The organism is Polaribacter sp. (assembly GCF_024639685.1).
GTDB lineage: Bacteria > Bacteroidota > Bacteroidia > Flavobacteriales > Flavobacteriaceae > Polaribacter.
In genome coordinates, this window is the sequence record NZ_JAHEHX010000021.1 from 172,675 (window position 1) to 230,345 (window position 57,671).

Consider the following 57,671-nt stretch of genomic DNA (forward strand, 5'->3'; position numbering starts at 1 on the left):
CTTCTATATCTAATGCTTTTTTTGAGACCATATCAGGATACTCTACTACTGGATCGTCTATTTTAACAGATATAGAGTCTATGCCTCGAGGAATATTGTTCTGGAGAAGTGCCACACATTGGATTGGAGGAATGGGAATTATCGTTTTAACCATAGCCATTTTACCACTTTTAGGTATTGGGGGTATGCAGCTTTTTATGGCTGAAGCTCCTGGCCCATCTGCAGATAAACTACATCCTAGAATAACAGACACTGCTAAACGTTTGTATCTTATTTATGTAGTATTAACCTTTGCTGAGTTCTTTTTATTAAAAGCTGCTGGTATGACTTGGTTTGATGCTATAAATCATGCTATGGCCACAGTTAGTACAGGTGGGTTTTCAACAAAAAATAGCAGTATTGCTTTTTACAATAATGCACCAATAATACAATATATTATTTTATTTTTTATGTTTGTAGCAGGTACTAACTTTATACTTACTTACTTTGCATTAAAGGGAAAAGTGAGAAAAGTGTATGAGAGTGAAGAGTTCAGATACTACTTCTTCGGAGTTTTTAGTATATCTATTTTAATTGCTATGATTATCATCTTTTTTAAAGATGAAACAATGGTAACTAGTCTTTCTCACCCTGAAATTTTTGGTAAAACAGAAAGTGCAATCAGACATGCTCTATTTATGGTAACTTCAGTAGTTACAACAACAGGATTTGTTTCTGCAGATTTTACAATGTGGAATTATTTTGCAACTGCAATTTTCTTTGCATTATTTTTTACAGGAGGTTCAGCAGGATCTACTAGTGGAGGTGTAAAAGTGGTAAGACATATTGTAATGTTAAAAAACAGTTTTTTAGAATTTAAAAAAGCACTTCATCCAAACGCTATATTACCTGTAAGATATGATGGAAAAGCAGTAAATCAAACTATAGTATTTAATATCATTTCTTTTTTTATTATTTATATGCTTATATTTATAATGGCTTCTGTAACCTTAACTTTATTAGGTTTAGATTTTATTTCTGCATTAGGAGCAGCTGCTTCTTCTTTAGGTAATATTGGACCTGCAATAGGTTCTGTAAGTCCTGTTGATAATTTTGCGCGTTTAAGTGCACCAGCTAAATGGTTTTGCTCCTTTTTAATGTTAATAGGTCGTTTAGAACTATTTACGGTTCTTATTTTATTTACACCTTTATTCTGGAGAAAAAATTAAACCAAATCTTTTAAAGCTTCAAAATCTAAACCACCATAATTACCCGAACTCATTAAAACAAGTACTGTGTTTTTTAGCTGCTCTATAAATAAAAAATCTTTAAATTCTTGCGGGTTTGTGTAAATAATTAAATCATCTCTTTGAAAAGCATCAGCTATTTGTTGTTTAGAAATTGTTTCTAATTGTTTAATTTGAAGAGCATGAGGAGAATAGAATACCACAGCTTTATCTGCAGCATCTAAAGCACCATTATATTCAGCTAAAAATTTTGCATTTAAACTTGAGTAAGTATGAAGTTCTAAACAAGTAATAATTGTTCTACTTTTATACTGCTCTTTCACTGCTTTAGTAGTTGCTAAAACTTTACTTGGACTATGAGCAAAATCTTTAAAAATTACTGTTTCTGAATTTTCAGAAATTTTTTCTAATCGTTTACTAGCTCCTGTAAAACTTGCTATTGCTTCATAAAAATCAACTTCATCAATACCCATGTGTTGACAAACCCATTTTGCACCAGCAAGATTTTGTAAGTTATGATTTCCAAATATTTCTAAAGGTAAATCACCTTCTTCTGTTTCTAAAAAGGTAATTCCATTTTCTATCCTGTGATTTGGGGTTTTATAAGGATATTTTTTAATATGATTTTCAGAAGATTCCACAACACCCTTTACATGTTCATCTTGATCATTATAAACCATAATTCCGCCATTTACCATAGCATCTGTAAAAATCTGAAACTGTTGTTTATAGTTTTCAAATGTTGGAAAAACATTTATATGATCCCATGCAATACCACTAATTAAAGCAATATTTGGTTTATACAGATGAAATTTAGGACGCATGTCTATAGGTGAACTTAAATACTCATCACCTTCCAAAACAATAAAATCGTTATATTCAGTTAAGTGTACCATAGTATCAAAACCTTCCAACTGAGCACCAACCATAAAATCAACCTCTCTATCATGATAATTTAAAACATGTAAAATCATAGAAGTAATGGTTGTTTTACCATGTGAACCACCAATTACAACACGTGTTTTATCTTTAGATTGCTCATACAAAAATTCTGGATAAGAATAAATTTTCAACCCTAATTCTTGAGCTTTTAGTAATTCAGGATTTTCTTTTTTAGCATGCATTCCTAAAATAATTACATCTAAATCTTCAGAAATTCTTTCAGGAAACCAGCCAAATTTTTCTGGTAATAAATTATATTTTTCTAAACGTGATTTGGAAGGATCATGAATGGTGTCATCGCTTCCTGAAATTTGATATCCTTTTTTGTGTAATGCAATAGCAAGGTTGTGCATTGCACTTCCACCAATGGCTATAAAATGAATTTTCATGCTTAAATTTTAAAAGAGTAAAAATACAAAAGCTATCTGCAAATATTGCAAATCTTTAAGGTAAAACTATTTAAAACATTGTATTGAAAACAATAGACTTCTAATCTTTATTCTTTTATTTTTTTTCCTTCAAAACGACTCTTGTTGGAGTATCTCTTCCATCTATAATACTCTCAGTCCCTTTAGCTACAGCTTGTATTGTTTGTGTAATAACAGACATGTTTAATGTAGATGCTTCATCAGATACCTGATGGTAATCTTTATCTACATCAATAGCAGTTGTAGAAAACGTATGAGAAGGTACACCTAGCCTTGCCAAAGAAGCATTATCTGATCTAAAAAATAAATTAAAATTCTTATATGGATCAGGAAAGAGCTGATAACCAGAACCTTCTAAATTCTTCTGAACTATTTTACCAAAATTAGATCTTTCAAAACCAGTTAACCAAGCTGTATGTGGACCAAAACTTGGTGTTTTACCAATCATTTCTAAATTGATACCAGCAACAAACTTGGCAGCATCTATACCTTTACCAAAATACGTAGACCCAATTAAACCCATTTCTTCTGCTGTAAAAGCGGCAAAAACAATGGTTCTCTCATTACCTATTTTCTTGAAATATTCAGCCAAGGCCAAAACACCTGTTACTCCAGAGGCATCATCATTTGCACCATTATAAATTAGATCTCCGTCTCCGCTTTTCTTCATCCCTAAATGATCATAATGTGCAGAAATAATTACAAACTCCTCTTTTTTCGAATTACCTTCTAAAACTCCAATAATGTTAGCACTTGTGATTTCTTCTTTACTTCTTCTGGGTGTAAAATTGAAGGTTTGTCTGTAAGAATCTAATCCTTCAAAAGTGGTTAAACCTATTCTTTTGAATTCGTTCTCTATATACTGAGCTGCTTTTTCTATACCCTCTGTACCTGATTTTCTGCCTTGCATATCATCAGAAGCTAAGGTGTATAAATGTTTTTTAACCCTAACAGAGTCTATAAAAAAGGAAGTTTTTACAGATTTGGTTATTACCGATTTTACTGATTTTTCTGTAGATTTCTTTGTAGCATCACAAGCTGTTAAAGAGGCTGCAGCTAATAATGTGATAAATATTTTTTTCATTAATTTCATATTTTAAAAGCATAAATATAACTAATTTAAATCCGTATTTTTGCACAAAATATTTACAATGATTCTATCTGAAATTCCAAATATAAAACACACTGATACTAATAACTTTTTTCTTTTATGTGGTCCATGTGCCATTGAAGGTGAAGATATGGCTTTACGAATTGCTGAAAAGGTAATTTCTATTACAGATAAATTAGCCATTCCTTACATTTTTAAAGGAAGTTTTAAAAAGGCAAACAGAAGTAGAATTGATAGTTTTACAGGAATTGGTGATGAAAAAGCATTAAAAATTTTACGAAAAGTTTCAGAAACGTTTAATGTACCTACAGTTACTGATATTCATGAAATTTCTGATGCTGCAAAGGCTGCAGAATATGTAGATGTTTTACAGATACCTGCATTTTTGGTTCGTCAAACAGATTTAGTGGTTGCTGCTGCAAGAACAGGAAAGGTTGTAAACTTGAAAAAGGGCCAATTCATGAGTCCTGGAGCCATGAAACATGCCGTTCAAAAAGTAAAAGATGCTGGTAATAACAAAGCATGGATTACAGATAGAGGAACAATGTTTGGTTACCAAGATATGATTGTAGATTTTAGAGGTATCCCTGAAATGCGCGAATTTGCACCTACAGTACTGGATGTTACGCATTCTTTACAACAACCAAATCAAACAGTTGGTGTTACAGGTGGTAGACCCGAAATGATTGAAACTATTGCAAGAGCTGGAGTTGTAAACAATGTAGATGGTCTATTTATAGAAACACATTTTGATCCTTCAAATGCAAAATCTGATGGTGCAAATATGTTACATTTAGATAATTTAGAAGGTCTATTAAGTAACTTAGTTACCATAAGAAAGGCAATTAAAGATTTATAAAAAAAGTAAATAAAACCTTTTATTTCGATTCGATAGCATGCCTACTTTCAGCTATGCTGAAGATGAGAATAACAAAGTGTTTTTGCTATTTTTCAATTCTTTATAATAAGTAGTTAATTGAAATTACTTAATAGCTTAAAAGTCTAAGATTAAACATAAACAAAACTTTTTAAAAAAATAACAGTGGTTTTTAACTAGAAAACAATCTATATTTTAACTATTTATGAAACAACAACAAAAAATTGTGCCCTTTTTTTCTTTTAGAGGAGTAAGTAGTATAATGATTGGAATTGTAATTTTAATTTTCTCTTATGGTATTCAATACACTATGGAAGATGGAAACTTGATTGATAAAATGTTAGTCTTAAAAGATAAACATCAGATTCAGAATTTTAACATATTAATGGTTATTATCGCTTTTTTTCTATTTCCAATATCGATATTTAGTGCAGAAAAAATAAAAAGTAAAAAATTAGGTCTTCATAAAATACACCAGGATATAATTAAAGTTCTTTTTAAATATACACTTACACTATGCGGATTATTTATTGTTTTAATTATTATTAATAAAAATAGTTTCTTCAACTACATCACTCCTATTTTCTTAGTATCTTATAGTTGTATTTTAGCTGTTTTTGAACAAGAAAAGGAACGTGATCTCTTTATAATTGTAGGGATTTGTCTTTTTTTATCTCTTATTACTATAATGATTCCTTCATATTGGTACTATTCATTTTACATTCTTGGAGTTTCACATATTACCTATGGCATTAACAACAAATAGTATTAAGTGATTTTTTTTTGTATTTTTCTAACAATATCTTCTAAACCATTAACTTTAAGTTCATATACTAACTTAAGTTGATCTCCTAATTTACCTTTATGGAATCCTTTATTGTAATACCAAACCACATAATGTTCAGGTAAATCTATTAAATGAGTGCCTTTATATTTACCAAAAGGCATTTTCATTTTATCCAAGTCAATAAGGTATTGCTGATTTTTATCTAACAAATTTTAAGATTAAAAGTGATTTAAAATTTACTATTCTAAGCCATCTACATAATTCTGTAGATAAGAAAATCTAGGGGTTAGTTTACCGTTTTCGGTCATTTTTGCCCTTTTTAAGATTCCGTCTTTATCATTATTAAAAAAAGCAGGAATAACATGTTCTAAAAACATTTCTCCAAAACCTTCACTAGCATCTTTTGGTAACTCACAAGGTAAATTATCTACTGCCATTACTACTATAGCATTTTCATTTTTATAATTTACCTCATCTTCTTTTAAAGGATCATAACCATAAACAGGATTTTCTATGGTAGACGCTTTTATAGTTGAAGCCACTGGCCCATCTATATCACAAGAAATATCTGCTACATAATTTATTTTAAAATTTTCATGTTTAGCATCTTCTCTTGTAAATAAAAATGGGGCTCCATCTCCATAAAAATGACCTGCTATAAAAAAATCAGTAACTGCAGCAAAACGCATAAAGTTAGATTCGTATTTCTCTGGATGCTTATAAAAATCGAAATTATTGATCACTAGGCCATCTTTTCTTTTATTATAATCTAACACATCTGCCAAGCAATAAACTGTTTCATGAAATGCTTTATTTAAATAGTCTTCTACAGAAACTTCTTTAATGTTCATTGCATCTAGCATTTCTTTAGCACCATAAGCTACTTTACCATTTCCTGTTAATAAAATTTTGATAGGAGAAAATGAAATGTTTTTTAGTTGAGTAATCAACTCTTGCTGACTATCTAAAGATTCTGCTTTTGGTAGTTTAAATGTTTCTGATGTTAACCCAATTGCTCTAAAACCATTATAAGCGCCAACAATACCTGCATATCTTCCAAAACCAATTAATCTTGCTCCATTAGCTTTAATAATTGTTTCATGATCATAAAGTTCAATATTTTTATCTAGAACAGCTTGTAACAAAGCTCTATTATAAGGCTGTTTCTTAATGGTATGACTAAAGAAAAAATATTTTTTATTATTAATCAAAGCACCTATAGGAACCTCTTTCACACCTAAAAGTACATCACAGTCCGAAATATCATCTGTTACTTTAATATTTTTATTTTGATATTCAGCATCACTAAAAATTCGAATATCTGATTGCTCTACAACAACTTTTGATTCAGGAAATTCTGATTTTAATTGAGCTAATTTACTAGGAGAAAAAACCACTCTTCTATCTGGTGGATTTTTACGTTCTTTTATAATTCCGAATTTCATCAAGTATTTTATTAGACCCTAAAGATAAAATGAAAATATGTGGTTTAAAATATTATTTAAAATAAAATGGTTTCTTAAATAGTAATATGAATGTTTTTGTATTTTTGCAAATCGTTATTTACTTTAAAATATTTATGAGTAAATTGTTAAAACAAATTACGACAAATAATTTATTTAAATAACACGAATGTTCTTATAAAAAGAAATCATAAGTTCATTAATGGGGACGACTGGTTTTGACAGCAAGGACAGTAGAATTGTAAGCATATCAAGAAGTGAAATGATTCTTGTAAAACTTATTTCAACTTTTTAAACGGCGAAGATAACTACGCTTTAGCTGCCTAATCTGAATTATAGTAGGATTAAGCCTCGGCTCACTAGGTGAGCAAGCTTTATGTCCACGAAAAGCCTTGGTTTATGGCGTTTCAATTATGGGCATCGTAAAAATAAACATAGAAAACTTGTGGCTTTGGCAGGTTTTTGAAACTAAAAAAGCTAAGTTAAAAGTGGGTTGTTCTTAATCAGCTTTTGAACGAAAACCAAGAAAGAACTAAATATGTAGAAAGCTTTTTAGCTGCTTGTTTGGACCCGAGTTCGATTCTCGGCGTCTCCACCACACGGGACAAACTCATATTTTTTGAGATTTGTCCCTTTTTATTTTCACCTAACTCCTTGTCTATCTGTAAGATATACCTCAACACATCATTGATTTTTGTAGTTCGACATTTTTTTCCGTCAAATTCTATTTTTTCTGGAAAAATCGAACTAATCAACTTCTTTTTATGAGCAATTGCACTGTTGGTATAGGTTTGTTTAAAATTTTCTAAATGCTGAAACGCATTTTCAATAAGACCCTTATATTCAGAATCTGAGGTATTGAGTCCATTCAAACTAGAAGTGATTTGATCGCGTTGCTTTGTATATCGATTTAATGTTTGACCATAGACTTTAGGAGATATAGTTCCGTCTACTAATAAATCTTGTAGATTTTCAATTCTTTGATTTGCGGAAGCTAACTCCTTCTCTAACTTTTTTCTTTTCCTTGCTCTGTCTTTTTGATTAACTCCAGATAAAGACTTTAAAACCTCTTTATACAGAACTTTTGATTGTTTGGTAAATTGAAAATCATCTAAAATAGATTCAAAAACCGTATTGACTTTATTCGCTGAGAATCGTTCTTTTTTACAATGATTACAATGATAATAAAAATACTTTTTACCCGTGCAGCTCTTTGAAGGACTACCAGTCATTTTCGACTGGCATTTGGAGCAATGTAAGATACCTCTTAATGGAAGCTCTTCTCGAAGTGTATTATAAATAGGTCGATTTCTTTTCTTTTGGCGTTCGGACAATTTTTCTTGAACTTGGTAAAATAATTTCTCAGAAATAATTCCTTGATGAATACCCTCAATCCACTGTTCCTGCTCCTCTCCTTCTTTTGGAACGACAATTTTACCCATGTACACAGGATTTTTCAATAAAAGTGATAAATTGTTTCTACTGACTTTAAATCCTTTACTACCCAATTCTTCACGAATAGCTGCTTGGGTTTTCCCTTTTATGATTCCCTTATATGCAAATTGAATAAATTTAGCCTTTGGGCTGGGCTGAATAATGGGTATGTTATTTGCATCCCTCCTATTTACATAACCTACAGGTGCCATTCTGCACCAACGACCTGCTTTTAAAGACCCTCTGATTCCACCTCGTATCTTTATCGACCTGCGATCATTATCTATTTCAGGGAATACTAAATTAATGGCGAGCATTGCTTTGCTTTCAGGAATGCTAAAATCAATGGGTTGTTCAATAGCTTGAACTTCTATTCCCATTTCTTTTAATTGACGAATCATTAAAAATGAATCTGTTACATTCCTGGAAAAGCGGTCCCAAGTGGTGACTAATAAATAATCAATGGTCTTCTTATTCTTCTTTGCGAATCTCAAAAAGTTTTGAAATTCAGGACGATTGAAGTTTTTAGCGGAGTGGTCTTCTTTATAATGCGCAACAACCTCAATATCCTTTCGCTTGCAATAGTTTGTTAGCTGCTCAAATTGAACACCCAAACTAAACCCTTTGGCTTGTTCGTCACTACTGACTCTTGACATGATTACAGCTCTTTTCATTGCTTAGAATTTTGAAAAGCTTCTAATTGAGCATTGGCAATGAGCTCAAAGAAAGCTTTGATTTGTTGTACTTCTTCGTTGGTTAGTTTTTCTTTTCTGTTTTTATTTAAAATGATTTTGCATTCATAATCTGATAACATGATTTTGATGTATGTACAATTCCTTTGCTTGTTACAATAGGATTGTGACGTATCAATTGATCTGATGTGTTCAGTATCATAATTTATATTTTTTTGTGTTTTCAAAATTAACTACACACCCATCAACTGTTTGAATAACAATGGTTGAATAATCTCTTTTTTGAATGTGTTCCATAATTCGACTTTCTGCTGAAACTTGCTTTGTTGTTTTTATTTCTAAATGAGTTGGCTTAGACTGGTTAAACCTGATTGTAATGGATTTTAACTCATTATAATTCCGTCTTATCATTCTGAGTACTTTATCTTCTTCATCTGAAAGCATTGAAATTGACCTGTTGTCAAATTGATGTGAATCGCCGTGGAGAAAAGGTTCAAATATTTTATAGAAAGAAAAGCTAAAATGGTCTTTATTAAATTTCTGAAAAAAATAATCTCCCATGTTTGCTTCATTAAAATCTCTAATTAAATCATCATCAAAAACAAAAAAATCTGTTGGTGCATTGTTATAAAAGAAAAAATGATACTTATTCTTAAATGCTATGGTAGTGAAAACATACTTCTCAAAGTCAGTTACGTACCCTTCTTTGTGATTATCTGACGTTTGCAGTGCTTTATTCTCTGCAATCTTTTGGTTGTAATTAAGCTCGAAATGCAATTTTTGACCCAATTTGGCTCTAATTGCCCTTATGTCATCATAAGAAAAACCATACTTAATTAATGCCTCTACCATTTTAATCCAAACGTATTGCACAAAGCTGATGGCTGTTTTTTTATAGTCGGTTTTTACAGTACCTAAACCAAGGTCAATATCCAGTAAATCATACTTCTCCCAGTTTAAAATATCAAAATATAACACATCAATTTTTGTTTTTAAAAACAATGGCGTGTAGATGTAATTAATCAAACTATCGGGGTCTATTGTCTCACCGAAATAAGGATCCAAAACGAATTTATTTTCCATAAAAACAAAGAAACAAAAAAGTTGCAAATAAAAGCAGTAATATTACTACTTTTTAATAAAATTTATACATATCTTGGATTCCAACGATGAACTCATTGTAGAAAAACAATGAGAAATTATTAAAGGAAATAATTTTTATTTTTTGAAACAATCACGAAAAGTGAGTAAAAATAAAGACTGTGAGATGTCCTTGAGTAAACACCAAGCCAACAGGCTGTAGATTAATAACTTAAATACAACAAAAACAATGGAAAACAACATGCATTATAGAAACGTAACCCTAAGCACAAGGGTCTCTGCTGCTCAAAAAGCTGAATATGTAAGACTCGCAGCAAAATATAACGTGAGTGTATCTGAATGGGCACTAACACTTATAGAACATCATAAAAATGATTATAGTACAATTGGTGAACCCACACCAAAAGAAGTGAAATTAGAAAGAGCTTTAGAGTTAAAGAATAAGGAAATTCAAAAGTTAAAAGCGCAGCGGGACACTACTGATGAATACGCTTCCAATATGCAACAACGATCTAACAAAGCCATTCACGACCGTGATGAATCTAATTACGCCTTAAAACAAGCATTGGTAGAAGTGGATAAATATAAAAGTCGACTAAAAATTGCAGAGTCATTAATTGGATCAGGAAGACCAAAAGAAAACAATAAGAAACCTTTAATAACCCCCATATCTGTTGGTATGACTACTATTTTAGCAATTGTGATATTTGGTAGAAGATTTAGTTAAAAAGTAAACGAAAAATGAGATGTTTTTAGTTATATTGTGCCTACTATTTCAGTAACTATGAACCGTATCAAAGAAGTACTTAAAGAGAAAGGCATTAAGCAAATTTGGCTTGCTAATAAGCTCGGTAAGAGCTATAATATGGTAAATGGCTATGTGCAGAACAGACAGCAACCTCGACTAGAAGTACTATTTGAAATTGCAAAACTATTCAATATTGACCCTAAAGAATTAATTCAATCTGACCATGAATAAAAAAGATCTATCAGAATCAGACATAAAAGCAATGGTGAAAAAAGTAGAAACTCTAATGCAAAAATGTCAAGCCTTGGAGGAAGATATAAAAACTAGTGAAGCTGATGCTCAAATGCTTATGCAAGCAGTTTTAAAAGAGGCTTTTGAGGGCAAAAAGGAAAAGGTTGTTTAATGATTTTAAAGGATGGTTTGCGAATTATGCTGCGTAAAGGTTGAATGAAATGAACAAAAATTATACAAAATGAAAGTTTGGATAGAAAAATCAATAGTCAAAAAAAGAATCGATCGAAACAGTGGTGACCTAAGTTTAGGCAAGGCCTTATGGTCTCCTACTAAAGATAAAAGAGGCGCTGATATATACAGCTCGATGCGTGATGTTAAAGGTGGCGACGTTGTACTTCATTTAACGGATAACAAAGCGATAACTGGAGTATCGATTGCATCTTCAGCCTTTAGGGAGGGTAAGGGAGCGAAAGGAACGGATTGGGACGGACCTGCATATATAATTTCGCTTAAAGATTACGTTGAAATTAATCCACCGTTGGATAGAAAAATATTGCTTCAAGAATCAAATAGAGGGGAACTAGATCAAATAAGGTCTAAAAACAAAGTTTTCTATAATTCTGAATTAAGTCTTAACCAAGGAGCATACTTGACAGAAGCACCCAATGAATTAGTCAGTTTAATTGGAGAACTATATCTTACTGAGTACGACAAACAAATTCCCCACATAGACCAAGTTGTTTCAATTAAAAAAACAAATTCAAATCCAACCTTTTATAAAATCATAAAAAGTGCTGAAAGAAAAATAGTAAAAGCTGGTTTCAAATGTAAATCACTTAGAGAAAACAGCAGGTATGTATGGGTTGAAGACTCCGACAACATAATAGGTAGAAAACCTGCTCATTATGAGTTTATTTCTAGAAGAGGTAAATTATATCTTGAACTTCACTTTGAGGACAATAATTCTAAAGCATTATTTCATAATCTAATCGAAGATCTACCTGACCAATTAGAATGGATCGATTGGAACGGAGCTAAAAGTATAGGAAATAAAAAATCATATAAGCTGGACGATATTAATATTGTAGAGAATATTGTTAATGATCTAATTGAAATAGATGAATTGATTGGAGACCAAGTTAGATCTATATTAATAAATCAAATGCGAAATTTTTGGCTATATGCACCGGGTGAAAAGGCAAGGAAATGGGATGATTTTTACAAGAAAAACATTGTAGCCATTGGCTGGGACGAAATTGGAGATCTTAACCAGTATAAAACTAAAGATGAAATTGCAGCAGAATTAAGGAGGGTAAATAATGAAACGGGGAGTAAAAAAAATGATGCGTTAGCCTGTTTCGAATTTGCTTCTGTCATAAAACCCGGTGACATCGTTATAGCAAAAAAAGGGAAAAGAGATTATGTTGGATGGGGTGAAGTTAGTAGTGAGTATTTTTTCGATGACACTCAAGAGGAATATAAAAGCAGGAGAGCTATAAACTGGAAATCAAATGGTGAATGGACTGATGAAGCTGGAGATATTGTGGTTAAGACACTGACCGACATAACGAAATATCCTGATTATGTTGAAAGATTATCAAAGCTATTAAAAATTGAATTGAATAAAATTGTTACTAAAAATATTGATATGAAATATCCACTAAATACTATTTTGTATGGCCCCCCTGGAACTGGAAAAACTTACAATACTGTTCTTAAAGCTGCAGAAATTATTGAAAATAGAAAGATTAACTCATACGATGAAGCTCTTGAGATTTTCAAAACAAACCTACATAATCAAATTGAATTTATCACTTTTCACCAAAATTATAGTTATGAAGATTTTATTCAAGGGCTAAGACCCGAAACGGACAATAAATCTTCATTAGTATTTGATAAAAAAGATGGTGTATTTAAAAAGATTGCTGATAAAGCACTAGAAAATTTAAAACTAGTTGAGAAGGCACCTGAGGAACTTTCAAGTGAAGCAAAATTTGATAAAGGTTTGGAATATTTTGCTGATAAAGTATTGGAAAGTGAAGATAACTTTAAAATAAACGATACTGCTTACATATTTGAGGTTGAAGATGATGCATTTAGATATACTGGTCAGAGATGGACAAACCATACTAATGGTTTGAGAATGAAATTTAGTGATTTAAAAGAATTCTATAGAAATGATATCAAAAGTCGAAAAGACATAAAAAAACTAGATAATATTTCTGGCCTAGCTAATCAACATGCCACTTATTACTACTTGGTTTACTCTGAAATACTTAAACTATTACCAAAGAAAGCTGAGGGACTAAAAAAAGTAAGGCGAAAAAACTATGTAATTATTATTGATGAAATAAACCGAGCTAACATTTCAAGAGTTTTTGGAGAGCTTATTACATTAATTGAGCCTGACAAAAGATCTCATGGAAAAATTCCATTAGAAGCAAAGTTACCTTCAGGAGATCCATTTATTGTTCCATCCAATTTATTCATAATTGGCACTATGAATACTGCTGACAAATCAATAGCATTATTGGATATCGCTCTTAGAAGAAGATTTGAGTTTGAATCAATGTATCCGAAATATGAAATCCAAGGTCAAGAAATCTATGATGTAGATATTCTAAAAAAAATCAATCAGCAAATCATTAAATCAAAAGGTCACGATTTTCAAATAGGTCATGCTTATTTCATGGGAGAAAATAAAAATTTGATTGAGAGAATGAACAAAAAAGTGATTCCTCTTCTACTTGAATATTACATGAATGACGAAAAAGAAGTCAAAGGAATACTAAATTCTGTAGGTCTTGCTATTGAAGAAAATAATTGGCCATTAAAAATCACAGGTAAAAATGATTAATCTTTTTGAATATCAAAATAAGATAGATATTCAAGACTCATTTAAGGGCTTGGAAGGATTTCTTGATGAAATCTGGAATAGTCGTGAAAAGAATTCATTCTACTCTAAAAATGAGAACGATAAAATAGAGTCACAAAGATTCCTTCAATTCATACATAAGTCAAATGAATTAAAATCAAATAAATATGTTGGTGTAATCCATTACGAGGGAAATAAAATTAATTTATTACCGAAGATATTTTTTGATCCTGAAAAAGATTATTCAAAAAATGAAGTAAATCAAATCCAAAACCACATTCTTTGGTGGCTAAGTTATTGTCGCAAAATTAAATTTCCCAATTATCAAGTTTCATTAGGTAGTGCAAAAAGTGATTTTTTTGAAGTTTTAATTTATCTATTCTCAAAATACACCCGCGAACTTTTAAATTCATCTATCTACCAGCAATATGAAGAAGTAAATCGTGAATTATCATTTATCAAAGGAAGACTAAATACTAACGAATACATTAACGAAAACTTAAGCAAAGGTAAATGGCACAAACTCAATTGTACATATGATGCTTTCGTTTTTGATAATGAATTCAATCGCATAATAAAGTATGTTACTACTCTCCTATTTAATGTTACCTCGAGCCAGGATAACAAGAAGAACTTGAGGGAAATCCTTTTTATATTAGATGAAGTAACGGACGAAAGAGCTACAGCTGAACAATGTTCCAGAATCTCATTCAATCTAATGTTTGGTGAGTTTGAAACAGTTCGTGATTATTGCCAATTGTTTCTCACCAACTGTATTTCGTTTGACTATAAAAATGATTTAAAACTTTTCGCTTTCCTTCTTCCAATGGAATATGTTTTTGAAGATTTTATTTTTGGTTTTATTGAGAAAGAATTAGAGGCTGTAAAAGCCAAATCTCAGAGGAGTGACACTTATTTAGATGAAGGAAAAGCCTTTAATCTAAAGCCGGATTTATGGCTAAAAACAAATGATAAATCTCTGATTGCTGACACAAAATATAAGATTGTTTATTCTGATGAAAAAGACCCAAAAAAAGGAATTTCTCAGAACGATCTATATCAAATGCTTGCCTATGCCGTGAGATTTGAGGTTAATGAAATTATATTATTCTATCCTAATACAATTAAGCAAGTGCAGGAAGAAGAAACAGAATTAATAATTAAAGATGCTTTAGCGGATGGAAAAGAAATATCTATTAAAGCATTTCAATTACCTATAATTAACAGAGAATTATTAGAAAATAATATAGAGACGAAAACGAATTTGAGCGAACTGTTTAAATCAACAAGAGAGGGATTAATCAGTAAAGTAGAAAAAATATTAAAATAAGTAATGTTGGAACAAAAACAACAATTAGAACAACAAGCAGAATTACTTGAAAAAAGAGAAAATATATAATGAGTGATTGGAAAAAATTAACAAAAGACAAACTTGCTAAAAGCAAGAATAAGGTAGCGAAAATCGATCTTGACAAATCCAAAGTTGAATATTCAAAAGATATTACTAAACCGAAAATTGAAAAACTTGGACCAGAAGAAGTTGTAAGAGCTTTTTTAATTGACAAACTTGTTAACGAACTTGGATATTCTGAAAAAAATATTGAACTCGAAAAGTACTATGTAAGAGGTAGTATTGGCAGGGAAAAACAAAAAAACAAAGATGATTCTGCGCGAATTGACGTTATAGTTAAAGATAAAACTGGTAACCCATTTTTATACATTGAGGTTAAAGCACCTGATATGTTTGAAGATGGAGAAAAAGATATAAAAGGGCAACTTTTTGAACTTTCCGATTTAGAGCAAAAACAGAACAAAACCAAAGTAAAATATCTTGTCTACTACTCATTGGACACTAGTGAAGAACTAGCAGATAGAATGTATTTAATTGAAAAAGATGAATATAAAGAATATGATGATTGGCTAGAAGAAAAGGATAAAACTTTTGGTTTAGAAATACCTTTCAATTATGGCAAACCAAAATTGAAAGAGCGAGTTAAAGATGAAGATGATTCTGATTTACTTTCTATTTCAGAGACAAAGATGTCCGAAATTAGAAGAAACATACATAATACACTTTGGAGTTCTGGAGTTGAGGATAATGAAGCTTATATTTTCTTAGTTCAATTTTTACTAACCAAAATTTATGACGAAGACGAAACCATTGAAGGAGAAAAATATAGATGTCAGATTTACGACAAAGATTATGATGACCAAAATAAATTCTTTGATCGTATAAACCAATGCTACAAAGATGCTCTTCAAAACAAATTAAACTATACAGAAGAAGATTTAAAAAACGTAGGAAATATTTTAACTACCGAAAAAATATCTTTACAAAGTTTATATTTTCTTGTAAAAGAACTTCAAAATTATTCGTTCTCCAAAAGTATTAAAACACAGAAAAAAGATATTCTAGGGCATTTCTTTGAAGAAACAAACAGAGAAAAATTCAAACAATCAAAGGGTCAATTTTTCACAACAACAAATGTTGTTGACTTTTTAGTTTATGCTATGAAAGTTGATGAATTAGCTATTGAGAAATTTGAAAAAGATTATTCTTTACCATACATAATTGATCCTAGTACTGGCAGTGGCACCTTTTTAATTCAAGCAATGAAAATAATTACTAAAGAATTTTCAAAGCACGATTTCAAATTAACGAACACTAAAAAATCAAAACTTAAAAAACTATTTCCAGCCGAAAAGCCAAATGATTGGGCAGAAGAATACATTTATGGAATAGATAATTCATATAGCTTAACAGTTTCTACAAAAGTAAATATGATTTTACACGGTGATGGTAGTAGTAATACGTTCAAAGATGATGGATTAAAAAGTTTACAAACCTACTCTAAGTACACTAATTCAAAATTAGCTAGTTATGAAACTGGTCATAATGTATATAATAAGGCAAAAGGGAATATAGGAGTTAATGAACAATTTGATATAATTATTTCAAATCCGCCATTTAGTGTAAACATAAACGATTCAAAAGAGGAAGTAGATAAATATTTCTTATTCGGAAAGAAAAAGAATTCTGAAAACTTGTTTTTAGAGCGTTATTACCAACTTTTAAAAGAAGGTGGGAGACTAGGAGTTGTTTTGCCTGAAAGTGTTTTTGATACTACTGAAAACAAGTACATTCGTTTGTTTTTATTCAAGTATTTTCAGATTAAAGCAATTGTAAGTTTACCTCAAGTAACTTTCGAACCATTTACTTCAACTAAGACAAGTATTCTTTTTGCTCAAAAAAAGAAAGTATCTGAAATTGATAAATGGAATACACAATGGGATAAATATGGTAAGGAATGGAGTTTATTAAAAACAAGATCTCTTAACCTAATAAAGGTCTATCTAGAGGATAAAGACCGTAAAAGGCTACCTTCTGTTAAAGACTTAAAGCCAAAAGAAGAAAAAACTGTATTATATAGATTTTTAAAAGATTATATAACAGAAGAAGATAAACTATTGGAAGTAAAAGAATTGATTACAAAATACCTTCCAGAAATTATCGAATTATCAAAAATGGAAAAAGAAACAGAAATCTTTGGCCATTATAATGCTTGGTGGGTTTTTGGAGAAGTTGCAAAAGAAATGGACATTGATTATGATGTTTTTATGGCAGAAGCTGAAAATGTAGGTTATAAAAGAACTACAAAAAGTGAAAACCCAAGACCAAATGATTTATATGATATTGAATACGCTCCAAACACTCTAGATTGTTCTAAAATCATTTCTGATTATAATGAAAAAATTAAAAACTTACAAGATGAACAAGAAGAAGCAGAAACAAAAGTAAAAGCTTTAAAAGAAAAAGACGAAACTGCAAAATCAAAAAAATCAATTGAAAAGCTAGAAGCCGAAATTGAAATCCTAAAGGTAAATACAGTAAACCTAGAAGCAGTAAAAAAGACAGTAAAAGAGATTCTAGAAACATATTATGAAAAAGATATTTTAAAAACCGAATTCTACGAAAGAACTGATGAGATTTTAATAAATCATTTTAAAAAAGGTCTATTACATAAATATAAAAGCAATGATATTTTATTAAGAAAAACGGAAACCCATAAAATTTTAGATTTAATTAGAAAAGAAGTAATATGGGCATAAAATATAGTGTGAAAAATATATCAAACTTTTCAGCCGAAAATAGCTGTCGTTTTGATTACAAGTTTATTGACGATTATAATTTCACTAATAATGGATTTTATACATACAAAGATTTATTTGACTTTGTAGATGTAGATAATAAAATATTGTTAGCAGAAGATAAGCCATTTGAATATGTTGAAATTGGTTGCGTAAATAAAATTGGAGATGTTTCTCCTCATAAGTTAAGTTATGAAAACAGAGATGAATTAAACGAACCGTTATTTAAAAAAATTGAAAAAGGAGATATTATAAAACCTCAATTAGATGACATCTTAATTTCAAAAATTAGACCTTATCTTAATAAAATAGTTTTGATAAATGATGATTCTCATTACTTTACGAAAGCATTTATTCAAATACGCCCAAAAGTAAACTCTAAACTATTATATTATTGCTTGAGAAGTGTGTTCTTAAATAAAATAAATTCTGTTTCTAGACAAGGAAAAGGTTATCCTACATTAAAGGAAAATGACATAAAAACAATACAATTTTCGAGTAAAATAATTGACAACCTTGAAGTAAATAAAGATTTAATACTATCGGAAATTGAACCATTAGAAAATGAGATTTCAATCTTAAAAGGCAAGAGAATTAACACAAAAGTCCTTTTAGATAAAGTTTTCAGTAACTCATTTAAGATAGATTTAGAATCAATTAAGGAAATTGACGACATTAATAAAATCAATGTTCCAATTCATTTAATAACTTCTAGGAATATTAATTTTAGAAATAGCTACAGATGGTTTAAAATTCAAAGTTTACAAAAGCAACTTTATAAAGAAATAAATTGTATTAAAAAATTAGGTAATCATATAATTAGTACAAAAAATGGTTGGAGTCCAAGTTCACAAGAAGGCGGAGATGGAACTCCAATTTTAGGTCAAGAACATTTTAATTACGATTCTCACCTGAATATTAATGCCAATAAAACAACACAAGAAACTAGAAATAAAATTGAGGATTTTTATATAAAAAAAGGAGACTTCTTTGTTAGCAGAGGAAATACAATTGATTTAGTAGCTCTAGCTTCAATTGTAGAAGAAGAAGTTGAAGATGATATACTTTTTCCAGATTTGTATATTAAAATGATATTTGATGATGAAATCAATGATAAATACCTAGCATACTTATTTAATTCATTTTTAGGTAGATATTATTTTAAGTATGTTTCTAAAGGTAAAAATCAAACAATGGTAAAAATATCATCTACAGAATTAGATAATTTTTATCTTCCGATTCCTGATAAAAAGAAACAGTTAACCATAGTAAATAAAATAAAAAAACAAATAGACGCACAAAAAGAAATTGACAAACGAATAGCAGAAAAACAAGCAGAAATAAGTGCAATAATTGAAAAAGCAATTCAAACGGAATAGCCAACGCAAGTTCAAGCATATTGCAGTCCTCCTACGTGCGGTTGCAAAGAGCTTTCTCGCCAACGCTAAAAACGAAATGAATAAAATAAAAACGGCATACAACAATGTGTATAGTGCATAGCACCCTTCGGGCCGCTAAGACACCATACACGGAACGTTTAAAAACAGAATTAACCCATTTTTAACAATGGATCAAAAAGAAATTAATAATATCTTAGAAGAACTCAACAATGGCAAATTCCATATTGAGTGTCCGTCTTGCTATGAGGAAGTGAATTTAAAAGATGCAGGATTGTTTTATTTGGATCAATTTAGCAAAGAAGCCAAGTTGGTGTATAAAATGATGCTGGAATGGCAAAAGGAACGCCGTGCAGCACTTAAAAAACGAAAGTCTAATATTCCCAAAAAATCAGAAGTTGGCGCAAAAGCTGTCAACCTTGGTTTTTTATTGGAGCGCCTCGCTCCTACTTTAGATGGATTTACGTTTAATAAAAATGATTGTCGTTCTATGTTTGACCCCATTGACTATGTAATTTTTGAGGGCTTGAGCGAAAAACAAAAAGTGGATAAAATCTTATTTGTAGACATAAAATCTGGAAAAGCGCGCTTATCGCCAAAGCAAAAGAAAATCAAGACAGCGGTAGAAGAAAAGCAAGTTGAATTTAAAACTTATAAGCCATGAACAGTGAGCTGATTAAATTCTTTTCTGTACAACGCCAAATCTTTGGAGTATGTTCTTGTTGTGGTGACATCTTTCGTTTAAGTGATGCCAAGGTATATCTAAAAGAAAAACCTCAACCCGATTGGATGGATAAGCTTCATAAATCTGAAGAACGCCTGGATAAACAAGAAGATAAAATTAATGCTGAAGAAGCCCAAACCAGAGAAATTGCCAGAGAAAAAGGACGGAAAGCGGCCATGGCATCAACCAAAAAGATTGATACCATCTTTACCCCTAACAATTACAATGCTGATGATGCAAAGGTGATGTTTCACCCTGTTGACTTTTTGATCTTCAATGGTATGAAAGAAAAAAATAGCATTGATAATTTGGTGTTATTTGACAGAGAAGTAAAGGAAGCTGCTCAAAAAGCTTTGCAAAAAAGTGTTGAGAAAACAGTAGAGAAAGAAAATTATGAATGGATCACCATGCAAGTCAGCGAGGATGGTTCCGTAGAATATAAATAACAAAAAATTAAAAGATATGACTTTACACCAATTAGCTAAAAGTATTGTTGCTTCCTTGTGGCACAACTCCATTGAAGAATTCAGGACCGATGGTATCGTTAAAAATTATGAAAAACCAACTGAAAGTCTTTCAGAGTTTTTAAGCGAAGTGGTATTTAGAGAACGAATTAATTTCTATCCTGGAGATCCAGGTGGTGATTGTGCAAAAACAGCAGTTTTTATGAGCATAACCAAAACTCCTCCTAGAGCAGAATGGCTCAAACCAAAAGACAAGGTAAATCTTCAAAAAATGATACCTAAAGTTATTCAGCATATGCAAGGAGGGTGTATTGATAAAACCCAAAAAATGCTCTTGATCACTGATAACATGAATACAGACCTAATAAACCCCTGGCGTGGAAATCTAAAAAATATACAGTCTAGAGATGGTAAAGAGGTGGTGATACTTTTTGTGGACCCAGAGGGTGAATTACATGATATGGGCATGGCCTGTGGCTTGTCTCCTTTTTAAACATAACTATTGTAACTCAATATCTTTTCTTGAATTCTTTTGTCCAAATACTCATTTTTACCCTGTAGTCTTTCTGCTATTTTGATGGCTTGCAAATGGTATTTTTTAATTTTCGCATTGTCCCATTTTTTAGGCGGTCTCTGTAAATTTGTGATACGGTCACAAAGTTTTACGATAGCCACTTCACTACTCAAATCTAAAATACGATTCAAGCTGTCATCCATCTGGTTTTTTTTATCAAGCGTAATATCTTTAGTCAAGGCTAGAACACCCATTGCCACTACATTACCAAAATCGTCCTCAAGCGCCTTAAAACTAAGCGCTGTGTCTTCTAAGACATCATGAAGTAAAGCTAGCTGTATTGAAATTTCTAGATTAAAATCTGGTTTTTGTTTGTGAGCCATAAAAACCTCCATAGCAACATTTGATAAATGAACAATATAAGGGAGGCCATTGGGCATTTTTTGTTGCCCGTGCTTCTCAGCTGCAAAATCAATGGTTTTTTGGTAAATGGTTTGAATGTTATTATCCTTCATATTACAAAGATAAGAAACGATTCATTTCGATTAAATCTACACTAAAATAGTTCGACTTTACTCCCTTTGGCTCCACAACTTTAAACCCTAATCAATCGATTAGGGTTTTATTTTTTATACTGATGTGGATTTTCTCTAATTCCTTTTTTAAAAAATTTTCGAACTGAACTTCTTAAAGCGTTATCTAATTTTAATAATACATCTTTTACTTTTTGTGAAGGTCTGCCCCTAAATGTAGTAACATGAAAATTGTCATTTTCCAACAAAGCTTTTTCAGAAAAATAATAATTAGAAACACAACATCTAACAAAGTTTGTCGAAACCTTGCTAACGGAATGCCAAGATTTTTGATGAGTTGCCATAACAACTAATCTATTAAATTTGCAACTAATGGAAACTTGTTTCCTTTTTAGACCACTAGGCCATAATTCTAAATTACCTCCATCACTATCTTTCCAATTTGGTGTTGTATAATACAAAACATTTAATACACGCCAAAGTTCCCTGTTTTTATCGTGAGAATTATCTAAATGTGGACTTAAATAGTTATCTTTTGCCATAAGAGACAAACCACCAGCATATAAATTTTCATCTGGTAAAAGAGACTGTATATTGCAAATCTCTGAGATAAGATGTACAACACTTTTCTCTTGAAATGCGTAAATAACTTCTTCTAATAATGGATGATATTGATTCATTTGATAAGCAACGTGCTTATGCTCTCTTAAGTTTTTTCTTTCTTTAGTTTTTGTTAAATCTGGAAAACAGGTATGTATTTGTTGTGCAATATTCTTAGGCAACAAATCGTCTATAATAAAATAACCAATTTGAGGTTGTGTCTTAGAAAAAAATTGTTTCAACCTTATTATTTCTTCTTCTAATCGAGTTGTAATAAATGTTGCTAGTTGTACCCTATCCATTTATAGTCCTTTTTCGAAGATTGTATTTTATTTTGGCGATTAAATAGAAAAAAGGTTTTAATAAAGGATTACTTAATGCCGTTTTAAAATTGATTTCCTCTTTGTATAATTCCCAGGTTCCTGACTTTGAAATTCCATCAGAGTTACAATTTGCTACTATTATATCTACAATCTTACACATAGCATTATTTTTATATAAATTAAGGTTTAAGTGATAATCTGCTAAAATTTTATAATTTAAATTATAAAATGTATTTTTAAATAATGTTTTTTTATAAAATGTTCCTTGATGATGCAAACCGTTTCTTACCCAAATTAAAGGAGACCAATAAACATTTTTAACTTTTTGAGTAACATTCAATATAAATGGATTTTTTATACCTTCATAACGTACTTTTCCTGCAATAATTTCATTTTTTATATTTTTTTTATTTGAAAAAATGGACATCAATACAGTCGAGGTATTAAAAATATCACCAGAACCTAAAAAATACAACCATTCACCTTTGGCTAAAGCTATTCCTTTATTCATAGCATCATAAATACCCCTATCTACTCTAGACTGATAATAAAATGGCTTTTCTAAGTTACTAAGGTAATTTTGAGTGTCTAAAGAAGAGCCTCCATCTAAAATCCAAACTTCATAATCTTTAAAATCTTGTTGTTGAATACTATCGATAGATTTCTTTAAACCTAAAAGATTTTCAAATACTGGAATAATTATTGATACTATTGGAGGAGCCATTTAGTTATGATATTAAAAAAAATTTGCTAATTGTAATTGCTCTTTTTCCCAACATAGCTCAGTTTTTGCTTTTTGTTGATTTTCTTTTATTTGCAATAACAGGGGTTTATTAGCAACAAGGTCTTTTACTGCTTTTGCAATTGTTTTTGGCGAATAATCTTCTACAATAACACCTACTTTATGTTTTTTTATAATACGAACTACCTCTGGAAGTTTCCCAGCTATTATTGGCAATTCTGCATGTATATAATCAAATAATTTATTAGGCAATGCATATTTAAAACTTAAACCTAAAGGTTCTTCTAAAACCATTCCTAAAGTAGCTTTTTTTGTATAGTTAAAAAGTTTTTCTCTAGCAATTCTTCCTAAAAAGTGAACTCTATGCTGCATGTTTTGTTGTAAAACAAACTCTTTAAGCTCCTGCTCTACTTTACCATATCCAATAATTACTAAATCGAAATCATCTAAAAAATGTAATGCTTTTATCATTTTTTTTAAACCTCTACCTGGATTTAATACACCCTGATACAAAATAGTTTTTTGTGCTGTAGGAAACTGTACATCTTCAGTTTTTAAGAAATCTTTTTGTAAAGGAATATTTCTTACTAAACCCATTTTGTTTTTATATTTTGTATTGTAAAAATTAACAATAGACTGACTTACAGTATATGATTTATCTATTTTAGGCAAAAAATAGTCTTCTAAGTTTCTCCAAAAACTTTGTACTAATTTTCTTCCTTGCAACTCAGGACCTTCAGAGAAAAGTTCATGACTATCATAAACCAAGGAAACCTTTTTTAAGCGACTTGCAAAAAAACAAGCGGGTAAAGTATCTAAATCATTAGCAAGAATAACTTCAGTTTTTGTAAATAGTAAGGTAAAAAAGAGACGTATGTTAAATTCTGCGTAAAACAAAAAATTTTCTTGAAACCAATGTTTCTTTCTAATAATTTGGTAAGGCCTTTGTACAGGGATTGTATTTGGTAAAACTCTACCGTAAACAGTTACAATATAACCTCTACTTAATAGGTAATTACATACCTTATGTACTCGATAATCTGTGGAAACATCGTTAGTTACTGCAACAAAAATAGTTTTTCTAGTCAAAAGGAATAAATTTATTAGATTCTTGTTTAATGTGAAACCTCAAAAAGCGCTCCTGCCTCTACTTTAAGTGTTTTATGTTTAAACTTAACTATTAATTGATAGTCATGGGTTGCCATTAGTATGGTTTTTCCACTTTTATGAATCTCATTTAAAAGTTCCATAACTTCTAAAGAAGTTTTTGGGTCTAAGTTACCTGTAGGCTCGTCTGCTAAGATTAACTCAGGATCGTTTAAAAGAGCTCTTGCGATGGAAACCCTTTGCTGCTCTCCACCAGAAAGCTCAAAAGTATTTTTATAATATTGAGATTGCATACCTACTTTGTCTAACACCTCATTAATTTTTGCTTTAATTTCATCTTTATTTTTCCATCCTGTTGCCTTCAAAACAAAAGCTAGGTTATCGAAAACAGATCTATCACTTAGCAATTTAAAATCCTGAAAAACGATACCAATTTTTCTTCTTAAAAATGGAATTTCTTTTTCTTTTAACTTTTTTAAATCAAAATCTACAATAGTCCCTGTTCCTTTTTGTAGTCGTAAATCTCCATAAAGCGTTTTCAATAGACTACTTTTTCCACTTCCAGTTTTACCAATCATGTAATAAAAATCGCCTTTATTAATTGTTAAATTAACATTTGATAATACCAAATTATCTCTTTGATAAATATCTGCATTTTCTAATTGGAGTACTTTTTTTTCCATAAAATAGTCGTTTATACAAACTTATAAGTTTCTTATGATTTTATAACAAGAATTTAGAAGTATTCTTATTTTTGATAATAATTTTTGTCATTTTAATTTAATGCGCCAACATTTTAAAGAAATTTACGTTATTAAATATGTATCAAAAACATTTGTATGAAAATTAAATATATAACAAAACAGGGTTTGTGGTTACTTTTATTAAATATACCATTTTGTTTATTTTCACAACAATCTGTAATCCATACAAATGCAACATCCGATTTTAATTTAGGTTTAGAACTTTACCAAAATAAGGCTTATAGAGCAGCACAAAAAATCTTTAGTGTTGTAAAAAATAATGCATCTCCAAAAAGTAATTTAGTGGCAGATGCGAGTTATTACAGTGCAATGTGTAGCATTAAACTAAATCAAACAGATGCAGACAAAAAAGTGTTGACTTTTGTAAAAAACTATCCTGCAAGTAAAAAAAAAAACAAAGCTTTTTTTAACGTAGGTAACTATTATTTTGCTAACAAAAAAGCAGCTCAAGCATTAAAGTGGTATCAAAAAGCAAATCTACAAGGCTTATCTAAAGAGAATCAGATAGAAATCAACTTTAAAATGGGGTATAGTTTGCTAGTTGCTAAACGTTTAGATTTAGCTAAAGACAAGTTTCTACCTTTAATTAATGATGCCAAATATGGTAATGATTCTAGATATTACTATGGATATATTTCATACAAACTAGAAGATTATGGTATTGCAGAATCTACCTTAAAAGAAATTGCAGATAATGATTCTTACAAAGCAGAGATTTCCTATTATCTATTAGATATTAGTTTTAAGGCTGGTAGTTTTGAAAGATGTATAAAAGTAGGAAAAGAGCTTTTGAAAACAGCAAAAAGAAAAGAGGCTTCAGAGATTTCAAAAATTATTGGTGAGAGTTATTTTAACCTAAATAAATACGAAGATGCTATCCCTTATTTAAAGGCTTATAGAGGTAAAAGTGGTAAATGGAATAATACTGATTATTATCAATTAGGTTATGCTTTCTACAAACAAAAAGATTTTATAAATGCTGTTAGTTACTTTAATAAAATTATAGATCAGAAAAATGCAGTAGCACAGAATGCGTATTATCATTTGGCTGAATGTTACTTAAATTTAGAAAAGAAAAACGAAGCTTTAAATGCATTTAAAACTGCAAGTGAAATGAGCTATAGCTTAAGCATTAAAGAAGATGCAGCTTCAAATTATGCTAAACTAAGTTATGAAGAAGGTAATCCTTTTGAGAATGTTTCTGATGTTTTACAGAATTATTTAAAAGCATATCCTAACTCTAAATCGTATAAAGAAATCAATGAATTGGTTGTGTCATCTTTTATTCATCAAAATGATTATAAAGGTGCTTTAGACTATTTAAAAAAGAAAAAAAACAACGAAAATATAAACCTGAGTTTAAAGGTTTCTTTATACAGAGGAATTCAATTGTTTAATGAGAAAAAAATAGCTGAAGCATTAAGTTATTTTACCACTGCAAAAAAATCTAAAACTAATAAGATAAGTAAAAAAGCTGGTTATTGGGAAGCAGAAACTTTATATCGTTTAGAAAATTATGAAGAGGCACTTTCTAAATTTATCAACTTAAACAACAATCTAGGAAGTTTAAATAAAGCTGATTTTCCTTTATTGGAATACAATATTGCTTATTGTCATTTTAAGTTAAAAGATTATGATAATGCTACTTTAACATTTAAGCAATTTTCAGCTAAAAACAATATCAATAAAACCATTATTGATGATACTTATTTACGTTTAGGAGATAGTTATTTTGCCATTAGAAATTATGAAAAAGCCATAAGAGCTTATAAGGTTATTGTAGATAATTCTGGTTTAGATGCAGATTATGCTATGTATCAAATAGGAATGAGTTATGGCTTTCAAGATGCAAACAAATCTAAAGTTGATGCGCTAACAAAGGTGATTAACAACTACCAAATTTCTTCTTTAAAAGATGATGCATTATTTCAATTGGCAATTACTTACACGATGCTTAATAACAATAAAAAGGCTCATCAAGCTTATTACAGGCTATTAGAAAAACATCCTAAAAGTGTATTTATTCCTAAAGCTTTAGTTCGTGAAGGACTCTTGTACTATAATCAAAATAAAAATTCATTAGCTTTAAAAAACTTTAAAAGGGTAGCAAAAGAATACCCTAATTCTTCTGATGCTTTAGAAGCGGTAAGGAATGCTAAGAATATTTATGTAGATGAAGATAAAATGAATGAATATGTAGCTTGGACCAAGACATTAAGTTTTGTTGAAGTATCAAATTCTGAATTAGAAAACTCAACCTTTGCAATTGCAGAACGTAAATATTTTGAAGGCAAAATTGATGGTAGTATTCTTAGTTTAAAAAAATACTTAAGAAACTTTCCAACTGGAAAAAACAGTTTAAAAGCGAATTATTATTTAGCAGATATTTTATATACAGAAGCATTATACAATCAATCCATAGATAAATACAAAACAGTTTTAGATGCTGGACAAACCGAATTTAGTGAAGATGCATTAGCAAAACTATCTCAAGTTTATTTACAAGAAAACAATTTTAATGATGCTGAACCGTATTTATTACGTTTAGAACAAGAAGCCTATGTTTCTGATAACATTTTATTTTCACAAAGTAATTTAATGAAAGGTTATGCAACCTTAAACAAAAACGAAGCAGCTTTAGACTATGCAAAAAAAGTTTTATCTAAAGATAAATTAGATAATGAAGTAATTTTAGATGCTAAAATTATTATTGCAAGAACTGCATTTAAAACAGAGGATTACGATACTGCAAAAGAGTATTTTAACACCATAGAGCAAACTGCTGATGGAGAATTAAAGGCAGAAACATTATACTACAAAGCGTACTTTCTAAATACTGAAAAACAGTATGGAAATTCTACAAAAATTGTACAGGACCTTATTGCTAATTATAGCAATTACAAATATTGGGGTGTAAAAAGCTACATTATTATGGCTAAGAATTATTATAGTCTAGAAGATGCTTACCAGGCTACATTTATTTTAGAAAATATAATTAAAAACTTTGGTCAGTTTGAAGACATTGTAATTGAAGCTAAACAAGAATTAAAAACCATTAAGGAAAATGAAGCCAAAACAAATAATTCTGTAACTCCTAAAAATAAATAAAAATGAAAAAGAGTTTATTCATATTTGCAGTAGTTTTAGGAGGATTTGGTTCTTATGCTCAAACTAAAAAACCAGTTAAAAAAAACAGTAAAATAGATACTGTAAAAACAGAGGTTGTAGAAGTAGTTACAAAATATAATCCAAAAATAGCAGATGCTAATAAAATAAAGCAAAACCCAACTATAGCGCTTTCATCAAGAAGCAAAAAGAAAAAATTATCTTACACCATTTTTTCAGCTCCAGTTGCTTCTACTTTTATTCCAAAAAGTGGTGTTGCCAAAAGTATTGATGTTGTTGTAAAAGAACGCATTTACAACAACTTTTTAGCTTTAGGTTATGGAAACTTTAATTCACCTTACGTAGAAACTTACCTACATAATTACACACGTTTTCAAAGTGAGTTTGGATTATCTGCCAAATACACAGGTTCATTAGATAATATCCAAAATACCAGACTCAATAGCGATTTCAGCAATTTAAATGCATCTATATTCTACAAAAATGAAGACCGCTATTTTAATTGGACCATCACTTTAAATGGAGAAAGAAACACCTACAATTGGTATGGAATTGATGAAACTGCATTTACTGAAACAGCAACAAATAATATATATGAAAGTCAAACTTATAATTACTTTAATTTGGTGGGTGATCTTGATTTTACAGATGCATATATCACTAATAGTCTGCTTTCTTTAGCTTATTTTGCTGACGATTATAACAGTTCTGAGTACTTATTTACTTTTAATACTAATTTCGATTTACCTATAGATTTTGTGAGTGCCAGTTTAAATAATTTACAAGTAAAAACAGGGTTAGAATATTTAGGAGGATCATTTGCAAGTGAATTTGCCAATTCAAATACCATAGATTATTCCTTATTTACTGCCAAAATAAACCCTGAATACAATGCTACCTTTGGTGATTTTGCATTAAAACTAGGCTTTAAATTCTTTGCTACTTTTGATATAGATAATGAAGTAAATCACTTCTTAGTGTATCCAGATATACAAATTCAAAAACCGATTATAAAAGATAATCTTACCATATATGCAGGTGTTTTTGGAAATTTAAACATCAACACTTACAAACAATTTTCTGATGAAAATCCATTTATAAGTCCAACTCAATTTATTACCCAAACCAATGAAAAATACAACGCCTTTTTAGGATTAAATGGGGTTATTAAAAAAAGTTTTAGTTATAGTTTATCTGCAACTGTTAAAGAAGAAGAAGACAAAGCTTTGTTTTTAAAAAACTACTCAAAATCTAATGGAGAAAATAGTAGTAACAATGGAGTTCTCTTTAAAGGGTATGAATATGGCAACTCATTATCTGTAGTTTATGATGATGTTAGAACCATTTCTTTGGCTGCTGAATTAGAATATGATGTAAGTAAACAGTTAACACTTTCTTCTAGCTTTCGGTTTGATAATTTCGAATCTACAACAGAAGCTGAAGCATGGAACTTACCTAACCTACAAGCCTCTTTTAATGCAAAATACAAAACCAACAAATGGTATGCCCATACAAAGGTATTTTTTGTGGGCCAACGAAAAGATGTCTTTTATTCAGGCTCATCTTTTAACATAAGTGGTTCGCAAACACTAGATTCTTTTGTAGATGTAAATCTAAATGGTGGGTATCACTTCTCAGATAAATTCTCTGCTTTCATAAAATTAAACAACGTTTTAAATAACAGTTATCAGAGGTTTACCAACTTTAATGTACAAGGTTTTCAAATTTTAGGAGGAATAACTTATAAATTCGATTTCTAGATAAATAACTAAAATCTCATAGAATACTTTTAATTGTTCTGATTATCAATTTTGATTTTTGTAATTTTATAAAGTAAATAAAAAACTACAAAATGAAAAAAATTCTCTTCTTTCTTTCCATTTCACTATTGATGATTTCTTGTAATGAAAAACAAGAAAAACAAATAAATAGCAATCAATTAACTGCTGAAGAAAAATCTGATTCAACACATATTAAGACTTTTTTTAATACTGCTTTAACCCATGGTAAATCTTATGAATGGTTAAGAGATTTAACACAAAATATTGGAGGTAGATTATCTGGCTCTCAAGAAGCACAAATGGCTGTTGAATGGGGAGAAAAAGTAATGAATGAGGTAGATTTAGATTCAGTCTGGTTGCAACCTGTTATGGTTCCTAATTGGGTTAGAGGTGAAAAAGAAATTGCTTCCTACACAATAAATGGTATTCAAAGAAATGTAGCTATTTGTGCTTTAGGCTTTTCTGTAGCAACTCCAAATTCTGGAGTTTTAGCAGAAGTTTTAGAGGTTAAAAGTTTAGAAGAAGCAGAAGCTTTAGGAGATAAGATGAAAGATAAAATAGTCTTCTTTAATAGACCTTTTGACAATACCTTAATCCATACATTTAAAGCTTATGGTGGTTGTGTAGACCAAAGAGTTAGAGGAGCTGCAATTTGTGGGATATATGGAGCAAAAGGTGTAATTGTAAGATCTATGACCAACTCAATAGACGATTTTCCACATACAGGAACAATGAGTTATGGAGATTTACCTGCAGAACAACATATACCTGCAGCTGCAATTAGCTCTCTTGCTGCAGAAAATTTGAGCAAAGATTTAAGCTCCAACCCTAATTTAAAATTCTATTTCAAGCAAAATTGTGAAACATTACCTGATGCGCACTCTTTTAATGTAGTTGGTGAAATTAGAGGTAGTGAAACACCAGAAAATATTTTTGTAGTTGGTGGTCATTTAGATTCTTGGGATTTGGGAGAAGGTGCACATGATGATGGAACAGGTGTTGTGCAATCATTAGAAGTAGCGAATCTATTTAAAAAAAACAACATAAAACCTAAAAACACAATTCGAATCGTGTTTTTTATGAACGAGGAAAATGGTACAAGAGGAGCTAAAAAATATACTGAATTAGCTACGCTAAACAAAGAAAATCATATTGGTGGCTTAGAATCAGATTCAGGTGGTCATACACCAAGAGGTTTCTCTATAGATGCAAATGCTGCAAATACAAGCCTTTTACAAAGCTGGAAAAAGCTATTATCTCCTTATGGTTTGCATGATATAGAAAAAGGAGGTTCAGGTGCAGATATTAGTCCTTTAAAAAAAGAAAATGTAACTTTAGTAGGTTACAGACCAGATTCACAACGTTATTTCGACTATCATCACACAAGCAGAGATACTTTTGATAAAGTAAACAAAAGAGAGTTAGAATTAGGTAGTGCATCTATGGCCAGTATTGTTTATTTGATGGATAAATATCTTTATGGAGATACACCTGTAAAATTATAATCTGATGGATATAGTAATCATTGTATTGAAAATAATTTTTGGTGGATTTTTCTCATATGCAGGAATCATGCATATTATTAAACCAAACATATTTAAACATTTTATACCTGATATCTTTCCAAAAAAAATGGTAAATTATAGTATTGGCCTTATTGAATTGGTGCTAGGTTTAGGTGTGTTTTTTCCTCAAACACAAAAAATTGCAGCTTTAGGAATTATCTTTTTATTGATTTTTTTATTACCCATACATATTTGGGATGTTACAAAAAAAAGACCTGCTATTGGCTCAAAAATTATAGCAATAGTAAGAATACCATTTCAATTTGTTCTTATTTATGGTGCTTATTTAATTTATATCAACACTTAATTTATATTAAATGAAAAATTTATACCCACTTTTTATTTTTATGCTATTAATTACTTCTTGTCAAAAAGAGCAAGCAGATTTAATTGTTGTAAATGCGAATGCATACACAGTAAATTCATCTTTTGATAATGCAGAAGCATTTGCAATTAAAAATGGTAAATTTATTGCTATTGGTACTACTTCAGAAATTGAAGAAAAATACCAATCAGAAAATATTGTTGACGCTAAGAATAAAACTATTGTTCCTGGCTTAATTGATGCTCATTGTCACTTTTATAGAATGGGGTTACAACAACAGAAAGTAGATTTGGAAGGTACAACCAGTTATGATGATGTGCTTCAAAAATTAGTAGCATTTCAAAAAGAAAAAAATACGACCTATATTACAGGTCGTGGTTGGGATCAAAATGATTGGGAAATAAAAGAATTTCCAACTAAGGACAAATTAGATGCGCTATTCCCTAAAACACCTGTTGCAGTAACTAGGGTTGATGGTCATGCACTATTAGTAAATCAAGCTGTCTTAGATTTAACAGAAATTACAAATGAAACAGAAGTTTCTGGAGGAGAAATCATTAAAAAGGATGGTAAAATTACTGGAGTTTTAATTGATGCTGCAATGGATTTTATAAAGTTACCTTCAGTTTCTAAAGAATTTGCCATTAAAGGTTTACTAGATGCGCAAGACATCTGTTTTTCCTATGGATTAACCACTGTAGATGATGCTGGTTTAGACAGGAATACCATAGAACTTATTGATGAATTGCAAAATAGCAAAGAGTTAAAAATGAGAATTTACGCTATGGTTTCTGGTGATAAACAAGAACAAATTGATTACTATTTAAATAAAGGAACTTATAAAACAGATTATCTAAATGTAAGATCGTTCAAAGTTTATGGTGATGGAGCTTTAGGTTCTAGAGGGGCTGCTATGAGAAAAACGTATTCAGATAGAGATAATCATTATGGAGCGTTGATTTATAGTCCTGAAAGATATCAAGAAATTGCAAAACAAATTGCTGCTTCTGAATTTCAAATGAACACGCATGCAATTGGAGATTCAGCTAATACTTGGTTAGTAAAAACCTATAAAGATGTTTTAAAAAATAAAAAAAATAGACGTTGGAGAATAGAACATGCACAGATTATCAGTCCAGAAGATTTTAAAAATTTCGATAACATTTTACCATCAGTACAACCCACACATGCAACTTCAGACATGTATTGGGCTGCAGACAGAGTTGGTGCAGAGAGAATGAAAGGTGCTTATGCTTTTAAAAATTTATTAAAGAATTATGGAAAAGTAGCTTTAGGTACAGATTTCCCAGTAGAAAAGGTTAATCCTTTTTATACCTTTTATGCATCTGTAGCTCGTAAAGATTTAAATAATTATCCTGAAAATGGTTTTCAAATGGAAAATGCACTTTCTAGAGAAGAAACTTTAAAAGGGATGACGCTTTGGGCTGCTTATTCAAATTTTGAAGAGGATGAAAAAGGTAGTATTGAAGTAGGTAAATTTGCAGATTTTGTGATTTTAAATCAAGATATCATGACAGTAAATGAAACAGAATTACCAACTACAACTGTTATTACAACTTTTCTAAATGGTGAAAAAGTGTACCAAGCCTTCTAGTTAAAATCTTATTTAATGTGGATAAACTAATTTATTTTCGTTTCTTTTATTAGAATACATATAATATAATATAATGGCATTATTTTTGATGCTACTTTTAAAATTAAAAACTGTATGAAACTATTTAAAAATCTACTTATTTTAGTTGTATTTATTTTTACAACTCACCTTTCTGCACAAGAAAAAATAAAACTAACTCTATTAATAAAAGATTCAAAAAATAAAGCAGTTCCTGGAGCTATTATTTTGATTGACAATAAAAAACAAAGGAGAGTAGCAAATAAAGCCGGTTACTTTAAAATAAAATTAGATAAAGCACCTAAAGAAATTACTGCTTTTTCTCCTTTAATTGGAGCAAAAAAAGTAGCTTACAATGGACAAAAATCTATGATTATTAACATTACTAGTGATGATAATGATAAAAGTTTCGCTACTGGAGATCGAAACACAAAAATCGCAGATCCAATACAATTTAGAGACATTTATGACTACTTAAGAGGTAAAGTTGCTGGTTTAAATATTTCAACAACTAATGTAATTCGTGTTAGAGGAACAGCTTCCTGGAATGGAGGTAGAGATCCCTTACTTGTTCTAAATGGTGTTCCAATAGATAATGATACCTTTGGAGATATTGTTCCAACAACTATAAGAAATGTAAAAGTCTTAAAAGGACCTGAAACTTCTATTTATGGACTAAGAGGCGCCAATGGTGTGATAGAGGTAACTACAATGATAAATTAAAAAAAAGCGATGTTTTTAACATCGCTTTTTTTTACCAATAATTACTAGTTACCTAATTCCAGAGATAAAAGGTTCAATACCTGAAACTCCAGATTGTTTTATACTTTTAATAAAAGCAGAACCAATAATAGCTCCATTTGCATAAGAACATGCTGTACTAAAAGTTTTATGATCAGAAATACCAAAACCTATAATTAACTTACTTTTTAAGTTCAGCGCTTTTATTCTTTCAAAGTAGGCAATTTGCTGGTTAGAAATTTCGCCTTTTGCACCAGTAATAGATGCAGAGGCAACTACATAAATAAAAGCATTGGTATAATTATCTATCTTATGGATACGTTCTTTTGAAGTATGAGGTGTAATTAAAAAAACGTTTGTTAACCCATATTTATTAAACAATTCCTGGTAATGGTTTTCGAACTCTACCATTGGTAAATCAGGAATAATTAACGTATCTATTCCACATTCAATTACCTTTTTACAAAATTTATCCTCTCCATATTTAAGCATTTGATTTAAATAACCCATTAACACTAAAGGCGTTTTATTGGTATCTTTAATCTCCATTAACTGCTCAAAAACAACATCTAAATTAATTCCATTTTTTAAAGCTTGCTGACTACTATCTTGTATGGTTGGCCCATCTGCTAAAGGATCTGAATAAGGTAAACCTACCTCAATAAAATCGACATTATTAGCTTCTAATGCTTTAATTACTTTATTAGTGTCATTTAGTTCAGGATAGCCACAGGTAAAATAAATTGATAAAAGATTTTGATCTTTCTGTTCGAATATTTTTTGAATTGAATTCATGCTTAATCTTCTAAATATTGTATAAATGTTTCTAAATCCTTGTCTCCTCTTCCAGATAGATTGATAACAACAACTTGATCTTTCTTAAAATCTATTTTAGGTAAAACAGCTAAAGCATGTGCAGTTTCTAAAGCAGGAATAATACCTTCTAACTTCGTTAACTCAAAACCAGCAGCCAAAGCTTCCTTGTCTGTTGCATTCATAAATTTTGCTCTTCCACTCTCATACAAATAAGCATGTAGAGGACCAACACCAGGATAATCTAACCCTGCAGAAATAGAATAAGGCTCTACAATTTGTCCATAATCATCTTGCATTAAAATGGTTTTAGAACCATGTATAATACCCACTTCACCCAATTGAGAAGTTGCTGCACTTTCACCTGAATTTACGCCTAAACCTGCAGCCTCAACAGCAATTAATTCTACATCTTCATCATCAAAATAATGATAAAAAGCACCAGCAGCGTTAGAACCACCACCAACACAGGCTATAATTGTATCTGGATCTTCTTTACCCGTTTTCTCTTTTAACTGCCATTTCATTTCTTCAGAAATAGTAGCTTGTAAACGTGCAACCATATCTGGATGTGGATGAGGCCCTACAACAGAACCAATCAAATAGAAAGTTTCTGGGTTTTGAATCCAATAACGAATGGCTTCATTAGTAGCGTCTTTTAAAGTTTTAGAACCAGAAGTTGCAGGTACAATTTTGGCTCCTAACATTTTCATTCGAGCAACATTTGGTGCTTGACGAACAATGTCTTTTTCGCCCATAAAAACAGTACAATCTAAACCCATTAAAGCACAAACTGTAGCTGTTGCTACTCCATGCTGTCCTGCACCTGTCTCTGCTATAATTTTAGTTTTACCTAATTTTTTAGCAATTAAAATCTGACCAACAGTATTATTTACTTTATGAGCACCCGTATGACATAAATCTTCTCTTTTCAAATAAATATGAGCTCCATATTTTTCAGATAAAGTTTTTGCCAAATACAAAGGTGTAGGCCTACCCACAAAGTCTTTTAAAAGCGATTTGTACTCATCTTGAAATTCTTTAGATTCGATAATTTGAATGTAATTATCTTCTAACTCCTTCACATTTGGATGCAATAATTCAGGGATAAACGCTCCTCCAAATTGTCCAAAATATCCGTTTTTGTCTGGGTGAAATTTTGATTTCATAATTCTATATTTTGTAATCAATTACTATGTAAAATCGATTTAAAGGTGATTAAACAAATACTTCTTTTTTAAACTTTTCTAATTCTTCTATTTTTTTAACACCTGGCTTACTTTCAAACCTACTGTTTACGTCTAATGCATATATAGGTAAACCTAATTTTTGAATTTTCTTAACCTCTTCTGCTTCTTGCAAACCTATACCTCCGCTTAAAAAGAAAGGTTTATCAAATGGATAACCATATAGAACAGACCAATCAAATTGAGTTCCATTTCCTCCTCTTTCCTTTCCTTTTGTATCAAACAAAAAATAATGTACAACCTCTAAATAAGGTTCTAGCACATCAAAATTAAAGGACTCTTTAACTCCAAAAACCTTTATAATTTCAATCTCATTTTTTGAAATATAATGTTGATTTTTTCTCTTTTTAATAGACTTATTTTCTTCAATAAACAAAGTTCTTCTTTCTGATAAATGCTGTTTTAACTCTTTTACATAAGCTACAGATTCATCTCCATGCAACTGTATTGCGTCTAACCTATACTCTTCTATTAATGAAATTACAATTTCTAAATGCTCATTGACAAAAACACCTGTTTTTTTTATTTCATTCGAAAAGTCTGGAATAATTCCTTCAAAATTTCTTTTTGATTTTTCATAGAAAATAAAGCCCAGATAATCAGGCTGTAATTCAGCTACTTGCTGAATATTTTCTACATATTTCATTCCACAAACTTTTAGTTTCATACTATTTTCTCTTTCCAATTATTTAACTTTTCTCTGAACGAAAACCTTGTATTTGCTAGACTTGTAGACAAGACTACATCGTAAATTATACCCTCAATTTTGGTAAAATGTTTGCGATACAAATCATGTGCTTTTTGACCGTTAAAAATGATTTGTTTTATTGATGGATACATTTCTACAATCTCATTTATTGGATTTGGAACTTCATTTTTCACGTTCTGAGCACCTGGATTTATACGTTCTCCAAACTGCACTACATCCCAAATTGCAATATGGTTTCTTTTTAAAAAATCTATTCTTTGTGCATAGTTTTTACTAAATATTTCACCTGTCAATTCATAAACAATTTTCCAAAATGAATTTCCATTGTTTGCATAATATTCTTGTTTCCTTAATTCTAAATTTCCTGGTTTAGTTACTAAAATAAAAACTTTAGGATTTTGAGGTAAAACTGGATCTAAAGAAACTCTTTCCATTATTTAACTTGATTTATAAAGTCTTGACAAGCTTCTCCAGGATTATCAGTTTTCATAAAATTTTCTCCAATTAAAAACCCTTGAAATCCATATTCTTTTAAACCAGTAATAATTCTTGGATCAGAAATTCCGCTTTCTGAAACCTTAATACATGTATCTGGAATTTGATTTGCCAATTTTATTGAATGATCTAAATCAACCTCAAATGTTTTTAAATTACGGTTATTGATTCCTATAATCTTATTGTTTAAATCAGAAATTTTATCTAAATCTTCTTGTGTATGCACTTCATATAAAACCTCTAAACCTAAATCTGTAGCCAAATTTCCATAATTTTTTAATTCTTCTGATGTTAAACAAGAAGCTATTAATAAAATTACATCTGCTCCAATGGCTTTTGCTTCCACAATTTGAAAACCATCAACCACAAAATCTTTTCTTAGAATTGGTTTTGTTTGATTGATTATTCTTGCTTCCATCAAATCTGCCATTGTTCCTCCAAAGAAAGAAGTATCAGTTAAAATAGATTGCGCAGCTACGTTTGCATCTAAATATCCGTTTATAACCTCAGCAATTGTTGCTTTATCATTAATGATACCTTTAGATGGTGATTGACGTTTAAATTCTGCAATAATTCCAGTTGAACCTACTTCTAATAAAGACTTCTTTAAAGAGATTGGTGTCCTTTTAAATTTAGGACTTTCTACTAGTTTCTTGAGAGGCACATCTGCTTTTATTTTAGCAATTTCCTTCTTTTTAAATGCTATTATTTTGTCTAAAATCGTCATTTTATTAATCTCTTATTTTTATTGTTGTCTCTCCTAAAAAAGAGTATTATTCGTTTAACTTTGAACTAATTTGTTCAGGCATTCTTTTGCTTTACCTCCAAATAATGAATCCTTAGCCTCTTCAAATGCTTCACTAAATGCTTTTTTGTCATCTACAATATTTAGTGCAAAAGCAGCATTAGTAAGTACTACATTATTTTGAGCATCTGTACCTTCGCCCTCTAAAATAGTTCTAAAAATCTTTGCTGCATCAGCCACAGAATTTCCTCCAAAAATTTCAGATTGTTGTATTCTTTTCTGACATATATCTTCTGGATTTATTAATTGCTCTCCTTTTTTGGTAAACATTTTAAAACCGCTTGTCAATGAAATTTCATCATAACCATCTAAAGAATGTATAATTCCATAGTTGATATCTTCATCTTGTAGAATATAGTTATATAAACGTGCAACCTCTAGATTGAAGGTTCCTAACATATGGTTTTTAGGAGAACTAGGATTTACCAAGGGCCCAAGCATATTAAAAAATGTCTTTAATTTTAAAGCCTTTCTTGTAGGGCCAACAGCTTTCATTGCCGGGTGAAATTTTGGCGCATGTAAAAAACAAATATTGGCTTTGTCTAAATGATTTTTAAGTGTGTTTTCATCATTCGTGAATTCATAACCAAAACTGGCTAACATATCTGATGAACCAGATTTGGAAGACACAGAATAGTTACCATGTTTTGCAACTTTTTGACCTGTACCCGCAACAATAAAAGAGGTTAAAGTAGATATATTAAAAGTATCTTTTCCATCACCTCCAGTACCAACAATATCAATGGTATTAAAATCAGATAAATCTATTTTTATAGCCAATTCTTTTAAAGCGTCTCTGAAACCAGCAAGTTCATTAACTGTAATTGGTCTCATCATAAAAACAGTCATAAATGAAGCCAAATGCGCATCATTATATTTCTCTAAAGCAATGTCTTTTAAAACTTGTTTTGCTTCAAATTTGGTTAACCTTTCGTGATTGTATAATTTATTTAAAATTGCTTTCATAATATGCTGAATTTAATTCAGTATCTTTTTTATTTAGATGCTGAAACTAGTTCAGCATTCAACTCTGCAGAGTTGATAAAATTAGTCACCAATTGTTTACCAACATCTGTTAAAATAGATTCTGGATGAAATTGAACTGCAGAAATTTGATAAGCAACATGTTCAATAGCCTGAATTAAACCTTCTTCATCTCTAGCTGTGACCTTTATTTCATTTGGAAAACCTTCATCTGTTGCTGCCCAAGAATGATAACGCGCAGCTAAAAATGTTTCTGGAACATCTTTAAAAATTACTGCACTATTATCTGTAACCTTCATTTCTGTTGCTACTCCATGATACACATCATTTAAATTGATAATTTTACCCCCAAATACTTCTGTAATTGCCTGTAAGCCAAGGCAAACACCAAATATAGGTTTTACACCTGCATAGGTTTTAATAACTTCTTTTAAAATACCTGCTTCATCTGGAATTCCAGGTCCAGGAGACAGCATAATTAAATCGAATTCATCAATTTGATTAATACTTATTTCATCGTTTCTAAAAACTGCAGGAAAAGCACCTGTAATTTCTTCAACCATATGAACTAAGTTATAGGTGAATGAATCGTAGTTATCTATTATTAATATTTTCATTTTAAAAGCTAGTTTTAAATTTTTTCTGCTAGAATTAATGCTTTTTTCAAAGCTGCTAATTTGTTATTTACTTCTTGTAATTCTTTTTCTTCATCTGAGTGAATTACGATTCCTGCTCCTGCTTGATAATACAAGGTTTTATTTTTGCTCACAAAAGAACGTATTGCAATAGCTAAATTTACAGAACCATCTAAACCAATAATACCAACTGCACCACCATAAAATCCTCTAGATTGATTTTCATAATCATCAATTAATTGCATTGCCTTATATTTTGGTGCACCACTTAAAGTACCTGCAGGAAATGTATCCCCTACAATTTCTATTGGATTTCCTTTTAATTGTCCTGTTACAGTCGAAACTAAATGAATAACATGACTAAAATATTGTACTTCTTTAAAGACCTCTACTTCTACTTGATCTGAATGTTTACTTAAATCGTTTCTAGCTAAATCTACTAACATTACATGCTCTGCAGTTTCTTTTTTATCTTCAGAAAGCTTTTTACCTAACTTAATATCTTTAGCCATATCTCCTGTTCTTCTAAAAGTACCAGCAATAGGATTAATGGTTGCTTTACCTGCCGAAATTTTTATCTGTGCTTCAGGAGAAGAACCCATTAATTTAAAAGAACCGTAATCAAAATAAAATAAATAAGGTGATGGATTAATAGAACGTAAAGCTCTATATACATTAAACTCATCTCCTTTAAATTTTTGTTGAAATTGGCGTGATAAAACCAGTTGAAAAACATCTCCTCTTTTACAATGTGCTTTTGCTTTCTTTACATACTCAATAAACTCTTCACCTTTAACATTAGAAGTTTCTTCACCTACAATATCAAATTGATGTGTATTAAAAGCCTGCGCATTTATTAAAGTTTGAATTTCTTTAATTCTAGACTCAGTACCCTCTTCAATATTTTCTATCAAAGTCATTTCGTCATTAAAATGATTGATAGCAATAATAAATCTATAAAAACTGTATTGTAATAAAGGTATGGCTGAAGGAGCCTCATCAACTGTTAACTCTATATTCTCAAAATACTGCACAGAATCATAAGTAGTATACCCATACAAACCATTAAATGATTTTAATTCTGGAGGACAATCTAACTCAATTCTTTTACTATACTCTTCAAATATCTGGTTAAAATTTCTACCAATTTGTTTATTTTCTATTTCTACATTTTTATGAGAAATACTTAAATGATGATTTTCTGCTTTTATAGAAACTACTGGCTCAATAGCTATAAACGTAAAACTTTCGTCTTTACTATGATAATCTGAGCTTTCTAATAAAAGAGTATTTGCATACTTATCTCTAAAACGCAAATACAAACCAACAGGTGTTATTGTATCAGCAATTTTGGTTTTATGTATTGTTTTAAATTTTATATTCTTCATTGTATTGAATTGAAAAAGGCTTACCGTGAGATAAGCCTTTTTAATATATTTTACATACAGGTATAGTCTCACTTAATCATCAAGAGAGTTCCACCACCAAGATATGTTTTGTTTGTTAATCATTATTTTACAAATGTAAAAATGGTTTTTTATTTGAGCAAATTATATGTGAAGTATTTTAAAGATTTAAGTAATTTAAAGCAGAACTTATTTTTTTAAGCAGATAGCTTACATTTGTAAACTAAAATCAATAATTATTAGCATAATTATAACTGATGTGTAAAATATTGTTTACAATTAATACATTAATTTGTTTATTTATAAACCCAAACTTATGTTGGATTTGAATTTAATGAATTAAAAGAATGCGCTATTAATTTAACTATAAATTTTTAGTGCATTTTCTTAAAATTTTTATCAGATTGATATTTAAATTTAAGATTATTATCAAAACAATAAGTCTCAGATAAAATTAATAAAAATCAATTTTTATAGCATTCATTCTACATATATTTGCGAGTATAGTATACTAATTATGAGAAATATTAATAACAATCTTAATTTCATTAATCCTAATCTATAAGGAAGGAAGGTTGTTGTTTATTCAAATATTAATCTAACCTTCCTAGTTGGGAGGTTTTTTTTATGTATTAAATTATAAGAAAATGAGTAAAATTATGACAGTAGACATTTTGTCTAGCATTAAAGGAGCCCAGCCATCTGAAGCTGTAAATAAATTGTTTGATGTAATTAAAAATGCAAATCTGAATAATTCAAATGCCTTTAATAAAAATCATAACAATGCTGTTTCTCTAAATGATTTAAGAGAAGATGTAGTGATAAATAGCTCTGCTATAGAGAAAGAAATAATCATAGAGAATTTTCCAAAAGAGAAGAATGATTATTTAGTAGTTTCTAAAGTAATTGAGGAATAAATAATGGAATCGCAAATACACAAAATCCATCAGCAATTGATGGCCAAAGAATTTACTTGCACAAAACTGGTACAAGACAGATTAGATTTACTAAAATCTAATACTTATAATTCTGTAAATTCTTTGTTAGATAAAATAGCCTTAGAATTGGCTACAAAAGTTGATGCTAAAATTGAAAGCGGACAGGAAATCGGACTTTTAGAAGGAATTCCTTTCGGAATTAAAGATGTATATATGGTTCAAGGAACTTACACTACTGCAAGTTCTGATTTACTAAAAAATTACAAATCTGCTTATACAGCTACAGCAATTCAGAAATTATTAGATGCAGGAGCAATTCCTTTAGTAAAAGAAAATTGCGATTCTTTTGGTCATGGTTCATCTTCTGAAAACACCATTTTTGGTGCTGTAAAAAATGCCATTAATTCTGATTTAGTTTCAGGAGGTTCAAGTGGTGGTTCTGCTGTAAATGTTGCCAAAGATTACACTGTTTTTTCTATTGGTGGAGATACAGGAGGTTCAATTCGTCAGCCAGCTGGTTACAATAAAGTATTCGGATTAAAACCAACTTATGGTAAAATTTCTCGTTTTGGGTTGATGGCTTACGCATCTTCTACAGATTGTGTTGGGCCAATTGCAAAATCGATAGAAGATATTAGAATTGTTTTAAATGTAATGAGTGGTAAAGACATAAAAGATCTAACTACTTATCAATCAGAAAAAATATCCGAAGAAAGTATTTTAAATATTGATGAAATAAAAACCATTGGTTATTTTAAAAACTTTATAGAAAGTGATGCTATTGATGCCCAAGTTAAAGCTGATTTTTTAGCATCCATAGAAAAAATAAAAGGAAAAGGAATTGAAGTAAAAGAATTAGACTTTTTTGAATCTGATACTTTAGTTTCTACATACTACACTTTAGCAATGGCTGAAACTGCTTCTAATTTATCGAGATTAGATGGTACAAATTACGGAGCAAGAATTGAAGGTGATAATTTAAAGAATACCTATTCTATAACTCGTTCAGAAAATTTTTCTGATGAATCTAAAAGAAGAATTGTGGGTGGTAATCAAGTTTTATCTCAAGGTTTTTCTGATGAAATTTACTTAAAAGGCTTAAACTTAAGAGATCAGATTTCTAATAATTTCGAAAAAGATTTTAAGGAAGTTGATATTATTTTATCGCCAGTTACACCAAATACACCTCCAAAAATTGGAGAAAGCCTAAACAATCCTTTAGCAATGTATTTATCTGATGCTTATACAGTTGGATTTAGTTTAGGTAAATTACCAACATTAACAATACCAAAAGGAACTGGAACAGGTTTGCAAATTTCTGCAGCAAAAAATAATGATGCTTTGGTTTTACAATTCGCTAATTTCTTAAATGATTTGATATAATGGAGCTAGAGAAATTAAATGATTTATTAAAAAAACACGATTTAGAACTTGTAATTGGTTTAGAAACGCACGTTCGTTTAAACACAAAAACCAAGTTATTTTGTTCTTGTGCAAATACAGAATCTACACATCCTAATACCAATATATGTTCAGTTTGTACTGGTCAAATGGGAGTTTTACCATCAATAAATGCAGCAGCAATTACCAAAGCCATTTACTTCGGTAAATCAGTTCGTTCAACCTTTTCAAACGAGATTATCTCGTGGGATCGTAAACATTATGAATATCCAGATAATCCTAAAAATATACAGATTACACAGTTTCATAATCCTGTAATTCCTGATGGACAAGTTTCTTGTTTCAGAAATGATGGATCTCAATTTACAGTGAACTTAACGCAAGTTCATATTGAGGAAGATGCAGCAAAATTAATGCACGAAAAGAAAGTTTCTTTAGTAGATTTTAACAAAGCTGGTGTACCTTTAATTGAGATTGTAACTGAACCTTGTATCAGACATATAGAGGATGCTTCAACTTATGCTCAATACATCCAAAGGATTGTTCAGAATTTAAAAATATCCGAAGCAAATTTGGAGAAAGGTGAATTTAAATCTGATGTTTCTGTATCACTTAGAAAAAAACATAGTTACAATTTAAATCCACGCACAGAAATCAAAAACTTGAACTCTTTTAAGTTTATGATTGAGGCTTTAAAAGAAGAAGTTGAAAAGCAATTAAACTATTACATAGAACATAAAGAATTTAGACCAGACCAAACTACAGTATTGTTTGATGCAGATTTAAAGCAAACCAAAACAATGCGTAAAAAGGAGTTTGAAGCAGATTACAGATTTATTTCTGAACCAGATTTGCCTTTTGTAAATATTAAAAATGTTGTAGAAAGTATAGATGTTGATATTAGTTCTTTGCCTTTTGCAGTTGAATCTATTTTGATAAAAGGTGGTGTTTTACCACAAGATGCTAAGTTTTTTACTGCGGATTCTTTGCGTTCTGAAACCTTTATTGCTATAAACAATGTAATTAAAGATTCGTCTTTTGTTGCTAAAACTTTAGTAAATAATATTGGTGCAGATGAGTACGCAAATATTCATAATGTACATCAGCTAATTGAAATTTTCCAATTATTTAAAGCAGATAAAATTACGTCTGTTTTAGTTCAAAACGGAATTACAAGATATTTAAAAGACAGAACTTTCGATTACAATAAGTACTTTGAAGAAAATACAATTTCTGAAGATAAAATTAAAGGTGCTGTTCAACAACTAATTAATGAAAACGAAGCGATTGCCAACGACATTAAAAATGGAAATCAAGGTAAAGCCGGAATTTTAGTTGGTAAAGTCATCAAAATTATTGGTAAAGGAGCTTCAGGAAAAGTGATTCGTGAAGAGATTCTTAACGCTGTTAGCGGAAATTCAGCCCTTAGCAATTCGCCTTTAGCTATTAGCGAAAAACCAAGGGCTAAAAACCAACAGCCTACTGCTAAAAAAGATGATGAGCTGCAACAAACTCCAATTATAATAAAAGAAAATTACAGAACCCATAAAATATCAGAATTATCTGATGAATCAATTTATAAAGAAGTAACATTATCTGGTTGGGTTGCTAGTGTTAGAGATCATGGAGAATTAATTTTTATCGATTTACGTGATTCTTGTTATCAAGTTTTTCAGGTTCGTTTAAGTAGAGAAACTTTCCCAAATTTAGATGAATTGGTAAAATTAAAACCAGAAACTGTAATTATGGTTACTGGTGTTGTTGTTCAAAGAAGAGAAGATGATTATAATGCAGGTATAAGAACTGGTAAAATAGAACTTGAAACATCTGCATTAGAAATTTTAAACTTATCTAAAACTTTGCCTTTTGAAATTAAAAGAGCAATGAAAACCAATGAAAACGTTCGTTTTCAATACAAGTTTTTAGATCATAGAAATGATGAAGTTCGCAAGGCAATTGTAAACAGACATAAAGTAATTAAATTACTTCGTGATATTTTAGATGATGAAGAATTCCTAGAAATAGAAACCCCGATTTTAACTGCTGGTACAGATGAAGGTGCAAGAGAATTTATTGTACCAACAAGAAAACAAGCTGGTTCTTTTTATACATTACCACAAGCACCTCAACAATTTAAGCAAATGTTGATGGTTGGGGGATTTGAGAAATACTTTCAAATTGCACGTTGTTTTAGAGATGAAGATTCTAGAGGTGATAGACAACCAGAATTTACACAACTAGATATAGAAATGGCATACGCAAGTATGCAGCAAATTATAGATTTAAACACGAGAATGTTTAATGAAATAGTGAAAAAAATCTATGGTAAAAAATGGATTTTACGTCCGTTTGAAGTAATTACTTACAAAGAAGCTATGTATAAATATGGCTGTGATAGACCAGATTTACGTTATGGTTTAGAAATGCAAGACATTACAGAAATTGTAAAAGACACCTCTTTTCAGGTGTTTAGCAAGCCTATTGATGAAGGCGGAATTGTAAAATGTATTAAAGTTTCTGCGGAAGAACAAGGAAACAAACGTATGTCTAAAGGTCAAATAGAAAACCTGACTGCAATTGCGCAACAAAATGGTTTAGGTGGTCTCGCTTATATTATTGTAAATGAAAACGATTTACAATCTCCAATTATTAAGTTTTTGGGAGAAGAAATTGCTGCAAATATCATAAAAGTTACAGATACTAAAATAGGTGATATTGTCTTTTTCTCTGCTGCTGATTACGCAACTGCAAACAAAGCTTTAGATGCTGTACGTCAAGAAATGGGTCGAATTTTAAAGTTGATAAATCCGAAGGAATTAAGACCTGCTTGGGTTGTAGATTTCCCAATGTTCGAAAAAACGGATGAAGGCAGATGGACGTTCACACACAATCCATTTTCAATGCCAGCTGTTTATGATTTAGAGAAACATATGAATGGTGAAGGTGAAGAAATTGGAACAATCATAGCCCAACAATATGACTTAATTTTAAACGGTTATGAAATTGGTGGTGGTTCTGTGCGTGCACACAAAGCAGAAATTTTAGAAGCAACCTACAAAAATATGGGTTACAATAAAGAGGAAATGCTAAAAAGTGTTGGCACCATGTATAAAGCGTTTCAATATGGAGCACCTCCTCATGGAGGAATTGCTTGGGGAGTAGATAGGTTAATGATGATTTTAGAGAAAAAAACTTCAATTAGAGAAGTTATGGCTTTTCCTAAAACAGGAACATCTGAAGACTTATTATTTAATGCGCCTTCAATTTTATCAGATAAAAAAGTAGAAGAAATGAATGTGAAGATCATAAAATAAAATCAACACTCAAAACCTTAAACAAATTAATTAATCAAAACCTTGCATTTACGAAGTTTTTAATTTTTTTTAAAAAATAATCACAAAACAAAAAACACAAAACCACACGAAATGTGGTTTTAAGACGATTTAAGACATTTTTAGATTTTTCAACAAATGTTAATAATTTGAATGCAAGATTGCTTAAAAAGCTTAAAAATAAGTTTAAAAATTGTAAATTTGAATTTAAAGCATTGTCTATATAGACAATAATTATCAACCTAGAAATAATAATTCACTTTTATAATGAGCGAAGAAAAAAAACATAATTATGATGCTTCTAGTATTCAGGCATTAGAAGGTATGGAGCATGTTAGAATGCGTCCTTCTATGTATATTGGAGATGTTGGTGTTAGAGGTTTACATCATTTGGTTTATGAAGTTGTAGACAACTCTATTGATGAAGCTATGGGCGGTTATTGTGACACTATTAATGTTACAATTAACGAAGACAATTCAATTACCACTAAAGATAATGGACGTGGAATCCCTATTGGCTTACACAAAAAAGAAGGCGTTTCTGCATTACAAGTAGTGATGACAAAAATTGGTGCTGGTGGTAAATTTGATAAAGATTCTTATAAAGTTTCTGGAGGTTTACATGGAGTTGGTGTTTCTTGTGTAAATGCATTATCAGATCACTTAACAGCAACAGTCCACAAAGAAGGTAAAGTTTGGCAACAAGAATACGAAAAAGGTAAAACTTTATATCCAGTAAAAACTATTGGAGAAACAGATTTTACGGGTACTATCGTAACTTTTTTACCAGACAAATCTATTTTTACGCAAAGCACTGAGTATAATTATGAAACCCTAGCTACAAGAATGCGTGAATTAGCGTATTTAAACAAGGGAATTACAATTACTTTGACTGATAAAAGAAATACAGATGATGAAGGTAATTTTATCTCAGAAACTTTTCATTCTGATAAAGGGTTACCAGAATTTATTGAATATTTAGATTCTACTCGTGAGCAATTAATTGCGAATGTAATTTCTATGGAAGGTGAAAAAAACGGCATTCCTGTAGAAGTTGCAATGGTTTATAATACCTCATATGCAGAGAATTTACATTCTTACGTGAATAACATAAACACACATGAAGGTGGTACTCATTTATCCGGTTTCAGACGTGGTTTAACTGGTACTCTAAAAAAATATGCTGACGAATCTGGTTTACTTAAAAATGTAAAGTTTGATATTGCTGGTGATGATTTTAGAGAGGGTTTAACTGCTATTGTATCTGTAAAAGTTGCAGAACCTCAATTTGAAGGACAAACAAAAACCAAATTAGGAAATAGAGAAGTAACTTCTGCAGTATCTCAGGCTGTATCTGAAATGCTTACAGATTACTTAGAAGAAAACCCTAATGATGCAAAAACTATTGTTCAAAAAGTAATTTTAGCTGCAACTGCAAGACATGCAGCAAGAAAAGCTAGAGACATGGTTCAACGTAAAAGTGTCATGTCTATTGGTGGTTTACCTGGTAAATTATCTGACTGCTCAGAAACTGATCCTGCTCAATGTGAAATTTTCTTAGTTGAGGGAGATTCTGCAGGTGGAACAGCTAAACAAGGTAGAGATAGAAACTTTCAAGCCATACTTCCACTTCGTGGTAAAATCTTGAACGTAGAAAAAGCAATGCAACACAAGGTTTTTGAAAATGAAGAAATCAAAAATATGTTCACTGCTTTAGGTGTTTCTATTGGTACAGAAGAAGATCCAAGAGCGCTAAACTTATCGAAAATAAGATATCATAAAGTAGTTATTATGTGTGATGCCGATGTTGATGGTTCCCATATTGCTACCTTAATCTTAACGTTCTTCTTTAGATATATGAGAGAAATGGTAGAGCAAGGTTATATTTACATTGCTACACCTCCTTTATATTTGGTTAAAAAAGGACAAAAAAGAGAATATGCCTGGGATGACAATCAACGAGATTTAATTGCTCAGCAAATGGGAGGCTCTGTAAACATTCAACGTTACAAAGGTCTTGGAGAAATGAATGCAGAACAACTTTGGGATACTACAATGAATCCTGAATTTAGAACTTTAAGAAAAGTTGTTATTGATAGTCCTACAGAAGCAGATAGAGTATTCTCTATGCTTATGGGAGACGAAGTTCCTCCAAGAAGAGACTTTATAGAAAGAAATGCAAAATATGCAAACATAGACGTTTAAACACGTCGATTTCTAAACTACCTAAACACACCTCAAGATTTTGAAGTGTGTTTATTTGTTTTGATTACATTTTTTTTCATATCAAAATAGTAAAAAATAATATAAAAAAATACTGTGTAATTTTTTAATTTTTCAAAAAAAAAACGAAAGATAACACCATCAAAATTTGTAATTTTAAGGACGAAAAATCATTGATAATAAAATTAAATAAAAATGAAAAAATGTATTTTAATTTTTGTTGTGGTGTTAACATTCTCATTTCAAACAAAAGCACAGAGTGGTTTCGAAAATATTTTACTTGCTGATGTAAATGATTCTCAAAAGCTGATGCAAGCCTATTTTGCACCTGGAATGGATGGATTTATTAATGCAATGAATGGTGGCTGGTATCACACAGCTAAAGTGCATAAGAAATTTGGTTTCGATATTTCAATCGGAGCTAGTGGATCACAAATTCCATCAGAAAAAGATCTTATTAATATTGCTGCTTTAGAGCTTTCAAGCAGTTTAACTTCAAGTTCATCTACAACACCTTCTTTTTCTGGTTCAGATGGTGGAGCTAATTTCCAAGTAAACACAACTGTGCAAGGACAAAATGTTACAGCAGATTTCACAGCTCCTGGAGGTGTTAATTTACCCGCAAACTTAGTACCTGCTCCAGCTGTGCAAATTGGTTTAGGACTTCCTTGGAAACTTGAAGCAATAGTTAGATTTGTACCAGATATCAATTTTGGAGACGATCAAGATGAAAGTTCTTTAAATATGTTTGGTGTTGGTCTTAAAAAAGAGATTACAGATTGGTTTGGTCCTTTAAATAAAACTCCTCTGCACGTTTCACTTTTGGCAGCATACACAACTATGACAGTTAGCTATGGAATAGCAGATATAACTTCAGGATCTATAAGAACACAAAATGCTTTGGCTGAATTTGATTTAAATGCATTTACTGTACAAGCAATTGCATCTTTAAACTTCCCTTTTATTAATGTGTATGGTGGTTTAGGCTTTAATTCTGGCTCATCTTCATTTAATATGTCTGGGCAATATACAGGTGTTTTTGAAACTGGTTTTCCTGCACCAATTGATACAGTTACTAAAACATTAGCAATCCCTTCTAACTTAGATTTCAATTCTAATGGAATGGCAGCAACTATTGGTGCTCGATTAAGCTTAGGTTTTTTCAAAATCTATGGAAGTTATGCTCTACAGGAATATAATACCGCCAATTTAGGTATAGCATTTAGCATAAGGTAGTTTGTTACAAAATACAACAAAAAAAGACAACTCGTTGAGTTGTCTTTTTTTTATGATATATATCACATTCAAATATTTTTTATGTTGTATTTTTGCATAGGCATATATTAATATAATTAAAATAAATAAAAATGAAAATTACAGTAGTTGGTGCAGGAGCAGTTGGTGCAAGTTGTGCAGAATATATAGCAATTAAAGATTTTGCATCTGAAGTTGTTTTGTTAGACATTAAAGAAGGTTATGCAGAAGGTAAAGCAATGGACTTAATGCAAACAGCATCTCTAAACGGTTTTGATACAAAAATTACTGGAAGTACAAATGATTACTCAAAAACTGCAGGGTCAAACATTTGCGTAATAACCTCTGGTATTCCTAGAAAACCAGGTATGACTCGCGAAGAATTAATTGGCATTAACGCAGGTATTGTAAAAACAGTTTCTGCTAGCTTAATCGAACACTCTCCAGAAACTATAATCATTGTAGTTTCTAATCCAATGGATACTATGACTTATTTAGTTCATAAAACTACAAGTTTACCAAAAAATAGAATTATTGGTATGGGTGGAGCATTAGATTCAGCTCGTTTTAAATATAGATTAGCAGAAGCATTAAAAGCACCTATTTCTGATGTTGATGGAATGGTAATTGGTGGTCATTCAGACAAAGGAATGGTACCTTTAACACGTTTAGCTACTCGTAATTCTTTGCCAGTTTCAGAATTTATATCAGACGATAGATTAGAGCAAGTGAAGCAAGATACTAAAGTTGGTGGTGCAACTTTAACAGGTTTATTAGGCACTTCTGCATGGTATGCTCCAGGAGCTGCAGTTTCTGGTTTAGTACAAGCAATTGCTTGCGACCAAAAGAAAATATACCCATGTTCTACTTTATTAGAAGGAGAATATGGTTTAAATGACTTATGTATTGGTGTACCTGTAGTATTGGGTAAAAACGGTATAGAAAGTATTGTAGAAATTAATTTAAGTGATGCAGAAAAAGATCATTTAAAAGAATCTGCAGAGGGCGTTTCTAAAACAAATGGTTTACTAGAACTATAGTAAATCACTAATTTCATATTAAATAGATTGCTTTTAAATCAGTTAAAAGCAATCTATTTTTTTATATTTGAGGTATGAACACAAAATGGTACTTGAGTACACTTTTAGTTTTATTCATTTTTCTTGGAACTATCCAAGAAAAAAAACCTGCACCTAATCAAGAAATTGTTTTAGAGTTTACCAATTCTACAATAAATGAGTTAGAAAAGGAGAAAACAATTATCGATCTAAAAAAACGATTAGCAAAGGTTGGTGCTTCAAATATTCAAATTCAGAAATCAAAAAATGGCAACCTAAAAATTGCATATTATAGTGCAGAACACGTTTCTAATATAAAAGATGCGCTTTCTATAAAAGGAGATGTATCAAACAATATTTCTAAATTTCCTTTAGAAGAGAACAATTATCTATCAGAAAAAACAGCAACATTTAATATTGATGTTTATGAAATAGATACAAGCAGTTACTCTTCTAATTGTAATGGTAATTCTATTCTAGAAATTAAATATGATTCAGATAGATTTACAACCATGCAAAACTATGGTTCATCATCTAAATTAACATTACTAGGAAGCAAAAAAACTTATAAATTAAAATCTAAATTTTGCAATGCAAATCAAATTGTAAAAAATAGTACTTCGCATAATATTCCAGAAGTTAGAGCTGGACCACATCCCTATTTTTCTTAAAAAGAAAACTGTTTTCTCGGTAAAAGAAAAAAAATCAGAATTAAAATGTACTCAAAGTTCTGAAAACAAATTATTAAACAAAATTAAATGTCAAAAAAGTTCGAGAAGTTATCTATATTTGCTCGTTTTTAAAATTTTTGACTAAAACCATACAAAATGCAAAACAAAGGATTAATCAAATTATTCGCCATCCTTTTCGGATTAGTAAGTTTATATCAACTTTCATTTACCTTCTTAGCCAACAAAGTAGAAGAAGATGCAGTTGCATATTCAAACGAAAAAAATGTAGAAAGTGATGCAAGAGCAAAGGCTAAATTCGAAAGAAACTATTTAGATAGCGTTGCCAATAAAGAAATCATCGATTTAGGTATTGGAAAATATACGTATAACGATGTAAAAGACAAAGAAATGAATCTTGGTCTTGATTTAAAAGGTGGTATTAATGCAATTCTACAAGTTTCTGTAAAAGAAGTTCTAAAAAGTTTATCAAACGAATCTGAAAATGTTGCGTTTAATACAGCCCTAGAAAATGCTGATGAAAGACAAAAAAACAGTAATTTAAATTACTTAGATTTATTTTTTGAAGAATTCGAGAAAGTAGCTGGTGATACAAAATTAAGTGATCCTTCTATATTTGGTACAAAAGCGTTAAGTGATAAAATTGCTTTTAACGAAGCAAATATAACTGTTAGAGAAACATTACAAGAAGAGATTAATAGCTCTATAGGTACTGCTTTTGAGGTATTAAGAAGTAGGATTGATAAATTTGGAGTAACGCAACCTAATATCCAAAGAATTGGAAATTCTGGTAGAATTCAAATAGAATTACCAGGAGCGAAAGATATTGAACGTGTAACAAAATTAATTACAAGCAAGGCTGAGTTACAGTTTTGGGAAGTATACACTAACGCAGAAGTTCAGAACTTTTTGTTTGCAGCAAATGCAAAAGTTTCTGAAATGCTAGAGGATAATACCACACCTGATACACAAGAAGAGACTAAAAAAGATGATATCGATGAGTTATTAGGTGAAGAAGCAGACTCTACTAAGGTTAAAAAGAATTTATTTACGTATTTATTCCCTAATGTAGCACAATCTCAGCAACAATTAAGCTCTTTGGTTGCAAATGCAAGAGTATTAGATACTGCAACTGTAAATAATTTATTAGCTAAAAAAGAGGTTAGAGCATTATTGTCTCCTGAACTTAAATATGTGAAGTTTTTATGGGATTACAAATCTGTTAAAGGAAATGATGGGTCAGAAATTATTGGTCTTTATGCCGTTAAAGGAAATAGAAATGATAAACCAACTATAGAAGGTGATGTTATTTTAGACGCTGGTCAGGTATTTGATCAATTAAATAAACCAGAAGTAAGCATGACTATGAATAGCTCTGGAACAAAGCAATGGGCTAAAATGACAGCAGATAATGTTGGTAATTTTGTTGCTGTTGTTTTAGATGACTATGTATATACTGCACCTTCTGTAAATCAAGCCATTACCGGTGGTAGAACTTCTATTTCTGGTGGTAGTATGACAGTTGCTGAAGCAGAAGATATTGCAACCGTATTAAAAGCTGGTAAATTACCTGCAACTGCAAGAATTATTCAAATAGAGGTTGTTGGGCCATCATTAGGTCAAGAAGCAATTGATGCAAGTTTCCTTTCTTTTGGGTTAGCAATTATCTTGGTATTACTATGGATGATTCTATACTATGGTAAAGCGGGTGCTTATGCAAATGTTGCTTTAATTGTAAACATTTTATTCATTTTTGGTGTTTTAGCATCATTTAATGCTGTTTTAACTTTACCTGGTATTGCTGGTATTATTTTAACTATTGGTATGTCTGTAGATGCCAACGTTATTATTTTCGAAAGAATTAAAGAAGGTCTTTTCAAAAAGAAAGGTTTAAAGCAATCTGTAGAAGAAGGTTTCTCTATTAAAGGAGCTTTATCTGCAATTATAGATGCAAATATTACAACTTTATTAACAGGTATTATTCTTTATGTTTTTGGTACAGGACCAATTAAAGGTTTTGCATTAACATTAATGATTGGTATTGCAACATCATTATTTACAGCTGTGTTTATTACACGTTTGTTAATTGATAGTTCTGTAAATAAAGGATCTAATCTTACTTTCAATACATCACTCTCTAAAGGATGGTTCCAAAACATTAATGTAGAATTCTTAAAGAAACGTAAGATTGCATACATCATATCTGGAGCTATTATTTTAGCAGGGATTGCTTCTATCTTTTCGATAGGATTAAAGCAAGGTGTAGATTTTAAAGGAGGTAGATCTTATGTAGTTCGTTTTGACCAAGACATGAACGCTACAGAAGTAGCAGGTACTTTAAAAGATGCATTTGGTTCTGCTCCTGAAGTAAAAACTTATGGACAAGCAAATCAGTTAAAAATTACTACTGTTTACAAAATCGAAGAAGAAGGAACAGAAGTTGATGAAGAAGTACAAAATACTTTATTCACTGGTTTACAGCCTTATTTAGGTGATACTTTTTACGATAACTTTAAGCCAGGTTTTGAGAAGCAAGGTGCAGGTGTTATGAGTTTTATGAAAGTAGAACCTACAATTGCAGATGATATTAAAACATCAGCTTTGTATGCTGTATTTGGATCATTAATTGTAGTTTTCTTATACATCTTATTACGTTTTAGAAAAGTATCGTTCTCACTGGGTGCTGTAATTGCAGTATTCCATGATGTATTAATTGTATTGGGTGTATTCTCTATTACCTATAACTTTATGCCTTTTGATATGGAAATTGGCCAATCATTTATTGCAGCCATACTTACAGTAGTGGGTTACTCCCTAAATGATACTGTAGTAATATTCGATAGAATTAGAGAATTTGCTGGCTCTTATCCAAATTGGAAATATAGTAAAGTTGTAGACTCGGCATTAAGCTCTACATTAGGTAGAACTATAAATACCTCTTTAACTACTTTATTAGTAATGTTAGCGATCTTCTTATTTGGTGGAGATTCTATTAAAGGATTTATGTTTGCATTAATTGTGGGTGTAGTTGTAGGTACATACTCATCATTATTTGTAGCAACACCAATTATGTTTGACGCATCAAAAAAAGAAGAAAAGAAAAAATAATTTTATTTTTAAATATATGAAAACCGTTTTGAACTAAACTCAAAACGGTTTTTTCATTCCATTTACAGCACTTATATTTGCAAATTAATGAGTATTTTAAAACTTCATGATTTATATTTTAAGCCTTTTATAAGTAAGGCAGAAATACATGCAATTGTAAAACATTTAGCACAGCAAGTAAAACACGATTTACCAAAAAATGAAGTTCCTGTTTTTGTTGGAATTTTAAATGGGTGTTTTCTTTTTGCTGCAGATTTCATAAGAGAATTTAATGGAGATTGCGAAGTGTCTTTTGTTAAATTGGCATCTTATGAAGGCACATCATCTACTAATAATGTTAAAGAATTAGTAGGTATAAATGAAGATTTAACCAATAGAACTGTCATTATATTAGAAGATATTATAGATACTGGAAACACACTTCAAGAAATTTATAATATATTTAGAAATCAAAACGTAAAGCAACTTAAAGTTGTATCATTATTTTTTAAACCAGATGTTTTTAGGAAAGAATTACCTATAGATTATATTGGTAAAAGTATAGAAGACAAGTTTATTGTTGGATATGGCTTAGATTACAATGGTTTAGGAAGAAATTATCCAGAAATATATCAATTATCAACAACACCAAAAATGAAAAACATCGTATTATTTGGCCCTCCAGGAGCAGGAAAAGGAACACAAGCAAACTTTTTAAAAGAAATGTACCAATTTGTACATATTTCTACTGGAGATGTTTTTAGATTTAATATTAAAAATTCTACTGAGTTAGGCTTATTAGCAAAAAAATATATGGATGAAGGTGATTTAGTACCTGATGAAGTAACTATAAATATGCTAAAAGTAGAAGTAGAGAAAAATACAAATGCCAATGGTTTTATCTTTGATGGTTTTCCTAGAACACAATCTCAAGCAGAAGCTTTAGACGCTTTCTTAAGTGATAAAGGCGAACAGATTAATGGCATGATTGCTTTAGAAGTACCAGAAGATGTTTTAGTTACTCGATTGTTAGAAAGAGGTAAGACTAGTGGTAGAACAGATGATACAGACGAAAGTAAAATTAGAAATCGTTTTAAGGAATACAATACAAAAACGGCTATTCTAAAAGATTACTTTGATGCACAGAACAAATATTATGGGATTAATGGTGTTGGTTCTATAGAAGATATTACAAAAAGAATTTCTGAAGTTTTTGATACGCTATAATTAAACTTATTAATTACTAAATTCTTATTACACCCAATAGTATTCTTGTACTGCAAGATTTAAAGAAATAAAAAAACATGACTGAAGGAAACTTTGTAGATTATATTAAAATATATGCTTCTTCTGGTAAAGGTGGACAAGGTTCTGCGCATTTACACAGAGAAAAATATATTACCAAAGGTGGTCCTGATGGTGGTGATGGAGGACGTGGAGGACACATCATTTTGCGAGGAGACAAAAACATGTGGACTTTATTTCATTTAAAGTTTAAACGTCATTTTAGAGCAGAAGGTGGTGGAGCAGGAAGTAAAAGTAGAAGTACAGGTTCTGATGGTGAGGATATTTATGTAGATGTACCTTTAGGAACAATTATTAAAGATGCAGATACAGACGAAGTAATTGTTGAAATTACCGAAGATAAAAAAGAAGTAATTTTATTAAGAGGTGGTAAAGGTGGTTTAGGAAACTGGAACTTTAAATCATCTACAAATCAAACTCCAAGATATGCACAACCAGGCATGGATGGTGCAGAAGGTTGGTTTAGAATTGAATTAAAATTATTGGCAGATGTTGGTTTAGTAGGTTTTCCTAATGCTGGTAAATCTACCTTATTATCTGTGTTAACTTCTGCAAAACCAAAAATTGCAGATTATGCTTTTACAACACTAAAACCCAATTTAGGAATTGTAGAACATAGAAATCATCAAACTTTTGTAATGGCAGATATTCCTGGTATTATAGAGGGTGCTGCTGAAGGAAAAGGTTTAGGTCATCGTTTTTTACGACATATAGAGCGTAATTCTGCCTTACTTTTCTTAATTCCTGCAGATGCTGATGACATCAACAAAGAATATGAAATTTTGTTGAATGAACTTAAAAAACACAATCCAGAATTGTTAGATAAAGATCGTTTATTGGCAATTTCAAAATCGGATATGTTAGATGATGAACTACAAGCAGAA

The 57,671-nt window shown here is 30.4% G+C and carries 48 protein-coding genes, 1 other RNA gene and 1 pseudogene (2 of these 50 only partly in view); 30 read left to right on the forward strand and 20 right to left on the reverse strand.

Annotated elements, in window-relative coordinates; all coding sequences use genetic code 11:
- Positions 1–1,208, forward strand: partial view of a potassium transporter TrkG gene (locus tag Q0L44_RS10375; protein ID WP_296638174.1) — the 3' portion only. Its footprint begins 292 nt before the window's first position; the window shows 1,208 of its 1,500 coding nt (coding positions 293–1,500); its start codon lies beyond the left edge, outside the window; the stop codon is at positions 1,206–1,208.
- Here Q0L44_RS10375 and Q0L44_RS10380 read toward each other — a convergent pair.
- Positions 1,205–2,557: a Mur ligase family protein gene (locus Q0L44_RS10380; protein WP_296638176.1), complete on the reverse strand. Its 1,353-nt coding sequence runs from the start codon at positions 2,555–2,557 to the stop codon at positions 1,205–1,207. The genes Q0L44_RS10375 and Q0L44_RS10380 overlap by 4 nt on opposite strands.
- A gap of 115 nt (positions 2,558–2,672) precedes the next feature.
- Positions 2,673–3,680 carry a M28 family peptidase gene (locus Q0L44_RS10385; RefSeq protein WP_296638180.1) on the reverse strand — a complete coding sequence of 336 codons (1,008 nt, stop codon included), beginning with the start codon at positions 3,678–3,680 and terminating at the stop codon, positions 2,673–2,675.
- A gap of 67 nt (positions 3,681–3,747) precedes the next feature.
- Here Q0L44_RS10385 and kdsA point away from each other — a divergent pair, with 67 nt between their 5' ends.
- Complete coding sequence (kdsA, locus tag Q0L44_RS10390) at positions 3,748–4,566, forward strand: 3-deoxy-8-phosphooctulonate synthase (RefSeq protein ID WP_296638185.1); 819 nt, start codon at positions 3,748–3,750, stop codon at positions 4,564–4,566.
- Between the two features lie 223 nt (positions 4,567–4,789).
- Positions 4,790–5,350, forward strand: a complete 561-nt coding sequence (locus Q0L44_RS10395) for a hypothetical protein (RefSeq protein ID WP_296638188.1) — start codon at positions 4,790–4,792, stop codon at positions 5,348–5,350.
- A gap of 2 nt (positions 5,351–5,352) precedes the next feature.
- Here Q0L44_RS10395 and Q0L44_RS10400 read toward each other — a convergent pair whose 3' ends face one another.
- The gene (locus Q0L44_RS10400; RefSeq protein ID WP_296638189.1) at positions 5,353–5,580 is read right to left on the reverse strand and encodes a DUF3820 family protein; all 228 of its coding nucleotides are present in this window, start codon (positions 5,578–5,580) and stop codon (positions 5,353–5,355) included.
- A 30-nt stretch (positions 5,581–5,610) separates the two neighbouring features.
- The gene (locus Q0L44_RS10405) at positions 5,611–6,816 is read right to left on the reverse strand and encodes an NAD(P)-dependent oxidoreductase (RefSeq protein WP_296638192.1); all 1,206 of its coding nucleotides are present in this window, start codon (positions 6,814–6,816) and stop codon (positions 5,611–5,613) included.
- A gap of 222 nt (positions 6,817–7,038) precedes the next feature.
- Between Q0L44_RS10405 and ssrA the strand changes: the two genes are divergently transcribed.
- Positions 7,039–7,432: a transfer-messenger RNA gene (gene ssrA, locus Q0L44_RS10410) on the forward strand.
- A gap of 565 nt (positions 7,433–7,997) precedes the next feature.
- Here the strand turns inward: ssrA and Q0L44_RS11590 are convergent.
- The 3 genes and pseudogenes from Q0L44_RS11590 to Q0L44_RS10420 all read right to left on the reverse strand — a co-directional run.
- Positions 7,998–8,942 (reverse strand): annotated as a pseudogene (locus tag Q0L44_RS11590) (recombinase family protein); the annotation flags it as partial.
- Positions 8,939–9,082 carry a hypothetical protein gene (locus Q0L44_RS10415; RefSeq protein WP_296638195.1) on the reverse strand — a complete coding sequence of 48 codons (144 nt, stop codon included), beginning with the start codon at positions 9,080–9,082 and terminating at the stop codon, positions 8,939–8,941. The gene Q0L44_RS10415 and the pseudogene Q0L44_RS11590, both read right to left, overlap by 4 nt.
- A gap of 76 nt (positions 9,083–9,158) precedes the next feature.
- Complete coding sequence (locus tag Q0L44_RS10420) at positions 9,159–10,025, reverse strand: hypothetical protein (protein ID WP_296638198.1); 867 nt, start codon at positions 10,023–10,025, stop codon at positions 9,159–9,161.
- Between the two features lie 265 nt (positions 10,026–10,290).
- On the opposite strand from Q0L44_RS10420, the gene Q0L44_RS10425 reads away from it, so the two are divergent.
- The 10 genes from Q0L44_RS10425 to Q0L44_RS10470 all read left to right on the forward strand — a co-directional run bounded on the left by Q0L44_RS10425 (position 10,291) and on the right by Q0L44_RS10470 (position 21,145).
- The gene (locus Q0L44_RS10425; protein ID WP_296638200.1) at positions 10,291–10,788 is read left to right on the forward strand and encodes a hypothetical protein; all 498 of its coding nucleotides are present in this window, start codon (positions 10,291–10,293) and stop codon (positions 10,786–10,788) included.
- A gap of 57 nt (positions 10,789–10,845) precedes the next feature.
- A complete protein-coding gene (locus Q0L44_RS10430; RefSeq protein WP_296638203.1) occupies positions 10,846–11,040 on the forward strand; it encodes a helix-turn-helix transcriptional regulator in 195 nt (64 codons plus the stop codon).
- Entirely contained in the window at positions 11,033–11,212 is a 180-nt protein-coding gene (locus Q0L44_RS10435; RefSeq protein WP_296638206.1) for a hypothetical protein, read from the forward strand. Before Q0L44_RS10430 ends, Q0L44_RS10435 begins: the two co-directional genes overlap by 8 nt.
- A gap of 69 nt (positions 11,213–11,281) precedes the next feature.
- A complete protein-coding gene (locus Q0L44_RS10440; protein WP_296638209.1) occupies positions 11,282–13,900 on the forward strand; it encodes an AAA family ATPase in 2,619 nt (872 codons plus the stop codon).
- On the forward strand, positions 13,893–15,248 hold the full coding sequence (locus Q0L44_RS10445) for a hypothetical protein (protein ID WP_296638211.1): 1,356 nt from the start codon (positions 13,893–13,895) through the stop codon (positions 15,246–15,248). Before Q0L44_RS10440 ends, Q0L44_RS10445 begins: the two co-directional genes overlap by 8 nt.
- A gap of 68 nt (positions 15,249–15,316) precedes the next feature.
- The gene (locus tag Q0L44_RS10450) at positions 15,317–18,028 is read left to right on the forward strand and encodes an N-6 DNA methylase (protein WP_296638214.1); all 2,712 of its coding nucleotides are present in this window, start codon (positions 15,317–15,319) and stop codon (positions 18,026–18,028) included.
- Between the two features lie 8 nt (positions 18,029–18,036).
- Positions 18,037–19,446, forward strand: coding sequence for a hypothetical protein (locus Q0L44_RS10455; RefSeq protein ID WP_296638216.1), 1,410 nt, complete (start codon positions 18,037–18,039; stop codon positions 19,444–19,446).
- 187 nt (positions 19,447–19,633) lie between these two features.
- Positions 19,634–20,128, forward strand: a complete 495-nt coding sequence (locus Q0L44_RS10460) for a Holliday junction resolvase-like protein (RefSeq protein WP_296638219.1) — start codon at positions 19,634–19,636, stop codon at positions 20,126–20,128.
- On the forward strand, positions 20,125–20,634 hold the full coding sequence (locus Q0L44_RS10465; RefSeq protein ID WP_296638221.1) for a Holliday junction resolvase-like protein: 510 nt from the start codon (positions 20,125–20,127) through the stop codon (positions 20,632–20,634). Before Q0L44_RS10460 ends, Q0L44_RS10465 begins: the two co-directional genes overlap by 4 nt.
- Before the next feature lie 16 nt (positions 20,635–20,650).
- Positions 20,651–21,145, forward strand: a complete 495-nt coding sequence (locus Q0L44_RS10470; protein ID WP_296638224.1) for a hypothetical protein — start codon at positions 20,651–20,653, stop codon at positions 21,143–21,145.
- Here the strand turns inward: Q0L44_RS10470 and Q0L44_RS10475 are convergent.
- The 5 genes from Q0L44_RS10475 to Q0L44_RS10495 form a co-directional block, all read right to left on the reverse strand.
- The gene (locus tag Q0L44_RS10475; RefSeq protein ID WP_296638227.1) at positions 21,142–21,681 is read right to left on the reverse strand and encodes an HD domain-containing protein; all 540 of its coding nucleotides are present in this window, start codon (positions 21,679–21,681) and stop codon (positions 21,142–21,144) included. The genes Q0L44_RS10470 and Q0L44_RS10475 overlap by 4 nt on opposite strands.
- Positions 21,682–21,788: 107 nt before the next feature.
- Positions 21,789–22,601 (reverse strand): 2OG-Fe(II) oxygenase, encoded by an 813-nt coding sequence (locus Q0L44_RS10480; protein ID WP_296638229.1) that lies wholly within the window; start codon positions 22,599–22,601, stop codon positions 21,789–21,791.
- Positions 22,594–23,346, reverse strand: a complete 753-nt coding sequence (locus Q0L44_RS10485) for a glycosyltransferase (RefSeq protein ID WP_296638232.1) — start codon at positions 23,344–23,346, stop codon at positions 22,594–22,596. The genes Q0L44_RS10480 and Q0L44_RS10485 overlap by 8 nt, the downstream gene beginning before the upstream one ends.
- A gap of 12 nt (positions 23,347–23,358) precedes the next feature.
- Positions 23,359–24,453, reverse strand: coding sequence for a glycosyltransferase (locus tag Q0L44_RS10490; RefSeq protein ID WP_296638235.1), 1,095 nt, complete (start codon positions 24,451–24,453; stop codon positions 23,359–23,361).
- Positions 24,454–24,479: 26 nt separating this feature from the next.
- The gene (locus tag Q0L44_RS10495; RefSeq protein WP_296638238.1) at positions 24,480–25,154 is read right to left on the reverse strand and encodes an ATP-binding cassette domain-containing protein; all 675 of its coding nucleotides are present in this window, start codon (positions 25,152–25,154) and stop codon (positions 24,480–24,482) included.
- 156 nt (positions 25,155–25,310) lie between these two features.
- Between Q0L44_RS10495 and Q0L44_RS10500 the strand changes: the two genes are divergently transcribed.
- The 6 genes from Q0L44_RS10500 to Q0L44_RS10525 all read left to right on the forward strand — a co-directional run bounded on the left by Q0L44_RS10500 (position 25,311) and on the right by Q0L44_RS10525 (position 34,388).
- Positions 25,311–28,343, forward strand: a complete 3,033-nt coding sequence (locus Q0L44_RS10500; RefSeq protein ID WP_296638241.1) for a tetratricopeptide repeat protein — start codon at positions 25,311–25,313, stop codon at positions 28,341–28,343.
- A gap of 2 nt (positions 28,344–28,345) precedes the next feature.
- The gene (locus Q0L44_RS10505) at positions 28,346–30,121 is read left to right on the forward strand and encodes a TonB-dependent receptor (protein WP_296638245.1); all 1,776 of its coding nucleotides are present in this window, start codon (positions 28,346–28,348) and stop codon (positions 30,119–30,121) included.
- Positions 30,122–30,213: 92 nt separating this feature from the next.
- Positions 30,214–31,647, forward strand: a complete 1,434-nt coding sequence (locus tag Q0L44_RS10510; protein ID WP_296638248.1) for a M20/M25/M40 family metallo-hydrolase — start codon at positions 30,214–30,216, stop codon at positions 31,645–31,647.
- Positions 31,648–31,651: 4 nt separating this feature from the next.
- Positions 31,652–32,014 (forward strand): MauE/DoxX family redox-associated membrane protein, encoded by a 363-nt coding sequence (locus tag Q0L44_RS10515; RefSeq protein ID WP_296638250.1) that lies wholly within the window; start codon positions 31,652–31,654, stop codon positions 32,012–32,014.
- A 10-nt stretch (positions 32,015–32,024) separates the two neighbouring features.
- On the forward strand, positions 32,025–33,647 hold the full coding sequence (locus tag Q0L44_RS10520) for an amidohydrolase (RefSeq protein WP_296638252.1): 1,623 nt from the start codon (positions 32,025–32,027) through the stop codon (positions 33,645–33,647).
- Positions 33,648–33,761: 114 nt separating this feature from the next.
- Positions 33,762–34,388 carry a TonB-dependent receptor plug domain-containing protein gene (locus tag Q0L44_RS10525; RefSeq protein WP_296638254.1) on the forward strand — a complete coding sequence of 209 codons (627 nt, stop codon included), beginning with the start codon at positions 33,762–33,764 and terminating at the stop codon, positions 34,386–34,388.
- A gap of 48 nt (positions 34,389–34,436) precedes the next feature.
- Here the strand turns inward: Q0L44_RS10525 and trpA are convergent, their stop codons facing one another.
- Genes trpA through Q0L44_RS10565 form a run of 8 tightly spaced genes read right to left on the reverse strand, consistent with a single transcriptional unit; the run spans position 34,437 to position 41,482 of the window.
- Positions 34,437–35,201, reverse strand: a complete 765-nt coding sequence (trpA, locus tag Q0L44_RS10530; RefSeq protein WP_296638257.1) for a tryptophan synthase subunit alpha — start codon at positions 35,199–35,201, stop codon at positions 34,437–34,439.
- A gap of 2 nt (positions 35,202–35,203) precedes the next feature.
- Positions 35,204–36,388 (reverse strand): tryptophan synthase subunit beta, encoded by a 1,185-nt coding sequence (trpB, locus tag Q0L44_RS10535; protein ID WP_296638259.1) that lies wholly within the window; start codon positions 36,386–36,388, stop codon positions 35,204–35,206.
- 49 nt (positions 36,389–36,437) lie between these two features.
- Complete coding sequence (locus Q0L44_RS10540; RefSeq protein ID WP_296638260.1) at positions 36,438–37,112, reverse strand: phosphoribosylanthranilate isomerase; 675 nt, start codon at positions 37,110–37,112, stop codon at positions 36,438–36,440.
- A gap of 17 nt (positions 37,113–37,129) precedes the next feature.
- Positions 37,130–37,609 (reverse strand): DNA-deoxyinosine glycosylase, encoded by a 480-nt coding sequence (locus Q0L44_RS10545; protein WP_296638263.1) that lies wholly within the window; start codon positions 37,607–37,609, stop codon positions 37,130–37,132.
- Complete coding sequence (gene trpC / locus Q0L44_RS10550) at positions 37,609–38,397, reverse strand: indole-3-glycerol phosphate synthase TrpC (protein ID WP_296638266.1); 789 nt, start codon at positions 38,395–38,397, stop codon at positions 37,609–37,611. The genes Q0L44_RS10545 and trpC overlap by 1 nt, the downstream gene beginning before the upstream one ends.
- A gap of 54 nt (positions 38,398–38,451) precedes the next feature.
- Positions 38,452–39,441 (reverse strand): anthranilate phosphoribosyltransferase, encoded by a 990-nt coding sequence (trpD, locus tag Q0L44_RS10555; RefSeq protein ID WP_296638270.1) that lies wholly within the window; start codon positions 39,439–39,441, stop codon positions 38,452–38,454.
- Between the two features lie 29 nt (positions 39,442–39,470).
- Positions 39,471–40,076, reverse strand: coding sequence for an aminodeoxychorismate/anthranilate synthase component II (locus Q0L44_RS10560; RefSeq protein ID WP_296638272.1), 606 nt, complete (start codon positions 40,074–40,076; stop codon positions 39,471–39,473).
- A gap of 14 nt (positions 40,077–40,090) precedes the next feature.
- Positions 40,091–41,482 carry an anthranilate synthase component I family protein gene (locus Q0L44_RS10565; protein ID WP_296638275.1) on the reverse strand — a complete coding sequence of 464 codons (1,392 nt, stop codon included), beginning with the start codon at positions 41,480–41,482 and terminating at the stop codon, positions 40,091–40,093.
- A 665-nt stretch (positions 41,483–42,147) separates the two neighbouring features.
- On the opposite strand from Q0L44_RS10565, the gene Q0L44_RS10570 reads away from it, so the two are divergent.
- The 10 genes from Q0L44_RS10570 to obgE form a co-directional block, all read left to right on the forward strand.
- Positions 42,148–42,417, forward strand: a complete 270-nt coding sequence (locus Q0L44_RS10570; protein ID WP_296638277.1) for a hypothetical protein — start codon at positions 42,148–42,150, stop codon at positions 42,415–42,417.
- Positions 42,418–42,420: 3 nt separating this feature from the next.
- Positions 42,421–43,821 carry an amidase family protein gene (locus Q0L44_RS10575; protein ID WP_296638279.1) on the forward strand — a complete coding sequence of 467 codons (1,401 nt, stop codon included), beginning with the start codon at positions 42,421–42,423 and terminating at the stop codon, positions 43,819–43,821.
- Positions 43,821–47,153, forward strand: coding sequence for a bifunctional amidotransferase subunit GatB/aspartate--tRNA ligase AspS (gatB/aspS, locus tag Q0L44_RS10580; protein ID WP_296638281.1), 3,333 nt, complete (start codon positions 43,821–43,823; stop codon positions 47,151–47,153). The genes Q0L44_RS10575 and gatB/aspS overlap by 1 nt, the downstream gene beginning before the upstream one ends.
- Positions 47,154–47,438: 285 nt before the next feature.
- The gene (gene gyrB / locus Q0L44_RS10585; protein WP_296638284.1) at positions 47,439–49,376 is read left to right on the forward strand and encodes a DNA topoisomerase (ATP-hydrolyzing) subunit B; all 1,938 of its coding nucleotides are present in this window, start codon (positions 47,439–47,441) and stop codon (positions 49,374–49,376) included.
- A 213-nt stretch (positions 49,377–49,589) separates the two neighbouring features.
- Positions 49,590–50,630, forward strand: coding sequence for a DUF6588 family protein (locus Q0L44_RS10590; RefSeq protein ID WP_296638287.1), 1,041 nt, complete (start codon positions 49,590–49,592; stop codon positions 50,628–50,630).
- A 131-nt stretch (positions 50,631–50,761) separates the two neighbouring features.
- A complete protein-coding gene (mdh, locus tag Q0L44_RS10595) occupies positions 50,762–51,688 on the forward strand; it encodes a malate dehydrogenase (RefSeq protein ID WP_296638289.1) in 927 nt (308 codons plus the stop codon).
- Between the two features lie 92 nt (positions 51,689–51,780).
- The gene (locus Q0L44_RS10600) at positions 51,781–52,377 is read left to right on the forward strand and encodes a hypothetical protein (protein ID WP_296638290.1); all 597 of its coding nucleotides are present in this window, start codon (positions 51,781–51,783) and stop codon (positions 52,375–52,377) included.
- 156 nt (positions 52,378–52,533) lie between these two features.
- Complete coding sequence (gene secDF / locus Q0L44_RS10605) at positions 52,534–55,503, forward strand: protein translocase subunit SecDF (protein WP_296638292.1); 2,970 nt, start codon at positions 52,534–52,536, stop codon at positions 55,501–55,503.
- 87 nt (positions 55,504–55,590) lie between these two features.
- A complete protein-coding gene (locus tag Q0L44_RS10610; protein WP_296638293.1) occupies positions 55,591–56,709 on the forward strand; it encodes an adenylate kinase in 1,119 nt (372 codons plus the stop codon).
- Positions 56,710–56,786: 77 nt separating this feature from the next.
- Positions 56,787–57,671, forward strand: partial view of a GTPase ObgE gene (obgE, locus tag Q0L44_RS10615; protein ID WP_296638296.1) — the 5' portion only. The gene runs 105 nt beyond the window's last position; only the first 885 of its 990 coding nucleotides appear in the window; the start codon lies at positions 56,787–56,789; the stop codon falls past the right edge of the window.

Bases quoted from the DNA above. Each gene is read 5' to 3' on its own strand.
- Q0L44_RS10380 (WP_296638176.1), bottom strand. From the start codon at position 2,557: ATGAAAATTCATTTTATAGCCATTGGTGGAAGTGCAATGCACAACCTT.
- Q0L44_RS10385 (WP_296638180.1), bottom strand. From the start codon at position 3,680: ATGAAAAAAATATTTATCACATTATTAGCTGCAGCCTCTTTAACAGCT.
- kdsA (WP_296638185.1), top strand. From the start codon at position 3,748: ATGATTCTATCTGAAATTCCAAATATAAAACACACTGATACTAATAAC.
- Q0L44_RS10395 (WP_296638188.1), top strand. From the start codon at position 4,790: ATGAAACAACAACAAAAAATTGTGCCCTTTTTTTCTTTTAGAGGAGTA.
- Q0L44_RS10405 (WP_296638192.1), bottom strand. From the start codon at position 6,816: ATGAAATTCGGAATTATAAAAGAACGTAAAAATCCACCAGATAGAAGA.
- Q0L44_RS10415 (WP_296638195.1), bottom strand. From the start codon at position 9,082: ATGTTATCAGATTATGAATGCAAAATCATTTTAAATAAAAACAGAAAA.
- Q0L44_RS10425 (WP_296638200.1), top strand. From the start codon at position 10,291: ATGGAAAACAACATGCATTATAGAAACGTAACCCTAAGCACAAGGGTC.
- Q0L44_RS10430 (WP_296638203.1), top strand. From the start codon at position 10,846: ATGAACCGTATCAAAGAAGTACTTAAAGAGAAAGGCATTAAGCAAATT.
- Q0L44_RS10435 (WP_296638206.1), top strand. From the start codon at position 11,033: ATGAATAAAAAAGATCTATCAGAATCAGACATAAAAGCAATGGTGAAA.
- Q0L44_RS10440 (WP_296638209.1), top strand. From the start codon at position 11,282: ATGAAAGTTTGGATAGAAAAATCAATAGTCAAAAAAAGAATCGATCGA.
- Q0L44_RS10445 (WP_296638211.1), top strand. From the start codon at position 13,893: ATGATTAATCTTTTTGAATATCAAAATAAGATAGATATTCAAGACTCA.
- Q0L44_RS10450 (WP_296638214.1), top strand. From the start codon at position 15,317: ATGAGTGATTGGAAAAAATTAACAAAAGACAAACTTGCTAAAAGCAAG.
- Q0L44_RS10460 (WP_296638219.1), top strand. From the start codon at position 19,634: ATGGATCAAAAAGAAATTAATAATATCTTAGAAGAACTCAACAATGGC.
- Q0L44_RS10465 (WP_296638221.1), top strand. From the start codon at position 20,125: ATGAACAGTGAGCTGATTAAATTCTTTTCTGTACAACGCCAAATCTTT.
- Q0L44_RS10470 (WP_296638224.1), top strand. From the start codon at position 20,651: ATGACTTTACACCAATTAGCTAAAAGTATTGTTGCTTCCTTGTGGCAC.
- Q0L44_RS10475 (WP_296638227.1), bottom strand. From the start codon at position 21,681: ATGAAGGATAATAACATTCAAACCATTTACCAAAAAACCATTGATTTT.
- Q0L44_RS10480 (WP_296638229.1), bottom strand. From the start codon at position 22,601: ATGGATAGGGTACAACTAGCAACATTTATTACAACTCGATTAGAAGAA.
- Q0L44_RS10485 (WP_296638232.1), bottom strand. From the start codon at position 23,346: ATGGCTCCTCCAATAGTATCAATAATTATTCCAGTATTTGAAAATCTT.
- Q0L44_RS10495 (WP_296638238.1), bottom strand. From the start codon at position 25,154: ATGGAAAAAAAAGTACTCCAATTAGAAAATGCAGATATTTATCAAAGA.
- Q0L44_RS10500 (WP_296638241.1), top strand. From the start codon at position 25,311: ATGAAAATTAAATATATAACAAAACAGGGTTTGTGGTTACTTTTATTA.
- Q0L44_RS10505 (WP_296638245.1), top strand. From the start codon at position 28,346: ATGAAAAAGAGTTTATTCATATTTGCAGTAGTTTTAGGAGGATTTGGT.
- Q0L44_RS10510 (WP_296638248.1), top strand. From the start codon at position 30,214: ATGAAAAAAATTCTCTTCTTTCTTTCCATTTCACTATTGATGATTTCT.
- Q0L44_RS10515 (WP_296638250.1), top strand. From the start codon at position 31,652: ATGGATATAGTAATCATTGTATTGAAAATAATTTTTGGTGGATTTTTC.
- Q0L44_RS10520 (WP_296638252.1), top strand. From the start codon at position 32,025: ATGAAAAATTTATACCCACTTTTTATTTTTATGCTATTAATTACTTCT.
- Q0L44_RS10525 (WP_296638254.1), top strand. From the start codon at position 33,762: ATGAAACTATTTAAAAATCTACTTATTTTAGTTGTATTTATTTTTACA.
- trpA (WP_296638257.1), bottom strand. From the start codon at position 35,201: ATGAATTCAATTCAAAAAATATTCGAACAGAAAGATCAAAATCTTTTA.
- trpB (WP_296638259.1), bottom strand. From the start codon at position 36,388: ATGAAATCAAAATTTCACCCAGACAAAAACGGATATTTTGGACAATTT.
- Q0L44_RS10540 (WP_296638260.1), bottom strand. From the start codon at position 37,112: ATGAAATATGTAGAAAATATTCAGCAAGTAGCTGAATTACAGCCTGAT.
- Q0L44_RS10545 (WP_296638263.1), bottom strand. From the start codon at position 37,609: ATGGAAAGAGTTTCTTTAGATCCAGTTTTACCTCAAAATCCTAAAGTT.
- trpC (WP_296638266.1), bottom strand. From the start codon at position 38,397: ATGACGATTTTAGACAAAATAATAGCATTTAAAAAGAAGGAAATTGCT.
- trpD (WP_296638270.1), bottom strand. From the start codon at position 39,441: ATGAAAGCAATTTTAAATAAATTATACAATCACGAAAGGTTAACCAAA.
- Q0L44_RS10560 (WP_296638272.1), bottom strand. From the start codon at position 40,076: ATGAAAATATTAATAATAGATAACTACGATTCATTCACCTATAACTTA.
- Q0L44_RS10565 (WP_296638275.1), bottom strand. From the start codon at position 41,482: ATGAAGAATATAAAATTTAAAACAATACATAAAACCAAAATTGCTGAT.
- Q0L44_RS10570 (WP_296638277.1), top strand. From the start codon at position 42,148: ATGAGTAAAATTATGACAGTAGACATTTTGTCTAGCATTAAAGGAGCC.
- Q0L44_RS10575 (WP_296638279.1), top strand. From the start codon at position 42,421: ATGGAATCGCAAATACACAAAATCCATCAGCAATTGATGGCCAAAGAA.
- gatB/aspS (WP_296638281.1), top strand. From the start codon at position 43,821: ATGGAGCTAGAGAAATTAAATGATTTATTAAAAAAACACGATTTAGAA.
- gyrB (WP_296638284.1), top strand. From the start codon at position 47,439: ATGAGCGAAGAAAAAAAACATAATTATGATGCTTCTAGTATTCAGGCA.
- Q0L44_RS10590 (WP_296638287.1), top strand. From the start codon at position 49,590: ATGAAAAAATGTATTTTAATTTTTGTTGTGGTGTTAACATTCTCATTT.
- mdh (WP_296638289.1), top strand. From the start codon at position 50,762: ATGAAAATTACAGTAGTTGGTGCAGGAGCAGTTGGTGCAAGTTGTGCA.
- secDF (WP_296638292.1), top strand. From the start codon at position 52,534: ATGCAAAACAAAGGATTAATCAAATTATTCGCCATCCTTTTCGGATTA.
- Q0L44_RS10610 (WP_296638293.1), top strand. From the start codon at position 55,591: ATGAGTATTTTAAAACTTCATGATTTATATTTTAAGCCTTTTATAAGT.